The following is a 49,443-nucleotide window of genomic DNA, read 5'->3' as shown; positions in this document are numbered from 1 at the left end:
ACAGACGGGAGCAAGTGAGCGCCGGCAATACAGCGACAGGCAGGAGTAGGTCTATGCCAGTGATGCGACAACAGACGGGAGCAAGTGAGCACCAGCAATACAGCGACAGGCAGGAGCAGGTCAGCACCAGCAATACAACAGGCAGGAGCAGATTAGCGCCAGCAATAGAACAACAGGCAGGAGCAGATTAGCGCCAGCAATACAACAACTACCAGGAACAGGTCTGCTGCGCAGACCGCCTTCCGTCCGGCGGAACAAAAAAATCGGCTCAGCCTGACGCTACCAATACAGCAGCATGCAGGCATTTACCAATACACTACCCCATACCACAGCGCAGAACAGCGACGTGCCCGGAAAGGGGGAGCGCGAGGGGGAAAAGCGGGCTTCGTAACTCCGAGCGCCTTTCCACCTCGCAAACCTGCCCACGCCAAAGTGTCCCTCCGAAAGGGAAAGAGCTCCACTGCCCAAAGTGTCCCCCCCCTGGAAAGAAACTATCCGTCAGAAGACACAGGCTCTCCGCCCAGGAGCGTCCGTCAGACGCCCGACATTGTACAATATCTGGTACAATTTTCTCATTATTTTTATCAATAATACAATTATATGTATATTATAAAGAACATACTTCCAAGCTGTTGACTTTAAATTCGGAATCTGTTATCTTATGGTCGTCATGAGAAATGTTATATATTACTAACTGCGCGGGCAGTGAACGAAATATTGAGACAACAGGAAAGGATGTGTAACAAATTGGCAAAAGTTGATTTTGAACAGTGGAATGGTTTTAAGGGTGATCGTTGGAAAGAGAAGATCGATGTTCGTAATTTCATCAGTATGAACTATACACCATATGATGGAGATGCTTCCTTCCTGGAAGCACCAACAGAGGCAACAGATAAACTCTGGGGCAAGCTTCAGGAGCTTCAGAAAGAAGAGCGTGCTAAAGGCGGCGTTCTTGATATGGAGACAGAGGTAGTAACAGGAATTACAGCATACGGTCCTGGATATATCGATGAGGAACTCAAAGACCTGGAGCAGGTTGTAGGTCTTCAGACAGACAAACCTCTGAAACGTGCTTTCATGCCATACGGCGGAATCAAAATGGCAGAGCAGGCATGTGAGACTTACGGATACCATGTAAGCGACAAGATCAAAGATGTTTTCAACAACTATGAGTTCAAAACACACAACCAGGGTGTATTCGATATCTACACACCGGAGATGAAGAGAGCACGTCACAACAAGATCCTTACAGGACTTCCGGATACTTACGGACGTGGACGTATCGTAGGTGATTACAGACGAGTTGCTCTTTACGGAATTGATCATCTGATCGCAGGTAAAGAGAAAGATTTCGCAGCATGCGACCGTCAGGGTATGAGACGTTATGACTTCCAGCTTCGTGAGGAGATCGCAGATCAGATCCGTGCTCTGAAGAAGATGAAAGAAATGGCTCAGATCTATGGCTTTGATATTTCCCAGCCGGCTAAGAATGCAAAGGAAGCATTCCAGTGGCTGTACTTCGGATATCTTGCAGCAATCAAAACTCAGAACGGAGCTGCAATGAGTGTTGGACGTATCTCCACATTCCTTGATATCTATATTGAGAGAGACCTTGAGAACGGAACTCTTACAGAGAAAGAGGCACAGGAGCTTGTTGATCATATCGTAATGAAATTCCGTATGGTTAAATTCGCTCGTATCCCGTCTTACAACCAGCTCTTCTCCGGTGACCCGGTATGGGCAACTCTGGAAGTAGCAGGTATGGGACAGGACGGACGTTCCATGGTAACAAAGAACGACTATCGTTTCCTTCATACACTTGAGGATATGGGACCGGCTCCGGAGCCGAACCTTACAGTTCTCTACTCCTCAAGACTGCCTGAGAACTTCAAGAAATATGCAGCAGACATCTCTGTTACAACAAGTTCCATCCAGTATGAGAACGATGATGTTATGCGTCCGGTATGGGGCGATGACTACAGCATCTGCTGCTGTGTATCTGCTACAGAGACCGGTAAAGAGATGCAGTTCTTCGGTGCTCGTGCTAACCTTGCAAAATGCCTTCTTTACGCGATCAACGGTGGTGTTGATGAGAAGACAAAACAGCAGGTAGGACCGCAGTATCAGCCGATCACTTCCGAGTACCTTGATTATGACGAAGTAATCGCAAAATATGATCAGATGATGGACTGGCTTGCACATCTGTATGTTGGAACACTGAACATGATCCACTACATGCATGATAAATACTACTATGAGGCAGCTGAGATGGCACTTATCGATACAAAGGTTGACCGTTCCTTCGCAACAGGTATCGCCGGATTCTCACACGTAGTAGATTCCCTTTCCGCTATCAAATATGCAAAAGTAAAAGCAATCCGTGACGAGGACGGAATCACAACAGACTTCCAGGTTGAGGGTGACTTCCCACGTTATGGTAACGATGATGACAGAGCAGACGAGATCGCAACAACTCTGCTTTCCACATTCCTTGAGAAGCTGAAACACATCCATACCTATCGTGATTCCAAGCCAACCACATCCATCCTTACCATCACATCCAACGTTGTTTATGGTAAAGCTACAGGATCTCTTCCGGACGGAAGAAAAGCCGGCGAGCCTCTGGCACCGGGAGCAAACCCGTCTTACGGCGCAGAGCAGAACGGACTTCTTGCTTCCCTGAACTCTGTTGCAAAGCTTGACTATGAGGATGCCCTTGACGGAATCTCCAATACTCAGACGATCAACCCGGATGCACTTGGCCATTCTGAGGAAGAGCGTACAGAGAATCTTGTAAATGTACTTGACGGATACTTTGACCGTGGTGCACATCACCTCAATGTAAACGTATTCGGTAAAGAGAAACTTATCGATGCTATGGAGCATCCGGAAAAAGAGGAGTATGCAAACTTCACGATCCGTGTTTCCGGATACGCTGTTAAGTTCATCGACCTTACAAGAGAGCAGCAGCTTGACGTTATCGCAAGAACCTGCCACGAAAGGATGTAATAAAAAATATGGACGACCAGAAAAAAATCACTGGCTACGTCCACTCACTGGAGAGCTTCGGCTCTGTTGACGGACCAGGAGTCCGGTATGTGATCTTTTTGAGCGGCTGCGCCATGCGCTGTCAGTTCTGCCACAATCCGGACACCTGGCAAATGAAAACAGGGACGGAGTACACAGCAGATGAGCTGCTTGAAAAAGCCTGTCGATACCGCTCTTACTGGGGAAGTAAGGGCGGTATTACTGTGAGTGGAGGCGAGCCACTGTTACAGATCGATTTCCTCACTGAGCTGTTCAGAAAAGCAAAAAAACTTGGAATCCACACAACACTTGATACCAGCGGCAACCCTTACACAGAAGAGGGTCCGTGGTATGAAAAATGGGAAGAGCTGATGAAGTACACAGATCTTGTCATGCTGGATATCAAGCACATTGATGAGGAACAGCATAAGATCCTCACAGGATGTACCAACAAAAATATCCTTGCCATGGCCCGGAAGCTTTCCGATATGGGCGTATCCATGTGGATCCGTCACGTACTGGTTCCGGAACGCAATGACCGGGATGACTATCTCCACCGGCTGGCTGACTTTATTGCAACACTGAAGACAGTTGAGAGAGTGGAGGTTCTTCCATATCACACACTCGGAACCTTTAAATGGGAAAATCTGCATATTGATTATCCGCTGAAGGGAATCAATCCGCCAACGAAAGAACGTATCGAAAATGCGGAAAAAATCCTGGGAGCAGGTACACAGTAATAAAAAAACCATATCTTATGTCGAAAAACAGACATAGATATGGTTTTTTTGATGTTCACACCAGTTCTTTGTTTTTGATCAGCATTTCTTTGATGATATCCTGTGTATAGGAACCTAAGCGGCGCTGAGTATCCCGGTCAAGCTCTGAAGGAATGATAGGCTTGCCATATTCGATCACTACGTGTGTAGGTGTCATCTTCGGGAAATTGGCCTCCCAGATATTGGCAGAGTTGCTGATCGCAATAGGAATGATCGGGCTTTTGGCTCTGGCTGCGATCTTGAAGCTGCCGTCATGGAAAGGCAGCATTTCTGTTTCATCAGCATTCTTATTTCTGGTTCCTTCCGGGAAGATACATATGGAAATGCCGGATTTCACATAGTCTGCGGCCTGAAGGATCGTTTTCAGACCCTGCTTGATATCCTCTCTGTCGAGAAAGAGACAGTAGAGATTGCGCATCCAGTTGGAGAGCAGCGGATAATGCTCCATTTCCTTCTTGGCAACATAGCCGGTGCGGATCGGACAGCGGCTGTAGGTGAGCAGGATGTCGAAATAGCTCCGGTGGTTTGCTACATAGAGAACAGCCTGATCCTTTGGAACGTTTTCTTCGCCGATGACGGTGACTTTGGCGCCTGTGATCCACAGGATGAATTTGAATATGGCCTGTACCATGCGCAGAGAGCTGATATCCTTAGTCATGGGAGAAAATTTCCCGATGATCCATTCTACAAGGAGAACCGGAATGGTCAGCACCAGATAGGCGATCACCACGATACAGACAAGTATGAATCGAATCATGTCTTTTGTCCTTTCTGTTATAGATACTTGCGGAGAGTTCCGCAGTAAGATGGTATTTTTATATTATACGAAGAAAATCCGATAGTTGCAATAAATCTTTCCCTGCTCACATAGAATAAATACTGAATAATGGTTACTGTTTACTGGTGATCTTCCGCAAAGCGTGTTACTGAGAACGGAGTGAACAGTAACGAATCATGCAGGTGGCTTATATTATGAAAAAAGCAGTATTTCTGCGGATCGTGCTGACAGCTGCCGTGCTGGCACTGCTGCTTTCCGGGTGTCGATTTGTCCGGGTGGAGGAAGAAGAACGAAAACCGGTAGATTACACCGTTGTGGAACGCCGGGATATCCCGGAGGAGCTTTCCAGGCTTATGGAAGAAAAAAAGGAAAAGGAATTTCAGCTGAGTTATGAAACCGGAGAGGATCTTTACCTGGCCAAAGGGTACGGGCGGCAGATGAGTGGCGGATACAGCATCCAGGTAGAGGAGCTTGGAGAATCCTCGAATGGGATATTTTTTGTTACAAAACTTCTTGGACCGGAGGATCTTAAGGAGGCAGGAGTTCCGTCCTATCCCTGCATTGTGATAAAAACCCGGAAACAGGAAAAGCCGGTAACGTTCCGGGAAAGCAGCAGTCCGGTGAAAAAAGAGTCGGAGAAAGGGGAATAGACTGTGGAATTAAAAAAAGAAAGCATGCAGATATTAAAGGAAAAAAGCAGGGCAAAAAGTCAGATCACTTTTGATGAGGATTTTAATGTACCGGATGCAAAACCGGATGCAGGAAGACTGATCCAGAATAAGGGCAGGATCATTATGGATGATGTCCGTCTTACTGACGGGAAAGGTATTCTTACGGGAAATCTGCAGGTAGATATCCTTTATGTGGGGGAAGAAAGAGGGATCGTCAGCAGTCTTACTGCAAAACTTCCATTTGAGGAAACCTTGAACCTGAAGAATATCATAAACGGGGATAAAATGTGTCTGAAGTGGGAAATTGAAGATCTTACGATCCGCCTAATCCATTCCAGAAAGCTTAATATCAAAGCTTTGGTAACTTTTTGTGCGACTGTGGATGAAACAGAACAGATCCGCCTGCCGGTGGCGCTGGATGCAGAAGAGGTATCCGTCAGAAAAAAAACAGTCCGTTTTCTGGGACTTACCGTACATAAAAAAGATACACTCCGGATCAAGGATGAGTATACCATTGCCTCCAATCGTCCGGATATCGCCAGCCTGATCTGGTATACTATGGATGTACGGGGGCTGGATCTGAAGCCGGAGGAAAATGTGGTAAAGGCAAGGGGAGAGCTGTCCGTTTTTGTGCTGTACGGAGCTGAAGATACAGAAGCCCCGGTGCAGTGGCTGGAATATTCGCTGCCTTTTTCCGGAGAAGTGGAATGTCCGGACTGCACGGAGGAACTGATCCCGCTGATCGAAGCTTCGGTGATGCATCAGAGTCTGGAGGCCAAACCGGATGTCGATGGGGAAGAACGGATCCTTGTTTCGGATGTTGTGCTGGAGCTGGATATGAAATTTTTCAGGGAAGAGGAATATGATCTTATTACCGATGTGTATACACCGATCCGTGAATGTGTTCCGGAAGGAAAGAATGAGGTACTGGAACGGCTTCTGGTACGTAATTTTTCCAGATGCAGGATCAGTGACAGGATCCAGGTAAAGGAGACTCAGGGAAAAGTCCTCCAGCTGTGTCACAGTCAGGGAAAAGTGAAGATCGATAAGACCAGGATCGTAGAGAACGGTGTGCAGGCAGATGGCGTGGTCATGCTGAAGATCCTGTACATTATTGGAAATGATGATATGCCGTTTTATTCCATGGAGGCAATGATACCGTTTTCCCATATGGTGGAAGCAAGAGGAATCCGACAGGACAGCTGTTATCAGTTAAAAGCAAAGCTGGAGCAGCTTTCCGCAGCCATGGCAGATGGAAATGAGATCGAGATCCGGGCAACTGTAGGACTGGAGCTTCTGGCAGTTGCCAGAGAACCGGTATTTATCATTGAGAAAGTAGAGGAAAAACCACTGGATATGAAAAAACTCCAGGCTATGCCGGGAATCCTGGTTTATATGGTAAAACCGGGAGATGAATTGTGGGATATCGCAAGGAAATATCACACATCTATCCAGGAGATCCGGACGATCAATGCTCTCAAGGAAAATCAGGAACCCTCTCCGGGAACTCCGCTTCTTGTTGTGAAAAAAGTGGAAGGTCAGATCAAATAAAAAGTGGAATATTTTGCTGTTGAAAAGAATGTAAAAATCATATAAAATACATGTATAAATACTGTATACAAAGTACAAATGGAGGGGCTTATGCGTTTAAAAGCAATGGCAAAGATCAATCTCGGACTTGATGTTCTGGGAAAGAGAGAGGACGGTTATCATGAGGTACGCATGATCATGCAGACCATCCGTATGTATGATATCCTGGATATCAGAAAGACCAGACGGCCGGGGATCGTACTGACGACCAATCTTCCGTTTATTCCTACAGATCAGAGAAATCTTGTATATAAGGCAGCACAGATGCTGATGGAGGAGTTCGATGTTGAAGAGGGACTTTCCATCAAGCTTCGTAAATTTATCCCGGTGGCAGCAGGCATGGCAGGAGGCAGCTCCGATGCAGCGGCCACATTTGTGGGTGTGAACCGGATGTTCCATTTAGGGCTTACCGAAGAACAGCTGATGGAACGTGCAGTAAAGGTCGGAGCAGATGTTCCGTATTGTATCATGCGGGGAACAGCTCTTGCGGAGGGAATCGGAGAGAAGCTGACCAGACTTCCGGAAGTTCCGAAATGTTATGTTCTGATAGGAAAACCGGGAATCAATGTTTCCACAAAAACAGCCTATGAGAATCTGAATCTGGAAGGGATCGGAAAACATCCGGATATCGATGGACTCATCGGAGCTATCAGAAATAATGATCTGTATGCCATGGCATCCAGAATGGAGAATGTATTTGAACCGGGGATCATCCGACAGTATCCTGTGATCGGCAATATCAAGAACCTTATGGAAGAAAAAGGTGCGCTGAAAGCCGTGATGAGCGGAAGCGGTCCTACTGTGTTTGGAATCTTTGATAATAGGGATAAGATGGCCGCGGCAGCCAGAAGCCTCAGAAAGAGCGGGCTTGCAAAGACTGTATTTGCCACGGATATTTACAATAGAGATGGAGGAGTTACAAATGACAAGTGATTTTTCTGTGGATATGAATGAATATCTGCCGCTTCGGGATGTTGTTTTTAACACCTTGCGGCAGGCAATCCTGAAGGGAGAGCTGAAGCCGGGCGAAAGACTTCTGGAGATCGCCCTTGCAGAGCGTCTTGGCGTGAGCAGAACACCGGTGCGTGAGGCTATGCGCAAGCTGGAGCAGGAAGGTCTTGTAGTGATGATCCCACGCAGAGGTGCACAGGTAGCCAGCATCACAGAGAAGGATCTGAACGATGTTCTGGAGGTGCGTATCGCCCTCGAAAATGTTGCCATAGAAAAAGCGTGCAAGCTGATCACAGAGGATGAGCTGGGAAGGCTCTGGGTGGCAGCCAAGGAATTTGAAAAAACAAAAGCAGAGGGAAATCTGGTCCGTCTGGCGGAAACCGATGTGGCTTTCCACGAGATCATATATCAGGCTTCTGATAATAAGCGTCTGAATCAGGTCCTGAATAATCTCCGTGAGCAGATGTATCGCTATCGTGTAGAGTATCTGAAGGAGGAGCAGACAAGAAATCTTCTGGTCAGTGAGCATGAAGAGCTGGTAAAAGCCATCCGTGAAGGAGATGTGCAAAAGGCGCAGGATATTTCTTTCCATCATCTGGAGAATCAACGAAAAGCGATCATCCGTACTATCCGCGCGGAGAATGAGGCCAAAGAGGCCGAGAAAAAAGAATAAGAACCGGATATGCGGGAATATTAAGAGAGATGTCATTGGGGCATCTCTTTTTTTAACCGAATCAAGTAAGTCCCCTGTTTCAATTGCGAAAAGCAATAAGCAGTGTGGGAACTTGCTGTAAAGGATGGTGGATTTATGGAAACAAGGAAGATATCGATATCTCTTCATGAAAATGAATCATATATCCGGAAACGGTGTGAAAACTGCGATGATATCCTGATCAGGCCCATGCGCCTTGGTGAGGGACATAAGGCGGACTGTCTGATGGTCTATATTGAGGTTGCGGTTTCAAACATGATGCTGGATGATTCTGCTATCGGAAAAATGATCAATCATTTCTGGGAGATCCCGGAGGAAAAGATCCGGGAATTTATCCGTCGAAACAGTCTTGGAATTGCAGATGTGAAGGAGCTGTCTTCCATGGAGGAGGTATTTGGTGCCATTCTTTCGGGAAATGCAGTTTTCTTTCTGGATGGATACGACAAAGCAATGAAAATTTCCAGTAAAGGATATCCGGGGCTGGCTGTATCAGAGGTGAAAACGGAAAAGGTCCTCAGAGGCTCCAAGGAGGGGTTCTGTGACAGTGTAAAAACCAATGCGGCCCTTGTGAGAAAGCGGATCCGGGATACCAGGCTGAAGGTGGAGCAGAGCAGCATCGGTGTACGCTCCAATACGGTGGTACAGCTTCTTTATGTGGAGGATCTGGTCCATGAGGAGCTTCTGACTGCTGTGAAAGAGCGCCTGGAATCTTTTGCAGTGGACGGGATCCTGGACAGCGGGATGCTGGAACAGCTGACAGAAGAAGCATGGTATTCTCCCTTTCCTCAGTTTCAGACAACGGAGCGGCCAGACCGGGCTGCCCAGGAGCTGCTGAATGGAAAAGCAGTTCTGCTCTGCGACAATTCGCCGGTGGCACTGGTGGTTCCCGGAGCATTCAACAGTTTTATGGAAAGCAGTGAAGACTGGTACAATCGTTTTGAGATGGCATCCTTCCTGCGGGTGCTCCGGTATCTGGCCATGGCTGTGGCAACGCTGCTCCCCGGACTTTATCTGGCTGTGATCCGGTTTCATACACAGATCCTTCCGGCGAATCTGATCCTTTCCTTTGCACAGGCAAGAGAGGGCGTTCCATTTTCCAGTGTAGTGGAGCTGGTGTTCCTGGAACTGTCTTTTGAGTTGATACGGGAGGCTGGTGTGCGGATCCCGGGAGCTCTTGGAAATGCCATTGGGATCGTAGGAGGACTGATCATCGGACAGGCTGCGGTGGAGGCCAATCTTGTCAGCCCGGTGGTAGTGATCATCGTGGCACTGACAGCACTGGGATCACTGGCTATACCTAATGAGGAATTTGCTTCTGCATTCCGGCTTCTGAAGTACGCTTTTCTGTTTCTGGGAGGATTTCTAGGTATATTCGGAATCGTGTTGGGACTGTATCTCACCATGGCGCATCTGGCAGGACTTTTAAGCTTCGGTGTCCCATATCTGGTACCTTTTGTAGAGAAGAACAGTGAGGCGGAAACCGGTGGAAGGATTTTGCGACAGCCCTTCCGGAAGCGGAAATTCCGGCCGCTGTATGCCAGAAATGCCCAGAAACGCAGGCTTCGGACAAGGCCATGGAGCCGGAAAGGATAAAGGTTATGAGATTTGCGGAGAATAACAGGATTTCCCACAGACAGCTTTTTCGGCAGATCATACTGGTGTTTCCGGCGCCGTTTCTGTTGTGCCTGTTTAAGAATAGAGCGATGTTGGGCATCAGTGCCATGGCAGGGACAGCTGCTGCGGCCGTAGTGCTCTCTTTTTATGTAATCTGGCTGATACGTCTGACACCTGCATATGGGGAGCTTTCCAAAAGGCCAGGAAGTTTTACTGTACGATTTATTGGCCTGTTCTTTTTGGTATATGTGATCGCAAGTTCGGCATTTCTTTCGGGCCTTCTGGGGGAGGTGATCCCGGAAAGTCTGATCAGCGGGATTTCCGGAAAATGGCTGTCTCTTCTTGCAGTTGCAGCCTGTAGTCTGGGAACGCATCGCGGAATGCAGAGAAGAGGGCGGATCGCTGAGGTGTCCGGAAGGATTTTTCTGGCAGGGATCCTTCTTCTGATGCTTTTATGTGCAGGGCAGGGAAAAACAGAGTACTTTATGGAAGTGATGAAAGATCCGGAAACAGGATTTACAGGAGAGCGATGGCTCCGTGATCTGTATACACTTTTGTGTGCTTTTTCAGGAGCAGGACTTCTTCCCTTCGGACTGGAGTATGCAAAAAAACAGGGAAGTGCCAGAAAACCTGTGATCCTGGCTTTTCTTACAGTTTGCGGGATCATTTTTGGAATGCAGCTCCTTCTTCCGGCGGTCTTTGGAGGTGCACGCCTTAAAAACGAGATCTGTCCGGTACTGCCTCTTCTGGAGGGTGCAGATCTTCCGGGAAACGTACTGGCGAGATTTGATGTGATATGGATGGGGTTTCTGGTATTCGGACTTTTGTTTTCTCTGGGAAGTTTGTTTCATTACGGAAATCAGATCGCGGAAAAAACCGGATTCGGGACCGGTCGGTACTGGATCCCGGCAGCAGGCTGGCTGCTTTCCCTGTATGAGAGAAACGGGATGGGGATCCGGGAGTATTATGGCTGGTATCTGGGGTACATCTTTGTGCCGTTTCTGATTGTGATACAGCTTTTTCTCAGTACGGAAAACCGGGGAAGACGGAAGAAAAAAGTAACTGTGGCAGGACTTGTCCTGGTCATCACTTTGACGGGATCAGGCTGTGCGGCAGTAGAACCGGAAAAAAGAGCTTATCCGCTGGCACTGGGGGCCGGTGTTTCAGAGAATGGCTTTGTGCTGAAATATGCAATGCCAGATATGAGTACAGCTACCGGACAGGAAAAACCGGACGAAGATCCGATTTCTGTGCTGACTCTTTCCGGCCGGGACTTTCAGGAGATCGAGGCAGTTTACAACCGGTCTCAGGAAAAATTTCTGGATCTGGGTCATCTTGAAGTGCTGATCCTGGATGAACAGATTCTGGAAGAGGGATCCCGGGAAGCACTGATCGGATATCTGAAGCAGGAAGAGCATATCGGAGAGGATGTCTACGTGTTCCGGACGGATATGCTGGGAGATGTTTTTCACTGGAAGGGAGCCCGGGAAAGCTCCATAGGGGAATACCTTCAGGGAATCCAGGAGAACCGCACATCCGGGCAGCAGAAGAAGGGTGTGACTCTGCGGGAGGTATATCATCAGTTCTGTCAGGATGGAACGCTGCCCTGGCTTCCGGAGATATGGGTGGAAGGTGAGCTTCTGGAAGTGGATTACGGCAGTAATGAATAGATGGGAGCCGGACTGTTAATAATACAGATGATGATCAGTACGATAAATCGTACAGTATATCTCTGGATAAGATCATCAGAAGATTTTTGACAGGAGGGCTTGCTCATGGAGCATATAAAAATGAAGAAGCATGTATTAAAAAAAGCAGGAGGGTTCCTTTTGCTCACGGCAGTGATCCTTGCAGGGAGTACCTGGGAGAGAAGAACTGCCGGTGATCGGCAGCCACAGTTTTATGCCTGGTGGGGAACGATCTACCCGGAATTCTGCTTTGAAAAAGCAGAGGACAACGGGGAAAATAAGCCGGTGAAGATATCCTTCTGGCTTGCGCAAGCCCTGGATTGGTGATACAATATTTCAACGGACCAATCACGTTCGATTAATTATTTCAGGAGATAAGATCAATGAATATAGACAGAAACGCACCGGTGGGTGTGTTTGATTCCGGTATCGGAGGACTGACAGTAGCCCGGGAGATCATGCGCAATCTCCCATCGGAAAAAATCGTATATTTCGGAGACACAGCCAGAGTTCCCTATGGAAGCAAATCCAGAGAAACGGTGATCCGTTATTCCCGCCAGATCATTCATTTTCTGCAGGAACAGAAGGTGAAGGCCATTGTGGTGGCCTGTAATACAGCCAGTGCATTTGCTCTGGATGCGGTGAAGGATGAACTGGATATTCCGATCCTTGGAGTGATCGAGGCCGGTGCCAAAGTTGCTGCCCAGGAAACCAGAAATAAACGGGTGGGCATTATCGGAACGGTGGGCACGGTAGGAAGCGGTATCCATGCCTCTTATCTGAAGGAACTGGATCCGGAGATCACCGTGATCGGAAAAGCGTGCCCGCTGTTTGTTCCGCTGGTAGAAGAGGGCTGGTATCATGATCCGGTCACCGAGGAAGTTGCCAGAAGATATCTGAAGGAGCTGCAGGAGCAGGAGATCGATACACTGATCCTCGGATGTACGCACTATCCTCTTTTAAGATCTACCATACGCAAGATCATGGGTGAGGAGGTCTGCCTTGTGAATCCTGCATATGAGACGGCGCTAGAGCTTAAAAAGTTACTCTCCAGACTGGATCTTGCCAGCAATGAGGTAGCACAGGAGGAATTCCCGTATCGCTTTTATGTAAGTGATCTTGCAGAGAAGTTTAAGGATTTTGCCAATTCCATCCTGCCGTATAACGTAGAAAAAACACAGAAGATCGATATCGAAAAATATTAAACAGATCTGTACATAAATGATAGGAGAAAAGAATGCAGAAAGAAGTTTTGATCCATGTAAGAGGGCTTCAGATGATGGATGCACAGGGGGATCAGGAACCTATAGAGATCATTGTTCCGGGACAGTATTATTTCCGCAATGGTTCTCATTACCTCAGATATGAGGAACTGCTGGATGAAACAGCAGAGCCCACCATCAATTACATAAAAGTATCCGGAAAGGGTCTGGAAGTCAGCAAGAAGGGACTGGTCAATGTACACATGGTATTTGAACAGGGCAAAAAAAACATGACCTATTATACTACCCCTTACGGAACACTTCAGATGGGAATCTCAGCTACGAATCTGGAGCTGACGGAAAGCGAAGAGAACCTTCAGATCAAAGCAGATTATGCGCTGGATATGAATGAAGAACATGTGGCAGACTGCTATCTGGCGATCCAGGTACAGCCAAGAGACTGCAAGGATTTTGTTTTATAGATCCTGCAGAAAATAAAAGATATATAATTACACTACATAAGAACAGCCGCCATGCATCAGGGGAATTCCTGAAAGCATGGCGGCTGTTTTGGATTCTGATCATTTACGGAATCTTGCGAGGAAGCCTTTTTTCTTCTTCTGTGGTGCTTCGAGAGAACCACGGATTCCTTTTACGCCAACGATGTAAAGGCCGCTGACTTCAGCTTTGATCTCTTTTTTGACCGGGATCAGATCAAAAACTTTTTCATCTGCAATAAGGATGTTGATCTTCGGACCGACTTTGGCTTTTACGATCGGAAGCTTGGACCGGCGCATAAGCTTAGGTGTCTGGTCGATGACCATCTGTGGAAGTCCGGAATCTTTCAGCGGCATCCGTTTTTTATCGATGACCAGCATGGAAACTGTCTGTTTGTTAGCCTGGATCTGAGCCTGCTGTTCGTCCTGTTTTTTCTGAGCTTTTTTTCCGAAGAAATAGAGTGCGATCACTGCTGCGATCAGAATAACGAGGATGACCAGAAGAACGATGGTAACTGTACTCATTTGAGAATCCCCCTGTATATATATTTGTTTCGCAATCGGTTACATTACGCAAACAACATTTTAGCATTGTTTCGTCAAAAAGGCAATTAAAAAAGTGAAAAAGACAGGTGGAACGGTGGAAATTTCAGCAGTTACCAGTTATAATGATTACGATGCAGTTCATCTGTGTATGCTGCAGAGAATACAGGACATAACTATCTTTGAGCTAACATATGTAATGGATAAACCAGAGATGGAGGAAATATTATATGAAAGAGAAAAAGCCCGGGGGAACCCGACCGGAAATGGGAACTCCTGAGTACGAAGAATGGCGGAAAGAGGTATTGAAACGCCGCAGAAAGCGCCAGCTGAAGGAACGCAGAAAACGTCTGGCCATCATAACAGCGGCAATGATCGTCGCAGTCGGGGCATCCGTAGGGGTCGGTGCGCTGAAGGGCAGAAGTGAGAAGGCTTCAAAAGAGAAGATGGTTTCTTCTGACAAACAGAAAGAACAGACTGTTTCCGGAGAAAAAGCTTTAGAAGCAGGTACTAAAAATACAGAGACCGCTTCCAAAGATATTCTCGCAGAGGCAGAGCTTCTGGCCAGTCAGTATAACTATGACAAAGCTATCGATCTTCTGAAAAAGGCTCCGTCCTATGATTCTGATAAGAAGATGCAGGCAGCTGCAAAAAAATACGAAGACATAAAAGCAACCTGTACGGCATGGCCCCTTGAAAAGGTGACACATGTCTTTTATCATATTCTGATCAAGGATCCATCCAAAGCGTTTGACGGAGACTATAAAGAAGCAGATTATAATCAGGTCATGACAACCATTGATGAGTTTAACAAGATCACGCAGACCATGTATGACAAGGGCTATGTGATGGTAAGCATCAAGGACATGGCAAAGGCAGACGACAACGGGAATATCACAGAGGGAGAGATCCTTCTTCCGCCTGGGAAAACGCCGTTTGTCCTCTCACAGGATGATGTATGCTATTATCATTACATGGACGGTGACGGCTATGCCACGAAGCTGATCGTGGATGATAAAGGAAAGATCCGCAATGAATATGTGGAAGATGACGGAAGTGTCTCCGTGGGAGATTATGACATGGTTCCGTTGATCGACCGTTTTGTGGAAAAGCATCCGGATTTCTCATACCGCGGTGCAAAAGGAATCCTGGCACTTACCGGATACAACGGGATCCTGGGATACCGGACCGACGAAAGCTATGAGACCCGTCCGGCAGATCTGGATGAAAATAAAGTACAGTGGCTGGATGCACATCCGGATTTCAGCCTGGAAAAAGAACGGGCAGCCGCAAAAAAGGTTGCCGATGCCATGAAGGCAGAAGGCTGGGAATTTGCGAGCCATACCTGGGGACATCAGAATGTGGGACAGGTCACACTGGAGAAGCTTCAGGCAGATACCGAACGTTTCAAGAAAAATGTAGATCCGCTGATCGGGGGAACGGATGTTATCATTTTTGCTTTTGGAACCGACATTACCAATGACCAGGAGTATACCGGGGATAAATTCGAATATCTGAAGGGGCAGGGATATAATTATTACTGCAACGTGGATTCCAGCCAGTATTATGTACAGATCCGGGATCGGTACTTCCGTCAGGGAAGACGGAATCTGGATGGATACCGTATGTATTATAATCCGGAACTGTTATCCGATCTTTTTGACGTAAAAGATGTTTTTGATCCGGCAAGACCGACACCGGTACCGCCGATGTAACGGTCATATCCGGAGATACGAGGGGACTTTTAGAAAGGGGCATATATATTATTATGAAGAAAAAAATTGCAGGTGTACTGACAACAGTGCTTGCGGCGTCACTTCTTGTGGGCGGAAACCATCCGGTCACTGTTCAGGTGGACAATATGATCTCTGGGACACAGGATGACGAGGATACACAGTCTGATGAAGCGGAAGCAGAAGCTGCAGAAGCCGAAGAAGAACAGTCCGAAGAAGCCAAAGTAGCAGCGGACCCGGAGGACCAGCCGGCAGCTACCGAGACACCGAAGGAAGAAAAAAAGGCAGAAAAAGAAACACAGAAAAGGGAAGCTGCCGAGAACAGCTCCGACAGTACTTCCTCAGACGAAAAAACACTTCTCAAAAAAGCCAAAAAACTGGCACAGCAGTATGATTACACCGGCGCGATCTCCGTGTTGAAAAACAACTGGAAATTTGCCACCAGTGACAAGATGCAGGAAGCAGCAGCAGCCTACATGAAAAAAAGAGATGCCTGTGTGGAATATCCACTTGAGAATATCACCCATGTATTTTTTCATTCCCTGATCGTGAATACCTCACTGGCCTTTGACGGAGATTCCGATGAGGCCGGATATAATCAGATGATGACCACAGTCAGCGAGTTCAAAAAAATGCTCCAGATCATGTATGATAAGGGTTACGTACTGGTGAGTCCTCATGATATGGCTGTGATCAATGATGACGGAACCATGAGCAGGGGAAAGATCATGCTGCCGGAAGGCAAGATTCCTTTTGTTCTTTCAGAGGATGACGTCAGCTACTATCATTATATGGACGGAGACGGATTTGCCACAAAGCTGGTGATCGACGACAACGGAGATATCAAATGCGAGTATAAGAAGGCAGACGGTACAGTTGTGACCGGAGATTACGATGTGGTGCCGATCCTGGATTCCTTTATCAAAGAACATCCGGATTTTTCCTATCATGGAAGAAAGGGTATCCTGGCAATGACCGGTTATAATGGTGTTCTGGGCTACCGTACAGATGGGGCATATAAGACCAAGAAGAATCTTCAGGATGACCAGAAGGCTTTTCTCAAGGCCAATCCGGATTTTGACTATGATAAAGAAGTAAAAGCAGCCAAAAAAGTGGCGAAGGCCATGAAAAAGGACGGGTGGGAATTTGCAAGCCATACCTGGGGTCACAGAAACGCTACAAGCTCCACAGCAGCGGAGTTGAAGACCGATAATAAAAAATGGGAAAAATATGTGGCACCCATCCTCGGAAAAACCGATATGATCATTTTTGCCTTTGGTGCGGATATCGGCGATTGGGAAGGATACACCTCGGATAATGAGAAGTATGAGTATTACAAAAGCCGTGGCTACCGCTATTTCTGCAATGTAGATTCCAGTCAGTATTTTGTGCAGATCACAAGTGAATATTTCCGTCAGGGAAGACGGAATCTGGATGGATACAGAATGTATTACAATCCGGATATGCTCAGTGACCTGTTTGATGTATCGGAGGTGTGGGATTCTTCCAGACCGACACCGGTACCGGAAATGTAAGACAGCAAACACACTTTACAAATCTGTATAAAAAAAGATTATAATCGAACCGACAGTACTTGATGAAGGGAGTAGGTTATGAAGAAAAAAGCATATCTCATGGTTCTTGCACTGTGTGCGGCACTGGCGATCACTGCATGTGGCACATCAACAGACCAGAAAGATGACAAAAAACCTGCAGCAGAAGCGCAGGATACAACAGATAAAGAAGATTCCGGATCTGCAGATTCCAAAGAGTCAGAAGAAACGGATTCCAATAAAGACAGCGAAGAGGCAGCCTCCGGAGATACAAGGCTTGTTTCCGTGGATGATGTGAGCAAATATGTGACCATCGGAGAATATAAGGGACTGACTCTTGATAACACAGTAGAAGCCGTAACCGATGATATGGTTGACGGAAGGATCAAGGAAGAGCTTCAGAACAAGGCTGAGGAAGTAACGGAAGGCAGTGTTCAGAACGGAGATGTGGTTACCATTAATTATGTGGGAACCAAAGACGGAGTGGCTTTTGACGGCGGTACTGCAAATAATTATGAGCTGACCATAGGCTCCGGAACGTTTATCGACGGATTTGAGGACGGGATCATCGGAATGAAAAAAGGTGAGACCAAGAATCTCGATCTGACTTTCCCGAAGGAATACTCTTCGGAAGAGCTGGCCGGACAGGAAGTGGTATTTAAGGTCACTCTGCAGAGCTTTAAGCGTGCACCTGAGCTTACCGATATCTGGGTAGCCAAGAATACAGACTGCAAGAGTGTGGATGATTACAAGAAGGAAATCCGTACCACACTGGAGGATGAAGCGAAGACAAGTGCACAGAACACATTGCGTGAAACTGCATGGAACACAGTGCTCTCAGCATCTGAAGTGAAGGAATATCCACAGGAGGATCTGGATACAGCCAAGACAGAGTTTCGCAGTCTGTATGAGAATTATGCAAAACAGGGTGATATGACGCTGGAGGATTTTGTAAAAGCTCAGGGAATCTCCATGGATGATTTTGAGGAGCAGAGCGGTCAGTATGCGGAGTTTAAAGTAAAGCAGAACCTGATCGTACAGGGAATCATGGATGCGGAGAATATGACACTTGAAGATAAAAAATCTCTCAGTATCCAGGATGAACTGATCAAAGCATACAGTGTGAAGGATCTGGCTGCGCTGGTAGATAAATACGGACAGGCAGCCGTGGATGAATCCATCGGACTTCTCAGAGTGGAAGATTTTATCCTGGACAATGCAACAGTTGAGGAGAAGGTTTCTGCCGGTGATACCCAGGGAGTAAACGGAGATGATCCTTCCTCGGACGGAAGCAGTGCGGAAGGTACCGTGGATGAAGAGCTGGAAGCGGCAGAGGCTACAGATATGGTGCCGGAAGACGGCGAGGCGGATCAGGATGCAGCGGGTCAGGAGTGATCTGACAGTATCAGCAGCTAAAAAAGTGTGGTGCCCGGAATGTGTTTCGGGTACCATTTTTTTTACATGTGCATCGCGAAGTGTATTACTGAGAACGGAGTGAACAGTAACAAATTAAGAGATTCTTTCGGGAATTTCCATTGTATTTAAGCGTTAAATGCGGTATGATTAAAGACAGACATTAAATATCAAAGAAAGATATGAGTATATAAACGGGGATGTAAAAAATGGACAAAAGAGTTTTGCGTGAGAGGATGCGCAGAAAACAGCAGCAGTTAAGACGGCGGCGGATGATGAAGCGGATAACCTGTGTAGTTGCGGCGATTCTTCTGCTGGTTTTTGTTGTTCGAGGGGTAATTCTTCCCATCGTCAACCATGCAGGCGGCGGAAGCAATAAGGATGCGGAGACAGTAAATGTCCAGGCAAATACCGCCGGAGTTTCCACAGACAGCAGTACGAAGGACGGTACGGCATCGACGGATACGGCTGCTTCGGATACAGACAGCGCGGATTCCGGTACGGATGCAACGGTGATGCCGGTAAAGGGCAGTGCAGCAGGCGAAAGGCTTTCTGTTATGACTCCGGGATGGCATGAGGATTCTACAGGAAAGTGGTATCAGAATCCAGATGGTACATATTATGTAAATGGTTTTGCGGATATTGACGGAACAACATACAGCTTTGATAAAAAGGGATACATGCAGACCGGATGGGTGGAGAAAGGTGTGAAGGACTATTATTTTAATGAGGATGGCTCTTATGATCCTTCCAAGAAGCGCCCGATGATCGCTCTGACCTTTGATGATGGTCCTGGAGAGTATACAGAGACACTTCTTGATACTGTTGAGAAATACAATATCCATGTTACGTTCTTTATGCTGGGACAGAATGTGGAGGGCCGTGAATCTACCATACAGCGAATGGTAAAGCTTGGCTGCGAGATCGGTAACCATACTTGGGATCATCCGGAACAGACGCTGCCGAATATGGATCTGGATTCTGTTATGCAGGAGTTCCAGAAGACGGATGATGCACTGGTAAAAGCCTGTGGGCAGGCATCAACGGTATGTCGTGCACCGTATGGCGCGATCACAGATGAGCAGATGAGTGCAGTTGGCAAGCCTTTCTTCATGTGGTCTACGGATTCTCTGGACTGGAAGCTGATGGATGCGGATGCAGATTATAATCAGATCATGAATGATTCTTCCTTGGGAGATGGTTCTATCATCCTGATGCATGATATTCATGAACCATCTGTGAAGTGTGCCACAGAGAAGCTGATCCCGGCACTGATCGACCAGGGATATAAGCTTGTAACAGTCAGCGAGCTTGCAGAAGCGAAGGATGTTACGTTACAGAGTGCTTCCTATTCTGACTTCTGGGACAGCTCTCTTCAGGCTGGTCGTGTTGCTGGATATGCAGGAAATTCCAGCGATTCAGAGGATTCCTCTGAGGATGGCTCCGATGGAAGTGATTCTTCTGACGGATCTGATGTCAGTGACGGATCTTCCGATGAAGGGGACTATTCCGATGGTTCTGACGAAAGTGATTATTCGGATGGATCTTCCGATGATGGAAGCTATGATGATGGTTCCTACGACGAATCTTATGACGATGGAAGCGAAGAATATTAAAAAATGACAGGAGAGACCTGAATGACAAAATGTGCGTCATTCAGGTCTCTTTTTTGACTTTATCTGACACTGTCGGATAATAGACACATATTAGCCGGAGAGGGTTTTTCCTTGACTGAAAATATGGGGATTGGTATAATTATAGAATAAAAACTCCACTTAAAATTGGGGAATGGACGGTGGCAGAACTATAAAGGGAGGTACCTGAAAATGGGAAAGAAATTACAATTTACGGAGCTTGACCAGTATCTGTTTGGTCAGGGCACGAATTATGATATTTACAGGAAGCTGGGAGCACATCCGGACACGCAGAACCGGAAAAAAGGGGTTTATTTTGCAGTGTGGGCACCTAATGCACAGGCGGTTTCTGTTATAGGTGAATTCAACGAATGGGATACGGAGAAGAATCCCATGAAAAAAGTTGGACCCATTGGCGTTTATGAGACATTTGTACCGGGAGCGAAGATCGGACAGCTGTATAAATTTTACATTACAGGTGCACATGGTGAGGAGCTTTACAAGGCAGATCCATATGCCAATGCCGCTGAAATGCGTCCCGGAACAGCCTCTCGTATTACAGATATCACCAACTATAAATGGAAAGATGATACCTGGATGAAAAATCGCGAGAACTTTGATCCGGACACAAGTGCCATGTCTATCTATGAGGTGCATCCGGGTTCCTGGATGAAGCATCCGCAGACAGCAGAGGATGAGGATGGTTTCTATTCCTACAGAGAACTGGCGCCGAAGCTTGCACAGTATGTCAAAAAAATGGGATACACCCATGTGGAGCTTATGGGTATCGCAGAGCATCCTTTTGACGGTTCCTGGGGCTATCAGGTAACCGGCTATTACGCACCGACTTCCCGCTACGGAACACCGCAGGATTTCAAATATCTGGTGGATTATCTTCACCGTCAGAAAATCGGTATCATTCTTGACTGGGTACCGGCACATTTTCCGAAGGATGCACACGGACTGGTTAACTTTGACGGAACTGCTGTATATGAGCATGCAGATCCGAGACAGGGTGAGCATCCGGATTGGGGAACCAAGATCTACAATTACGGACGTCCGGAGGTGAAGAATTTCCTGATCGCAAACGCTCTTTACTGGGTAGAGGAATGCCACGTTGATGGTCTTCGTGTAGATGCGGTTGCATCCATGCTCTACCTGGATTACGGTAAGAAAGACGGTGAGTGGATCGCCAATAAATACGGCGGAAACAAGAATCTGGAGGCTATTGAATTTTTTAAGCATCTGAATACCGTTGTTCTCGGAAGAAATCATGGAACTGTCATGATCGCAGAGGAATCTACCGCATGGCCGATGGTAACAGGTAAGGCAGAAGACGACGGGCTTGGATTCTCTCTGAAGTGGAATATGGGCTGGATGAACGACTTCCTGGAATACATGAAGCTAGATCCATATTTCCGTAAATTTAATCATAATAAGATGACATTTTCTATGACTTATGCATACAGTGAGAAATATGTTCTGGTTCTGTCTCATGATGAGGTAGTACATCTGAAGTGTTCTATGCTGGAGAAGATGCCAGGAGAGCTGGATGATAAATTCAAGAACCTGAAGGCCGGATATACTTTTATGTTCGGGCATCCGGGTAAGAAGCTTCTGTTTATGGGACAGGATTTCGGACAGCTGCGTGAGTGGAGTGAGGCCAGAGAGCTTGACTGGTATCTTCTTGGCGAGGAAAATCATCAGAAGCTGCAGCAGTATGTCAGTGATCTTCTGCATATCTACCGCAAATATCCGGCACTTTACGGTGCAGATAATGATCCATCTGCATTTGAGTGGATCAATGCCAACGATGGCGACAGAAGTATCTTCAGCTTTGTGAGAAAATCTCCTACAAGACGTAATAATATCCTGATAGTATGCAACTTTACACCGGTAGCACGTCCGGATTACCGTGTAGGCGTTCCGAAGAAAAAACAGTACAAGCTGATCATGGATGAGCAGGGGCTTCTTCCGAAGGGCAAGGTATTTAAAGCCGAAAAGAAAAATTGTGACAACCGGGAATTTTCTTTTGCATATCCGTTGGAAGCTTATGGAGTTGGTATATTTACATACTGATATTCTGTATAGCGAAATCTTTGAAAGAAAATATAAAAGATAAAATAAAAATACCGGAGATCTGTGTACCTTTGAAGTGTTGGCTTCAGAGGTGCCGGATCTCCGGTATTTTATGGATCGGGGTATAAACTGGTTACGAGTTATCGCTATTCTTCGCTATCATCGTAGGAACCATCATCGTAGGAACCGTCGTCGTAGGAACCGTCGTCGTAGGAACCATCGTCGTAGGAACTATCGTCGTAGGAACCATCATCGTAGGAATCGTCGTCAGAATAACTGTCGTCGTAGGAACCGTCATCCGAGGAGTCGTCTGTGCTGCCTGAGTTATTATCAGCAGAGTTAAAGTCTTCGGAAGTGATGTCAATGCCTTTATCTGCGTAATATTTTTCTGCTGTGATGGAGTCGGTATCTTCTACGACATTTCCGGATGCATCGATCATGTTCAGGTCTGTGTCAATAGTCACATCCAGGAGGTTGGTCCCTGTGGATGGAGTGACATTCATGGACATGATCTCGTTGAACTTCTTTTTCAGGTTGTCAAGAGTGAATACACCGGAACCAATGTATGACTGTACACCGTTCTGAGATGCAAGTTCTTCTGTGTAATCGGAAAGCATATATGGTCCGAATTCACCGGCATCGCTGTTGTAATGCATGACCAGAGGTTCCACTGTAGGGGTCAGGATCTCAATTGAGGTCTTGCCGTCCTGTACGGTTTTCTGAATGGTGAATTTTGCCATTCCGCCGAGAAGTTCTTCCAGCTTCTGCTGGGTGGATACGAAATTTCCCAGAGAGTAGAAGACTACAGTTTCATTGCCTTTGTCATCAGTAAGGCGGCCATATGGCTGGAGTACATGTGGATGTCCGCCGATGATGACATTTACGCCCTGCTCCATAAGGTAGGCTGCCCACTGTTTTTCGTATTCGTTTGGCATGGTTTCGTCTTCGGTACCCCAGTGTGCTACAAAGATGATGCAGTCGGCCTGCTGTTTTGCTTTCTGGATCATGGCTGTGATCTTGTCTTTGCGGATCATGTCGATCATGTAGTCTTTTCCTTCAATGCCGCCTACGTTTGTGCCGTAGGTGTAATCCAGAAATGCGATCTTGATACCGTTTACTTCACGGATCTTGACGGTGTCGGCATCTTCCTGGGAGTCGTGGATCCCCAGAAGTGTGACATCCGGATATTTGGTTTTCCAGAAGTTCAGTGTGTCTGTGAGGAAGCCTTCTCCGAAGTCATCGATGTGGTTGTTGGCAGATTCTACTACGTTGAATCCTGCTTTTATAATGGCGTCTCCTACTTCTGTGGGTGTTGCAAAGGATGGGTAGGAGCTTACGCTGTCATGGTCGGTTGTGAAGACGGTTTCCTGATCGATCATTTTGATGTCTGCGTCCTTGATGGCGTCCTGGATGTGGGTGTAGATCTTGTCGTAGTTCCAGTTGCCGTCAGAGGATGCTCCTGCGTCGATGAGACTCTGGTGATAGAGGTTGTCGCCTACTGCGATGACGGAGGCAGTGGTAGTTTCGGCAGTGGTGTCGGCTGCTTCCTGATCGGCCTTGGCTTTGACTGCCGCGGCTTTTTTCTGGGCGTCTATGGCTGGTTTGCGGATGAGGCGGTAGTCCAGTTGATTGAAGAAGAGGACCAGGATCGCAAGGACGATGACGGATGCCATAAGACTTACGCGGGCATTGCTGCGTTCGCGGAAGTTCAGGGGGATGTTGTCCTTGGGGTTGCGCCGGGGTTCTCTGAGGGGATCCGGGGTGGAGCTTTTTTTGAAGACTCCTTTGAGGGAGTCGGGGATTTTGATGTTGGGTGGAAATTTCATTTATGTTTTACCTTGTCTTTCTTTGGATTTTGAATGCGATTGATTGGTGATTGTTCGCTTTGTTATTTTTGATTTTTGTTGTGTGGTTGTATTATAGCAGATTTTTATTTTGGTGGGAAGAGGGTGGTGGGGGTGAACGTACGCCCGAGCCGGGGATGCTGTCTGGTCTGCGGCTTCGTCGGGGGCTGGCTTCTAGGCTGCCGGGAATCTGCTAAAACCGTTTTCCAAAAGTCCGAACTCGCGTCTTGCAGCCGCTCAGACAGCGGACTTTTGAAAAACAACGCAGATTTCCGCCAGCCAAGAATCAGCTCCCCTCCTGCAGAGGCAGACCAGACAGCATCCCCGGCTCGGGCTGTGAGGTTCAAGGCGGTAGGGCTAGGGTGGCTGGGCGGGAGTTGGATGAGCCGTCAGCGCTGCGCTGGACGGCGTGGAGGAAAGGCTGAGTTTCTTTGTGGTTTGATGGGAAGGGGGTGGGCCGAGGCGCTTCGCTGTCGGCTGGGAGTGTGTCGAATTGTGGTGGAATTTTTGGATGGGTTTTGCGTGATTTTTTTTCTGGTGTATGGTATGGTTGGTATATCTTATAAGATCTTTTGTCTGTATGGACATTCTTGGAGCTTCGGGTTCTGAAGCGTTTTCCATTTTTTGTTACTGTGAAGGTTCTGAAAATCCGTTTTATGGGGTTTTTATGTTTTCTTTGTGTGGTATAATTTATATATCAGTAGGAGTGTTAATGAATAACAATACTATATTTGACGATGTTTTCCGGACAATGGTGGAGAAGATGACTTACCTGCTCGTTCCGCTTATCAACGAGGTGTTTCATACCTCATATCCGAAGGATGTGAAGATCGTGCATCTTCGGAATGAGCATCAGCTGGAGGACGGGGAACTGATCACGGATGCCCAGCTTTTGATCGGGGATAAGGTGTATCATATTGAGTGTCAGAGTACGGATGATACTACGATGGCGATCCGAATGTTTGAGTATGATTTTGCGATTGCTTTGGAGAGTAGGACGGAAGTTTTATGTGGAGTTTCCGAGATCATGTGTAATTTATTTAAGATCTACGAAGAATACGCCGGATGTTGAGGAAGTGGAGCTGCTGCTTCCGGATGGGCAGGTGTGTGTATATCGTGTTCCGACGGTGAAGGTGGAGCGTTATACAAAGGATAGCATTTTTGAGAAGAATTTACTGATGTTACTTCCGTTTTATGTAATGAGATACGAGGAGTCGGCGCATATAATAGGTGAGGATTCTGAGAAACTACGAAGATTATTGAATAACTGTGCGTCGCATTCTCGTTACTTCAGTAGTGATGAGTTAGACGCACTATTTTTGAAAATGAACAGAACAAATGTTTGTAAACTCTTCTTGCGTATGGTATAATAAAAACATGGAGAAAAATATATTTAATATCAATAATAATGGACTTTCATATGGTAGAGGATATGTGTATTCACTGCAGTACCATCTGGTATGGTGTACAAAATATCGGAAAAAAGTTTTAAAAGATGGTATTGATGCAGAATGCAAAGAAATGCTCTGTGACCTTGCAGAAGAATATAAATTTCAGATCCTGGCAATGGAGGTTATGCCGGATCATATCCATCTTCTTGTAGACTGCAGACCACAGTTTTATATCTCGGATATGATCAAGATCATGAAGGGGAACATTGCCAGGCAGATGTTTCTTGCGCATCCGGAACTGAAGAAGGAACTTTGGGGAGGGCATCTGTGGAATCCATCTTATTGTGCAGTAACTGTGAGTGACAGGAGCAGGGAACAGGTATGTTCTTATATCGAAGGGCAAAAAGAAAAACAGTAATCTGAAAGAACTCGTTTTTTATATTTGTAAGAAAGAGGAAAAAAGATGAGGACAGTATCCAGTTATGGCGTAGAACTGCGAAAACAGAATATCCCGATCCGCCAGACACTGGATATTTATCGTTCTGCGGTCAGCTGCCTGATTGAGATCTATGCCCAGGCATGGGATGAACTGGCAGTGATCACGGAACCTAAAAAACGTTTCAATACTGCAGAACATCTGGTGCATACCACAAAAAAGAATCAGGCAAGGTTTGATTTTGACCTGCGATTTCCAAAGATGCCTTCTTATCTCAGAAGGGCAGCTATCCAGCATGCCTTGGGAAGCGTATCCTCATATAAGACGAGGCTGGAACTGTGGAAAAAAATGGATAAGAAAGGCGGCACGCCGAAGCTGGTGTGTGGTAATCATGCTATGCCGGTATTTTACCGTGATGTGACGTACCGTGAAGATACGGAGGAAAAAGATGGAGCGTACCTGAAACTTTATGACGGCCATGACTGGAAATGGTTCCGGGTCAGTCTCAGCCATACAGATATGGAATATCTGAGGAAATACTGGGCGGGAAAAAGAACAGCAGCTCCCGTGCTGGAAAAAAGGCATCGTAAATACTTCCTGCGTTTTTCTTATACAGAAGAGGTGCCGATTACAAAGGCACCTGTAAAAGAACAGATCATCTGCAGTGTGGATTTAGGGATCAATACGGATGCAGTCTGCACTATTATGTGGTCAGATGGAACTGTCCTGGGAAGAAAATTTATTGATTTTCCCAGTGAAAAAGACCGGATGTACCGTGTGCTGGGACGGATACGCAGGTTCCAGCGGGAACATGGTCCTGTACAGGTGAAAAGCAGATGGGCTTATGCGAAGCGTCTTAACACAGAACTTGGAAGAAAGATCGCAGGAGCAGTTGCAGGATATGCGGAAGAAAACCACGCGGATGTGATCGTGTTTGAGTATCTGGAAACAAAAGGAAAGATATCCGGAAGAAAGAAACAGAAGCTGCATTTGTGGAGAAAAAGGGATATCCAGAAAAGATGTGAACATCAGGCGCATCGTAGAGGGATGCGGATATCCAGAATCTGTGCGTGGAATACCAGCAGGCTTGCCTATGATGGGTCAGGAACAGTTGTCCGTGATCCGGGCAATCACAGTTTATGTACATTCCAGAATGGAAAAAGATATAACTGTGATCTTTCGGCGTCTTATAATATTGGAGCAAGATATTTTATACGTGAACTCTTAAAACCCTTTCCGGCAACGGAAAGGTCTTTGCTGGAGGCAAAAGTCCCTTCAGTAAAGCGTAGGATCTCATGTGTATATGCGGACTTAAGAGAATTATTTTCAGAAATAGAACTTTTAAGAGCAGCATAAACACAGGCAGATATACAGCGGACTACCTGTGGTGTGGGAACCTGCCATATCTGGCATGGAAAAAGCGCATGACTGCGCATATCCTAAGTTACAGGCGTATCCGTCGATATTTAGCCTTGTCGCTTAAAGCGACTGAGGAGCATGTGACTTTAGTCGTGTGAGATCCACTAGATTAATTGTAAGGATATCAGATTACATTTTCCGAAAAGAAGAAAAAATCAAGTAGAAAGGAGTAGATGAAATTATAGGTGGAAAGGTTTTACAGTTGGAATCGGAACGCTTGTTTGAGCTGGGAGAAGCACGTGGGAAAATTATTGGAAAAGCAGAAGGAAAAGCAGAGGGAAAAGCAGAGGGCGAGGCTATTGGAGAAACGAGGATGAGGATGTTGATCAATCGTTTGATCGCGGATGGTCGAATGGATGAGATTGGGAAAATCATAGACAGTGCGGAGGCTTGCAGGGAGTTGTATAAAGAGTATGGTTTGTGAGAAATAAAGAGGATATTTTGTTACTGGTGACAAATGTCAGATTTTTACAGAAGAGAGGATATAAACATGGGTGTTTACAGGCGTAAGGCACAGTATCATGAGACGGATCAGATGGGGATCATCCATCATTCCAATTATGTGAAATGGATGGAAGAGGCCCGGATCGATTTCATGAAGGAGTTGGGCTTTGGTTATGGTGAGGTGGAGAAGCGGGGGATTGTTTCTCCGGTTGCAGAGGTTTCAGTTTCTTATAAGAAGCCGGTGCTTTTTGATGATGTAGTTGGGATTTCGGTTTCGGTGAAGAAGTACAGTGGTGTGGTTCTGGAGCTGGCTTATGAGTTTTTTAATGTGACCAGAAGTGAGGTTTGTACAGAGGCTTCCTCGAAGCATTGTTTTACCAGGAATGGGGAGCTGGTTTCTCTGAAAAAAGAGATTCCGGAACTGGATGTGCTGTTCAGAAGCTGTGTGAAGGGGGATTGAGTCTGATGGAAGTTGTGGAGATGCTTGATAATCTGAAGGAAAAGGCCCGCAGGGACCCGGCGCTTCGGGAGATGTTGCTTGCTACCCGCAGGGAGAAAGCGCCGCTGGCTGCTTTCTGTAAGAAGTGCCGGGAGCTTGGGGTTCCGGTTTATGAGATGGATCTGATCGCAGCTGGTGAGGAATTTTATGCAGCGATGAAGAGGAGTACCAATGGCGGCGGAGAGAATTCTCCGATGCTTGAGGGTGAGGATGATTTTTATGAACTGTTTTTTGCTGGGTTGGAGTGAAAAAACAGTTTCAAAATTCCGCATCAATATACTTCTCCAGCACCGGGAACTGTACACCACCGATCTTCAGTACCTGGCTGTGGAAAGCTTTCAGATCAAAGTCCTGACCAAGGCGGTTTTGTTCGGAAGTGCATAAGTCCAGAAGACTTAAGTAGCCCCAGTAGTATTTCAGATAATTTCCCGGGGTTTCCAGGATATACTGGTAGATCTCGGAGACAACGGCGCTGTCTTCGATACCAAAGGCTTTCAGAAAGCTGGCGGCTTCGGCCTGAGTCCAGCCGTTGTAATGGATCTCAATGTCCAGAAGGGAGTACATGCATAAATTGATGCTTCGGTTCAGCCAGGAGATCCTGGCAAGCTCTGTGGCAGAAGGATCCTGAATATAATCGGCGGCGTACTGGTAGGCATAGGGTTCGATGTAGGTGGCCCATCCTTCTGCAAAGCCGGAGGTACAGAGGAGATTTCGGATGTTGGAGGATTTTTGGCGTTGGAAGGTGACAGTCTGGTAAAGATGCCCCGGGAATCCTTCATGTGCCAGTGTGGTAAAAAGCTCCAGACCCTGGTAGCCGGCAGCCGGATTTATGTAGATCACATTGGGGGTTCCGGTATCCATAGGTGGGGTGAGATAAAAGGCGGGGCTTAGATATTCTTTCATGGAATCGTGGACTGTGCGGAGCTCAAAGGTGATATCTGTGAGAGGTGGGAAGTCTGTTTGGATCTTCTGCTGCAAGGCATTCAGCATCTGGGCAGGCTTTATTTCTCTGAAAGTGATTCCCCGGCTGAGAGTAGTCAGAAGCTCCGGGTTTTGTCGAAGTATGGTTCCTGCGATGCCGATCTCGTCGGAAAGCTGTCCGGAGAGTCGTTTTTCCATTTGCTTTACAGGAACGTAAGAGCCGGTCTGACTCTGAAGAAGATAGAGATAGTAGGCTTTTCCTCCCTTGAAATAAGTCAGGCCACGAGTGTTTTTTCCTGTGCCACGCAAAGCTTCCAGACCGGTCATAAGTTCCTGATAGGCTGGGATGACTTCTGTTTTCATAAGATTTTGGTGGGTCAGGGCCAGAGCGTTCTGCTCTGAGGAAGGAAGTTTTCCATATTCGGATAGCTTTTTCTGGAAAATTTCCAGCATATAATTGTTGTCGGGATTCTGGATAAAAGCACTGCATTGTGCAAGGACCCGGTCCAGGGTAGTATCGCTCATAAAGAAGCCAGCTTCGGATTTCTTTTTTTCAAATTCCAGGATGCTCCGGAAGTATGGGCGGATGGTGGTGAGAAGAGTGAGATAGTCGGTGATATCACGATCTTCATAAAAGGCATATTCCGCCAGAAGAACCGGAAGCTGAGCCTGAATACCAAGACTTGGGCCAAGAGGCTCCTGAAGCAGATAATTGTCGCCCAGTGATTTTTCCGTGTGGTAATAGAGGAGCATGGAGTCCAGCGTCAGCTGATTTTCCGTGGAAAGGCGGCTGTAGCGGAAGGATTTCAGCTTTTTTTCGTACTGGCTGCAGATCTGGTATGTATTTTTCATATCTGTGGGGACAGTGCCAAGAGAAGCTTTTTTTCGCCGGATACCCTGTTTTTCCGGATGTGCCAGGGTATAATGGAGGGTAAGGGTGCTGCCGGAAACTTCATTTTGAAAAACTTTTCCGGAAAAGGCTTCGAATTTTCCGTTTTCTGTGATCCCGTGAGTGGAAAAATAACCGGCAGTAAGGCCGGTGAGAAGTGCCAGGATAAGAAGCAGAGTGATGAAAATAGAAAATTTATTTTTCCTGATTTTAAGAGACATAAGACAGTCTTTCATTACTGTTTACAGACATATACCATGTGGAGAGTGCTGATGGTCTCGAAGCAAACAGTAACGTCCTTTCAGAGTGGCGCTTTGTTCTATCATATTGGAAAATTACGGAATCTATGATATTATGTGAGCGGAAATATACAAAAATGGAGAAATAACATGAGTGATATTTATGATCTTGCAATTTTAGGCGGAGGTCCGGCAGGGATCACGGCAGCGATCTATGCGTCCAGGGCCAGGTTAAATACCATATGGATCGATAAAAACTTTGCACCGGGCGGCCAGGTCACAGCTACCTATGCGGTGGATAATTATCCGGGAATGCCGGGGATATCGGGCATGGATCTCGGAGAAGCCTTTGGGGCACATGCCCGGAAGCTGGGCTTGGAACCGCAGCGAGAGAAGATTCTTTCCCTGGAAAATATTTCCGGAGAGATCAAGACGATTCGTACAAAAAAGCATGAATATCAGGCGAAAGCCCTGATCCTTGCATTTGGGGCAGAGCACCGGAAGCTGGATATCCCGGGAGAGGATGATCTGAGCGGCCTTGGTGTTTCCTACTGCGCTACCTGTGACGGAGCTTTTTATAAGGATCGGACCGCAGTGGTAGTGGGGGGAGGAAACGTGGCAGCAGAGGATGCAGTTTTTCTTTCCGGTCTCTGTGAAAGGGTATATCTTGTTCATCGCCGTGATGCGCTTCGAGCAGATCAGGCACTTCAGGAGAAAGTCTTTGCCTGTGAGAATATAGAAATGGTGTGGGACAGTGTTCCCCTTGAGATCCTGGGACAGGATGAAGTGACCGGTCTTAAGATCCGTAATATAAAAACAAATGAAGAGAGGGAATTGACCGCAGAAGGTGTTTTCATTGCTGTGGGGATCGTTCCTAATACGACACTTGTAAAGGACCAGCTCAAGTTGGATGAAAATGGATATATTTGTGCAGGAGAAGAGGGTGTTACCAGCGCACCTGGGGTTTTTGTAGCGGGGGATATTCGTACCAAGGCACTTCGCCAGATAGTAACTGCTGTTTCAGACGGAGCCAATGCAGTGGCTTCCGCACAGAAATATCTCTGGAGGAAAGATAATGGCAACGATTAAGGAAATCGCGCAAAGAGCAGGCGTGAGTACAACAACTGTTTCCAACGTCATACATGGAAAAACAAAAAAAGTATCTCCTGCCAATATTCAGAAGATCGAGAATCTTATCCGGGAGATGGGGTATGTCCAGAAAATGGGACTGAGAGTTCTGAATAAAGAAAAATCCCAGCTGATCGCAGTTGTGATCAATTATCATAAAGACTTCAAGGATTCTATCATCGGAGATCCTTTTTATGGAAAGATCATCGGTTTTATCGAGAAATACGTGCAGGAACTGGGATATTATCTGATGCTGTATTCTGCAAAGGATACAGATAAGATATTCCATATGGTCATGGGCTGGGATGTAGATGGTGTTATTGCCATTTCCTTCAGCAAAAGCAACTGCGAAAAAATCTATCAGCTGATCAACAAACCGATCGTTTCTATTGATGCATATGGTGAGCTTGATGCAGGCCAGGAAAACCATGTCCTGAATATTGGACTGGACGACGAAAGTGGCGGCTATCTTATGACAAAATATCTTCTGGAATGCGGCTATGAGCATATCCAGGTTTGCGCAGGCCGTGATAATGGTGTGGATCATCTTCGTTACATGGGCGCTCAGCGGGCGGCGAAGGATTTTGCAAAGAAAAAGCAGAAGGTGCAGTTTACCGCTCTTGGAATGAATTACGCCAAACGAAAAGAAAGCTATGCGTGGCTGCTCCAGCGGAAAAAACCAAAGGCCGCACTGTTTTTCCTGTCGGACCTCTATGCATTGGAGGCTATCAGCTTTTTCAGCAGTCGTGGAGTAAAGATTCCGGAGGAGATCGGAATTGCAGGATACGATAACATCAGCTATGCGGAATTTTCCGTGCCTCGTCTGACTACTATCAGTCAGAATGTGGAGCAGAAGGCGTCTCTTGCAGTGGAAATTCTGATGGAACGGATCAATGGAGTGGAAAAAGAGCGTGAAAATGAGATCATGCTTCCGGTCACGCTGATCCCCAGGAGATCTGTACAGCCGCAGCATGAGGAAAAGTAAGTCTGCAGAGAATGTACCTGATCTGATCAGGGGGGTAGATACGAGAAGTCACTGCAGAACTGTGAAAAATAGAAAATCGGGACTTTCAATATAGTAAGAGTACAGAGAAAGAGTACAGAAAATCTGAGATATAAAGATATCAAAAGCCGAAATATACGGGAACTGTCAGTGTCTGACAGTCAGAGTATTTTCGGCTTTTTGTAAATTTACCTGAAATCGTAAAAGAGTTATCCTGTGTAGGTTCGTGCTGAAGATGTGGATAATAAGCATTTGCTGTTCTATGTGAAACCTGCACAAAACTATGATTTTGAACTTGTTACAATGATAGGTTATGTACATAACCTATTTACACAGCCTAACTTTGATGATATAGTGTGAGCACAAAGGTTAGGTACATAACCAAAGGGAAAGAGTACAGAAGGAGTGAATACCAGATGAAACAGATTCTGATCGCCACACATGGAAAAATGGCCTCCGGCATTCGTTATACAGCAGAGCTGATCGTTGGAAAAATGGATGAGATCACAACCATCGACGCTTATGTGACACCGGAAGACAATGTGGAGAAAAAGTTTGAAGAATATTTCGCACAGCATGAAAACGACAGGATTTTCGTTTTCACAGATCTGATGGGAGGAAGCGTAAATCAGAAGCTTCTGGGATACAGCCAGAAAGAAAATGTTACGCTGATCACAGGAACCAACCTTCCGGTCCTGATGCAGGTCATGATGGCGGATGACGATGTGACAGAGGAGGAGATCCAGGAGTTTATCGATGATGCCAGAGAAGAGCTTCAGATGGTAGACCTTGGCGGTGGAAAGAAATCCACATCTGAAAAAAATGCTGAAGAAGATAATGCACAGGGTATCGAAAATACTGCGCAGATTTCAGAAGGTGCTGCATCGTATGCAAAAAAATCCGCACCGAAAAAAGCTCTGGCTCCCCAGTCCTATGACAATTCCACAGCAAAGATCACCGCACTTCGTGTAGATGACCGTCTGATCCACGGACAGGTTGCCATGACCTGGACCAAACAGCTGGCTGTACAGGGAATCGTGGTAGCTAACGACGAGGCAGCTAACGATAACACCCAGAAGATGGCATTGAAAATGGCCGTACCGGGCGGAATCAAATCGCTGATCAAACCGGTGGATGAAGCCATTCGTATCTTAAACAATCCGAAGGCATCCAGGATGCGTATTCTGGTTCTGACAAGAACGGTAAAGGATGCTCTGAAGATAAGACAAAGTGTTGGTGAGATCGGATTCCTCAATGTAGGAAATACGGGACGTTTTGATGGAATCGATGTTTCCGAGAAGCTTGTCCTGACCCCGACTATCATGCTGACAAAAGCAGAACAGCAGGCACTGAAAGAGCTGGTGGCTCTTGATCCGAAGGCCTGTATGCAGCAGGTACCCAATGATGAGCAGAAGCTTGTGAAGGATGTACTGGACAAGCTTGACTGACATCCACTGAATAAATAAAACGTAGCACAAAAAGGGAGGAAAGAAAAAAATGTTAAACGCATTTCTTGTAGCACTTGCCGTATTTATTTGTGTCGGCGGTGCAGAGCTGATCGGATTTACCATGCTGAACCGTCCGATCGTCATCGGACCGCTGGTAGGTCTGTTTCTTGGAGATCTTCATACAGGAGTGATCATCGGAGCTTCACTGGAAGCCGTATTTATGGGAGTTGTAAACATCGGAGGTGCTTCCGCGGCAGAACCCGGAATCGCCACAGCCGTAGGAACTGCTTTTGCCATCATGCTGGGCAAAGGTTCTGAGGTAGCCCTGACACTTGCACTTCCAATCGGTATCCTTGGTCTTCAGATTAAGACCGTTCTCTATATTTTTATTGTAGGTATGTTTGCAAAAACCTTCGACCGTCTGGCGGCAGAAGGAAAAGAAAAACAGATCGTTGCTCTTCACTATGTGCTCTGGGCTGTAAACTGGTTTTTATATTCCCTGTTCGCATTTTTCGGGATCCTGTTCGGATCTGATGCAGTCAGTGCACTTCTGGATGCCATCCCGGATGTTGTTATGAATGGTCTGACAGTTTGCGGCGGACTTCTTCCGGCAGTAGGTATGGCAATGTTGATGAAGATGCTCTGGGATAACAAGATCTGTATGTTTTATTTCCTGGGCTTTGTCCTTGCAGCATACTTAAAGCTTCCGCTGATCGCTCTTGCCGTGATCGGTGTGATCATTGCCATTTCCATTGGTATGAATGATTACAAGCTGAACCAGCTTGCGGCGCAGAGAGTGGCAGCTTCACCGGTCGGTGGTTCTGACGAATATCTTGATGAAGAAGAGGAGGAATTTTTCTCATGAGTAATTTAACGAAATCCATTCCTGCAGATGAAAGAAAAATGCTGAGAAAAGCGTTCTGGCGTTCCTTCACTCTGTATGCGGCAGTAAGCCCGGCAAAACAGGGAGCTTCCGGTTTCTGCTATTCCCTGATGCCTTTTATCAATAAATTTTACAAAAACGATGAGAAAGGCAAAAAAGCTGCCCTCACAAGAAGTATGTCTTACTTCAATACAACCATCACCTTATCTACATTCATCATGGGTCTTGTGGCATCCATGGAGAAGAAAAACAGCGAGCAGAAGGATTTTGATGCAAGCTCCATCAATGCGGTGAAATCTTCCCTGATGGGACCTCTGGCCGGTATCGGTGATTCCATTTTCTGGGGCGTTCTCCGTGTAATCGCAGCCGGAATCGCAGTAGGACTTGGTGCATCCGGAAACGTTCTGGCACCGATCGTGTTCCTGCTTCTTTTCAACATTCCGTCTATTCTTGTGAAATATTACGGAACATTCCTGGGCTACAAGCTTGGTTCTGAATATATTCAGAAGGTTTATGCAAGCGGTCTTATGAACATCCTGACAAAGGCTGCCAGCATTGTAGGTCTGATCATGGTCGGCGGTATGACTGCCAGCATGGTAACCTTTAACTCCACTTATGAACTCACCATGAAGGGTGAATCTGTTCTGAATCTACAGAACATGTTGGACCAGATTTTTATCGGCATTGTTCCCCTTGGACTGACTCTTCTGTGTTACTATCTGCTGAAAAAGAAAAATGTCAGCATCACAGTTCTGATCATCGGTGTTATCATCCTGAGCATCCTTCTCTCTCTTCTTGGAATTGCATAAGCCTTAAGGATAAGGAATAAAGATCAGAATTATGAAAAGGCGGGCCGTATAGGGTCCGCCTATAAAAAAGCCTAAAAAAAGTTATATCGAAATAACTGACCGCAAAAAGGGCAGTTGAAGAACACCTGACCGGATATAAATAAGCAGCAAATACGGATTATAAATATCTGCTCAATGCAAAATAAAGGAGACATAAGAAATGAAAGATTGGTGGAAGAATTCCGTTGTATATCAGATTTATCCAAGAAGCTTTAAGGACTCCAACGGAGACGGCTTCGGCGATCTCAAGGGTATTATTGAAAAGCTCCCCTACCTTCAGAACCTTGGGATCGATGTGATCTGGCTCAGCCCTGTTTTTGACTCCCCACAGGACGACAACGGTTACGATATCAGTGATTACCGGAAGATCTACGCGGGCTTCGGAAGTAACGAGGACATGGATGAGCTGATCGGAAAAGCTCATGAGCATGGTATCAAGATCATTCTGGATCTTGTTGTCAACCATACTTCCGATGAGCATGCATGGTTTGTGGAAAGCCGGAAATCAAAAGACAGCAAATACAGTGATTATTATATCTGGAAGGATCCGAAAGCAGACGGCAGTGAGCCAAACAACTGGGGCTCCAGCTTCTGTGGAAGTGCCTGGGAATATGATGAAGAGCGCGGCCAGTATTACCTTCATTTTTACAGCAGAAAACAGCCGGATCTCAATTGGGAAAATGAAACCGTCCGTAAGGAAATCTATGATCTGATGAAATTCTGGATGGACAAAGGTGCTGACGGATGGCGCATGGATGTGATCGCATCTATCTCCAAGGATCAGTCCTTCCCGGATTACCCGAAAACGGATGGTCGCAAGTATTATACAGGAAAATATCACAGCAACGGACCAAGACTTCATGAGTTTATCCATGAGATGAACCGGGAGGTGCTTTCAAAATATGACTGTATGACGGTAGGTGAGGCGCCGGGCTCCACACCGGAGGTTGCAAGACTGTTTACAGATCCGGAGCGTGAGGAACTGAATATGATCTTCACATTTGAGCATATGAACATCGACCGTATTCCGGGCTCTGTAAACCGAAAGTGGGAATTGAAGCCTTTTGATCTCCGTGATCTGAAACGTGTTATGAGTGAGTGGCAGAACAAGCTTTATAACAAGGGCTGGAATGCTCTGTATTTTGAAAATCATGACCAGCCACGTGTGATCTCCAGATGGGGAAATGACACTACTTACCGCGAGGAATGTGCAAAGGCTTATGCTACCGTTCTCCATGGTATGCAGGGAACTCCTTATGTATATCAGGGAGAGGAGATCGGTATGACAAACGTGCAGTTCCCGCTGGAGGAGTACGAGGATATCGAGGTTCGTAATGCATATCAGGATCTTGTCGTTAAGAACAAAACCATTTCTGAGGATGATTTCCGCAAGGCAGTATGGAACAAGAGTCGTGACAATGCCAGGGTTCCGATGCAGTGGGATGACAGCGAAAATGCAGGATTTACAACCGGTAAGCCATGGTTCCGCCTTTCTGATCGTTACCAGGAGATCAATGTAAAAAAAGCTCTGGAAAAAAATGATTCCGTGTTTTATTATTATAAGGATTTGATCTGTCTTCGTCATGAGGAAGAGCTTCTCACAGAAGGTGACTATCAGCTCCTTCTTCCGGAAGACGAGAAGATCTTTGCATATTTAAGAACTTCTGACAAAGAGCAGTGGATCGTGGTGGCAAACCTTTCCGAGGATACGGTAAGTACAGAAGGTCTTGTGAAATATGTGTCCGATAAAGAGGACATTAAGATCACAAACTATAAGGACAGAACAGGAATCAAAGCGGACTTAAGACCGTACGAGGCGTTTATGATGAGGATCCGGTAATTCCTGAGCTGTTGTATATGTAGTAGTAAAGTGGAAGAAAAGTCTCCGCTTTACAGAGAGCAGGTATGAGTATTTGTGCGTATCTGTACTGCCAAAGGATATCCGGGTGCAGTGCAGATACGCTTTTTGCCTGTGAGGAAAAGACAAACAGGAGGAAATTATGGAAAAATATATCATTGCAGTGGATATGGACGGAACTCTTCTGAACAGTGAGAATAAGATTTCTGAAAGGAACAGAAATGTTCTGCAGCGTCTGATCGATGACGGACATTATGTGGTGCCGGCAACCGGAAGGACCAGAGAGCTGATCCCTCGGGAGTTTTCTGTGCTCCGGGGTGTGAAATGGGGAATCGTGGAAAACGGCTGTGTTGTCTGGGATTACGATAAAAATGAGATGATCTGGCGAAAAACCATGCCCAAAGGAATGGTAAGCAAAATCCTGAAGGATGTGGAAAACAGCGATGCAAAAGGCTGGATCGCAGAGGCTTATGCAAACGGAATTGCCTATTCTGATGCGGATGCCAGAGATTATGTGGCATCTGTAGTGGATAAAGATCTGCTGGAAAAAACTTTTGTAGATTATTTCCTCAGCAGACATGAATATGTTAAGGATTTTTATCATCAGGAAGATATTCTGGATCAGGCAGAGAAGATCAATATTTATTTTGATGATATGGAGACCAGCAGGGCGCTTCGTGAGAAATGGAAGGATCTGGATGATGTGGCAGTGACTACTTCCATCAGCGGTAATGCGGAGTTTAATGCAGCAGGCGTGGACAAGGGTGTGGGTCTTGCCATGCTTCGCACAAAGCTTGGTATTGACCGGATGCATGTGATCGCTTTCGGAGATAATGAGAATGATCTGGAAATGCTGGAGGGTGCAGGTATCGGTGTTGCTATGGGCAATTCCAAACAGTATGTAAAGGATGCAGCGAATGAGGTGACCGGAGATAATGACCATGATGGTGTGGCGGAATTTCTGGAGAGGTTTTTCGGGCTGTAAGCTGTGGTTGATCGTGATCGTTGATATAAGGGACAGGGAAATGTATTTTTCTCTGTCTTTTTTATTTGCATTTTTGGTGATATAAGGTATGATAAACGAAGAGGATGCGGGGATTGCTGGTTTTGACTGGTAGTTACCGGTGAAAATTATTTGAGGAGATCAGGAGGATATTTTTTAATGAAAAATCTGATACCAAAGCGTGTGATGGAGTATATCATTATCACATTTGCTGTTGTTCTGATGGATGTGGGGATTTATGTATTTAAGTTTCCGAATAATTTTTCCTTTGGTGGTGTTTCGGGTATGGCGGTTGTGTTTTCGCATTTTATTCCGATGACGTCTGCGCAGATCAACCTGGTGATCAATCTGATTTTGCTGGTGATCGGGTTTATTGTTCTTGGCCGGGATTTTGGAGTGAAGACGGCTTATGTTACGGTTGTTTCTTCTTTGCTTCTGAATGTGTTTGAGAAGGTTTTTCCTATGGACAGGGCGCTGACGGGGAATATTATGCTGGAGCTTTGCTTTGCGATCATTTTGCCGGCGCTGGCTGCGGCGCTGCTGTTTTTTGAGAATGCTTCGGGTGGTGGCACGGATATTGTGGCGATGATCATTAAGAAGTATTCTACGATGAATATTTCGGGTGCATTGTTTGCAGTGGATTGTGTGATCGTTGTTGTTTCGTTTATGGTGTTTGATCTTACTACGGGGCTTTGTTCTGTGCTGGGGCTTATGGCTAAGACGTTGCTGATCGATAAGTCTATTGAGAGGATGAAGCTGAATAAGTATTTTACGATCATTTCCAGTAAGCCGGATGAGATCTGTGAGTTTATTATGAATGGGCTGGATCGGAGTGCTACGGTTTATCATGGGGAGGGTGTTTATTCGCATAAGGATAAGAAGATTATTTTGACGGTTGTTGATGTTAGGCAGGCGGTGTTGCTGCAGAGGTTTATTGATGAGGTGGATCCGCAGGCGTTTTTGATGGTTACTAAGAGTAGTGAGGTTGTTGGGAAGGGGTTTATGAGTTATATTTGATGCGATCGTATGGGATTGTATGCTGATCGTAGGTGATTGTGTATGATTGTAAGCTGATGGAAATTAGGAGAGCGTTCTTTGCGGGCTGGATGGGCTGCGGGGCGCTCTTTTTTGTGGTGGATGGTGGAGGGCGGATGGCGGATGACGGACGCCGGGGAGACGGGTGCCGGTTGGCTCCGGGCTTCGTCGGGGGCTGGCTTCTAGGCTGCCGGAATTCTGCTAAAACCGTTTTTAAAAAGTCCGAACTCGCGGCTTGCTGCCGCTCAGACAGCGGACTTTTTAAAAACAACGCAGATTTCCGCCAGCCAAGAATCAGCTCCCCTCCTGCAGAGTCGTAGCCAACCGGCACCCGTCTCCCCGGCTGTTCGGTTCCGGGCGGGAGGTAGTGGTGGGGGTGTGGGGCGACTGGCGGAAGTGGGGATTGATGAGGGCTGGAGGATTGAGTGGATTCCCGGGAGTTGGATGAGCCATCAGCGCTGCGCTGGATGGCTGGGAGGAAAGGCTGAGTTTCCTGTGGAAGCCATCGTCGCTGTGCTGGATGGCTGGGAGAAAGGTTGAGTTTCCTGTGGTGAAGGTGAGGGCTGGGGCATCGTCGCTGTGTTGGATGGCTGATTGGTGTGTGAAGGTTTTGTGAAAGGGGTTTGACAGGTGGGGATTTTTATGGTAGGATACACACTTGCGTAACAAATTTAATAAAAATGTAACAAAATGGCGAATAAGGAGCGTGGCGAAGTGGATTGTGAATGTCTGCCTGAATGGGTGGGGGCTGCTGCGTGGTTTTCTGAGAGGAGTTTTATTGTTTATGTTTTATAAGAAATTTGCTGCTGTTGTTCTGAGTGCTGTTCTTGTGGGTGTGGTTCCTTCTGTTGTTTTTGCGGATGTGGATGGTGTCAGTGCTGTGTCTGATGGAGATGTGGAGGAGCTTTCTATTGAGGATGATTTTTCGGATGGTGCGGATTCTATTTCTGCTTTTGCCAGTGCTCTGGCGGATAAGACGGTTTCTGAGGTTCAGGGGTATCAGGAGGCGAAGGCTGAGGCTGAGGTGATCGCACAGGAGAGGCTTGAGGCTGAAGCGGCTGCTGAGGCTGCGCGTAAGGCGAAAGAGGAGCGGAAGGCTGCTGAGGAGGCGCGTCTGGAGATGCGGCAGGGGATTGTGGATTTTGCGCTGCAGTTTGTGGGGAATCCTTATGTTTATGGTGGTACGAGTCTGACTAACGGGGCGGATTGTTCGGGGTTTGTGATGTCTGTGTTTGCGGAGTTTGGGTATGAGCTTCCTCGTGTTGCTGCAGCTCAGTGTTCGGCTTCTGAGAAGAAGAGTGTTGCGGATATTGAGGCTGGTGATCTGGTTTTTTATGGTGAGGGTGGTATTGATCATGTGGCTCTTTATATTGGTGATGGCAAGATCGTTCACGCCAGTACAGCGGCTACAGGGATCAAGGTTTCCGACTATGATTACCGTGCTCCGGCTGCGGTTGGTTCGTTTGTGGCTTAGGATATGGATATAAATGATTTATTGATATGAAATATAAACTGTCTGCGGAGATTTTTTGGCCGGGTAGGCTGAAAAATAGCTGCAGGCAGTTTTTTTGCAGAAAAATAGTGTATAATTTAACCGAATCAAGTAAGTCTCCTGCGGGTTGCGAAAAGCGATAAGCAGTGGATGCGGACTTGGAAAAAATTTAGAAAGGTTGTGGGGGTATGAATACGAAGGAAATCAGTGGCAGGCGGCAGATGGAGTTTCTGGCGGGGTTTGATTTTGTCAGAGAAGCGGGTACTGCGGGGGAAGTGAAGGCGGCGAAGATGATCCGGGATACTTTGGACAGCTTCGGAGTGAAGAATCGGATGGAGGAGTTTGAATTTTGGGGTTTTCGGATCAACAGAGCGGTGCTTAAGGTTGTAGAGCCTTATCAGAAGGAGTATGTGGTGACCGGGTATGGAAGATGTGGAAATACTTGGGCAGAAGGTCTGAAAGCGGATTTTTTGTATGTGGAGAATGGAGATGCTGTCAGTCTTTCACGGGCGAAGGGTAAGATCGTTATGGTGAATGGCCGGGTGAGTGGTGATGTGTATCAGAGACTGGTGAGCGCCGGAGCTGTTGGTTTTATCAGTGTGGAGGGTTCTCCGCTGGATGAAGGAGTGGACAGGGTTCCCTGTCAGCGCAGCCTGCCGATGATCTTTCCGGGGGATGCAGCAGAAGAGACAGAAGGATTGTCGGAGTCTGCAGAGGATATTCACAAGATGCAGGAAAAATATAGTGGCAGGATTCCGGGGGCGAATCTTCATTATAAGGATGCAGTGGAGCTGGTGACGGAGGGTGCGTCTGAGGTGTGCCTGGTTGTGGAACAGGATGTGACGGCGTGCAGATCCCGTAATGTAGTGGCGAGGATCGAAGGTACGGATAAGAAAGATGAGATCTTGACGATTACGGCGCATTATGATTCGGTGCCGGAGGGACCGGGGGCCTATGATAATATGGCTGGGGCAGCGATCATCATGGAGCTTTGCAGATATTTTCAGCAGTATAGACCGCGCAGGACTATGGAATTTGTGTGGTTTGGTGCTGAGGAGAAGGGTTTGCTGGGCAGCCGGGATTATATCAGAGTTCATGAGAGTGAGCTTGGAGCGCATCGTTTTAATATGAATGTAGATCTGGCCGGGCAGCTGATCGGAGGAAATGTTCTGGGAGTGACGGGAGAGGCTTCTGTTTGTGATAAGCTTCTTGAGATCGCTGACGGAGCAGGGATCGGAGCGTCTGTGAAGAATCAGATCTGGGGAAGTGATTCCAATTCTTTTGCATGGAAGGGAATTCCGGCCATGACTCTGAACCGGGATGGTTTTGGCATGCATACCCGTTATGATACGATTGATCTGCTGTCTGCCTGGTCGCTGGAGAGAAGTGCGATCCTTCTGGGATGTATTGCAGATGAACTGGGGAATGCGGAGGTTTTCCCATTTGAGAGAAAGATGCCGGAGAAATTTATCGGAGAGCTGGATGAATATATGTGCAGATAGTAAAAATCTGATTTTATCTGCTCATAACTGGATATTTGTTATGGAACTGTGGGGACTTGTCTGTTTCGGGAAGAGTACAGACAAGTCCTCATAAGTTATTCAATATTTTCAATGTTTATTGATCTTTATAATTCCGCAAGGGAACATGTGGCTTTGAGTCAGGGGGATATTTGCAGCTTTGTAAGGGATTCCCGGAACAGGGGGCAAGCGGAGGTTCGCAATTGAACCAGTGGAATTACTTGATTTGATCAAAATACGATAAAACAATAAAAAATAATACAAAATAATTGACAGTAAGATATCGAACTGTTATACTGAAATCACAGGCTTTCCAGGGATCAATGCGCCGGATATTGTTTTGCGGAGTATTGATTTCTGGAACTTTTATCACAGAAAAATCAGGAATGAGGAGATAGGACCATGTTTACAGAAGAACGACAGAATGCAATAGAGAAATGTCTCCGCGAAAAAGGAAAAGTCAGGGTCAAAGAATTAAGCGAGATGTTTCAGGTTACGGAGGACTGTATCCGCAAGGATCTCAAGATCCTTGAAAATGCAGGCAGATTAAAGAGGACTTACGGCGGAGCGATCCTGTCACAGGAGTATCCTCTGGAGAGAAACGTAGTAGACAGGCGCATGTACAATCTTGATAAGAAGAAAGTGATCGCTGCGAAAGCCTTCAAGCTGATTAAAAATAACGAAACGATCTTTCTGGATGTTTCCACTACAAATATAGAGCTGGCAAGGCTTATCGCTTCGTCGGGTATGCATGTTGTGGTTGTCAGCAATATGATCGATATCCTGCAGATCCTCGCTGCGAATCCGTCCATCACGGCCATAGGCACAGGGGGAACTATGTACCGTTCGGTGAACGGATTTATGGGAGCTGCGGCCATTGAGGTGATCAAGCAGTACAGCTTTGACCGGGCATTTTTGGGAAGCTGTGGCGTGGATATGACAGATTTTGCAGTTACTACATCCGGAGTGGAGGATGGATTGACCAAGAAGGCGGCAGTGCAGAGCAGCAGACATAAATATGTGGTTATGGAGAGAGAGAAGTTTTATTTTAACGAATCTTATAAATATACACATTTTGATGATATCAGCGGGATCATTACCGATGAATTTCCGGATGATACCATTGTGAACATACTGAGGAATAACGGAGTGAAATTACTCTGAGCAGACAGTAACAAAGGGGGATTTTTACATGAAAGACTATATTCTGGAAATCTGTGTGGATTCTGTGGAATCCGCCATAGCAGCAGCCGAGGGTGGTGCGGACAGATTGGAGCTTTGCAGTAATCTGATCATCGGGGGAACAACTCCCGGCCCATGGCTTTTTGAGGAAATAAGGAAGCGTTCAGATATCCGGATCCATGCGCTGATCCGTCCGCGGTTTGGAGATTTCTGTTATACAGATGCGGAATTTTCTATGATAAGGAATGCAGTAAAGGATTTCCGCAAAATGGGAGCGGAGGGTGTCGTGGTAGGTATCCTGAAACCGGATGGCACCTTGAATATGGAACAGATGAAAGAGCTGATGGATGCGGCGGGAGATATGTCTGTTACGCTGCACAGGGCTTTTGATGTGTGCGCAGATCCGATCGAGGCTATGGAACAGGCAATCTCTCTGGGAATCGATACGATCCTTACCTCCGGACAGAAGAATACCTGCCTTCAGGGTGCGGAGCTTTTGAAGGAACTGGAAACCAGGAGTCAGGGACGTATCACCATCCAGGCGGGGAGTGGCGTCGGTGCGGAAGTGATCCGCCAGCTTTATCCTCTTACCGGGATCAAGGCTTATCATATGAGTGGCAAGGTTGTAACGGACAGTGCGATGCAGTTTCGCAAGGAAGGTGTCAATATGGGACTTCCGACATTCAGTGAATATGAGATATGGCGTACAGATATTGAAAATGTTCGTGCTGCAAAGAAAGTTCTGGAGGAATTATAATGGCTGAGGGGAAGATTTTTCTGAAAGAAAACCGTGATCGGATCGAAAAAAAATATCGGGAGCAGATGATGGGGTTACCGCAGGTTTTTGCGGAGATTGATAAAAAGCTTGCGGAATGCACAGACGAAGTGGCTCTGGCGTGCAAATATTTATATGCGTTCATGCCGTACAGTGATATCGGAAATTACGCGTTTGAAGTATTCCTGGATTATGCGGAGAATGGCGTATATTTATGGAAGGAAAACTCCGGGGTGGCAGAGCTGCCGGAGGAAATCTTTTTGAATTATGTGCTGTTTCATAGAGTAAATGAGGAGGAGATCGCACCCTGCCGTACATTTTTCCGCAGGGAGATCGGAGAGAGAACTGGGGGAATGAGCTTCCGGGAAGCTGCCCTGGAGGTGAACTACTGGTGTGCACAGGAGGCTACCTATCATTGTACAGATGATCGTACCCTGTCTGCACTTGCCGTATACCGCAGAGGAAACGGAAGATGCGGAGAGGAATCTGTATTTACCGTTAATGCACTGAGAAGTGTTGGTGTACCTGCCCGTCAGGTATATGCACCAAAGTGGTCTCATTGTGATGACAATCATGCCTGGGTGGAAATCTGGTGTGATGGAAGCTGGTATTTTCTGGGAGCCTGTGAGCCGGAGGAGATCCTGAATAAGGGATGGTTTACCAACGCTTCCTCAAGGGCCATGATGGTCCATTCAAGAGTTTTTGATACCATGATCCCGGAGGGAGAAGTGATCGGCAAAGATGGTATGGTGACTATGCTCAACGAGCTGAAACGATATGCACTGACAAAAGAGATCACTGTGTCCGTAAAGGATTCGCATGGAAAACCGGCAGAAGGTGCAGAAGTTTCTTTTGAGGTGCTGAATTATTCGGAATATGCCCCGATCGCAGAACTGAAAACCGACAGTTTGGGAAAAGTCTGCCTGACAACAGGGCTTGGAAGTATCCATATTTCTGCAAGGATGTATGCAGATGGAGAATGGCTGCATGCAGAAAACAGCATGGATACAAAAACAGAGGATTGTTGTGAGATCTGTCTGATGCCCGTAGGAAAGGAAAAGGGTATTTTTTATGAGGAGTGGACGGAGATCGATATGATCGCACCTCATGATGCACCTGTAAATAAAGATATGCCAACACCGGAGCAGAAGGAAAGAGGCAGCAGACGTCTGGCAGAGGCAAACGCTTACAGGGAACAGAAGGTAAGAAACCTGAGCAATCCGGAGTGTCGGAAATTCCTGGAAAAAGAAACTGGAGATTCTTCAATGAGAAAAAAACTCCTTGAAGTCCTCACAGAGAAAGACAGAACAGACTGTATCAGCCAGGTTCTGGAGGAGCACCTGAAATTTGCATTACCGTATGAAAAAAACATGGATGCAGATATTTTTGTACCATATGTACTGAACCCGAGAGTTGACGATGAAGTTTTGCAGAAATACAGAAAAGCGATTCTTGAGCAGCTGTCGGAAGAAGAAAAAAATATGCTGCAAAAGGAACCGGCGAAGATCTGGAAGTGGATTGAGGATAAGATCGTTTCCAGCCCGGAGAAAGAACGCAGCAGTGTGATCACCACGCCGTCCGGATGTCTGAAAACGGGAACAGGAAGCCTTCTGTCAAAGAAGATCCTTTTTGTGGCAATGGCGAGAACACTGGGGATTCCGGCACGCCTGAACCCTCATGACCGTTCCATGGAGTATATGAAAAACGGAAAATTCATCCCGGTATCTGAGGAAACGGAGAAAAAGGCATCGATCCTTCTGAAGGCAAGTGCGGATACACAGTGGAAATATTTCCAGAACTGGAGCATCGCAAAACTGGAAGCCGGAAAATACAGCACACTGAAGCTGGAAACCGAAAATTTCAGAGATCAGATGATGAAGCTGCCACTGGAAGCGGGAAATTACAGGATCCTTACCTCAAACAGACTGCCAAATGGAAATATATTTGCCGCGGAGTATTATTTTGAGGTTGAGATCGGAGAAATGAAGAGGGTGGAGCTGGCATTTCGGAATGCAAACCTGGAAGACATGCTGGAGAATATCTCCATACCGGAATTTACTCTCAGAAAAGAGGATGGAAGCACTGTGAAGGCATCGGAGCTGACGGCAGATGGGAAGCATATCCTGGCGTTTCTGGAAGAGGAGAAAGAACCGACGGAGCATATCTTAAATGAGATGATGGAGCAGGAAGAAGCTTTTTCCAGATATGCGAAGAGGATCATTTTTGTAGTAAAAAGCAAAAAAGCGCTGGAGACACCTACCCTTTCAAGAGCACTGGGCAAGCTTGGAAATGTTCAGATCTTATATGATGATTTTTCAGAGATCATCAATACGCTGGGAAGAAGAATGTATGTAGATCCGGATAAGCTTCCGCTGATCATTGTGACAAACGGAAGCCTGAATGGGATCTATGCAACCAGTGGATACAATGTGGGAACCGGAGATATGCTGCTGAGACTGATGTGACAGATATATATATCGGATATATACAGAAGGAACACAGGCCGTATCATCGACTGTGTCGGTGGCGGCCTGTGCCCCTGTAAATGCTGTGAAATTATTGCAGTGGTTCAGATGCTCAGAATATGAAGGCAGATCGGAATGAGAATGCCTGTTGTGCTTCCCGAAATTGCCGTAATAAAAATTGCTTTGCATTACTTACCATCAGAAAAGAGATCACGCACAGAATCCCGGTAAATACATTCCGGCTTCAGGCGGATCGTCCTTGGAAAATCGCTGTAGTCTCCGTTTATCCTTCGAAGCAGCAGATCACAGGCCTGCTCTGCCAGATCAGCCAACGGCTGACGGACAGCGGTCAGCTGAGGAGAAAGCAGCATGGACAGCTCAAAATCATCAAATGAGACAACAGACAGGTCTTCCGGGATCCGGATGCCAAGGCTGTAGATCGCTTCATAAATACCGAGGCATAGTGTATAGTTTGCAGAAAATACGGCAGTCGGACGTTCCGGAAGATTCCATAATTTCTGCATTGCCCGATATCCAAAGTCGTTTGCGTAATTTTCAGCGATGATATAATCGGGGTTAACAGGAATATCGTAGTCTTCCAGTGCCCGGAGATAGCCTTTTTTTCGTTCGCATGCGGTATAGGATGCAGGAGAACCGGTGACAAGGGCGATCTTCTGATGCCCCATTTTTATCAGATGCTCCACGATCTCGTAGGCTCCGGAGGTACAGCTGGTCTGTACACAGTCTGTACGGTGGAAATGGCTGTGTTCTTCCAGCTCCACAACAGGGATTTTGGCGTGTTCCACAGCAGAACAGATGTCCTGATTCAGACTGAAAGAGGTAATGATAAGGCCGTCGATCCCAGAGCGGAGCATGTGAGGGACGAATTTATTGACATGATCCTTATATTTGTCGCCGCTCATAAATGTGAGAGAATAACCGTGAGCGCGCATGGTGTTTTCTATTTTGCTCAGAAGAAAAGCATTATGCGGAGTATTGGGAGGACCGGATACCAGACCGATACGGTAAGTCTTGGAGGAACGAAGTCCCCGGGCCGTATTTCGTGGAACGTAATTCAGTTTCCGGATCGCTTCGTCGATCTGCTTTTTGTTTTGCGGCCGTACAGTTCCGCCGTTGATATATTTTGAAATGGTGGCCAGTGCCAGACCGGTTTCTCTGGCAATGTCCTTGATGGTTGCACTCATAAATCAATCCTTTCCGGATGCTGTACTGTTGTGTTCGGACAGGTCTTTTACGGAGCGCCGCGGGTGGAATACAACATCCAGCATGTCTATTTTTGGAAAATCCGTATAGTCTCCATGGATCCTTTTTAAAAGTAATTCCACAGCATGTTTCCCCATGCTTGTCAGATCCTGTGAGACGCAGGTCATAGTCGCGCTCATGGTCTTGAAAAGCGGATCATCATCAAAGCACACAAAGGAAATATCCTGAGGAACGGAAATCCGTGCCTGGCTGGCAGCGCTTAAACCACCCATTGCGGAGAGATAGCAGTTAAAAAAAACAGCAGTAGGGGGATCGGAAGAATCAATAAGCTTCTGGAAATGCAGGCTGCTCTGGATGATCGTTTCTGCAGTGGAAGCAAAAGAAACAGGGGGAAAAGAATCCTGCTGTTTCAGAAGGTCAATGCCATTTTTTTGATATACATCCACAAAGCCCTGGATCCGCTGCTCGATGGTGTAGGCGTCCAGATACTGTTCCATGATCCAGACCTTTGTGTGGCCTTTTTCCAAAAGGTGCTCTGCCAGCAGTGCACCGCCTTTGTAATTATCAGAAATAACACAGTCTACAGGAAAATGTCTCATGGAAGCAGGAATCTGATCGAGCAATACAACCGGTATGCCAGCATTCTGTAAAAGCTGGTACAGGTCATCATGCCAGCAGGATGGGAGCATGATAACTCCGTCAAAGTGCTGGGAGATAATATCCTGTATCGTATCGATCTCCTTCTGATGTTCAAAAAAGAAAGAACAGACAATAACTGTATAGCCATGATCTGTGAAATGCTTGATAATGGAATTGACAAGCTCGCCCCAGAAATAATTACCAAGATCTGAGATCAGGATACCGATGGTATGTGTGTTTTTGGCACGAAGAAGCTGGGCATTCCGGTTTGGGGTATATCCAAGCTCCTGAATTGCCTTTTCTATAAGGATACGATTTTCTTCCCGTATTTTTTTGTGGTTTATATATTTGGAGATCGTTGCGGTGGACAGGCCTGTCGCACGGGCGATATCAT

General features: G+C 46.5%; 43 protein-coding genes (1 of these 43 only partly in view). 37 read left to right on the top strand and 6 right to left on the bottom strand.

Features of this window, described 5'->3' with window-relative positions:
* The 3 genes from DWW77_RS17905 to pflA all read left to right on the top strand — a co-directional run.
* The coding region (locus DWW77_RS17905) for a hypothetical protein (RefSeq protein WP_207664948.1) at nucleotides 1-191 on the top strand (191 nt) is incomplete at its 5' end.
* 556 nt (nucleotides 192-747) lie between these two features.
* The gene (pflB, locus tag DWW77_RS02070) at nucleotides 748-3,009 is read left to right on the top strand and encodes a formate C-acetyltransferase (RefSeq protein ID WP_242872649.1); all 2,262 of its coding nucleotides are present in this window, start codon (nucleotides 748-750) and stop codon (nucleotides 3,007-3,009) included.
* Nucleotides 3,010-3,017: 8 nt separating this feature from the next.
* Nucleotides 3,018-3,767, top strand: coding sequence for a pyruvate formate-lyase-activating protein (gene pflA / locus DWW77_RS02065; RefSeq protein ID WP_015525340.1), 750 nt, complete (start codon nucleotides 3,018-3,020; stop codon nucleotides 3,765-3,767).
* Between the two features lie 55 nt (nucleotides 3,768-3,822).
* Here the strand turns inward: pflA and DWW77_RS02060 are convergent, their stop codons facing one another.
* The gene (locus DWW77_RS02060) at nucleotides 3,823-4,563 is read right to left on the bottom strand and encodes a lysophospholipid acyltransferase family protein (protein ID WP_118607954.1); all 741 of its coding nucleotides are present in this window, start codon (nucleotides 4,561-4,563) and stop codon (nucleotides 3,823-3,825) included.
* A 215-nt stretch (nucleotides 4,564-4,778) separates the two neighbouring features.
* On the opposite strand from DWW77_RS02060, the gene DWW77_RS02055 reads away from it, so the two are divergent.
* The 9 genes from DWW77_RS02055 to DWW77_RS02015 all read left to right on the top strand — a co-directional run bounded on the left by DWW77_RS02055 (nucleotide 4,779) and on the right by DWW77_RS02015 (nucleotide 13,494).
* Nucleotides 4,779-5,234, top strand: coding sequence for a protease complex subunit PrcB family protein (locus DWW77_RS02055; RefSeq protein WP_114001930.1), 456 nt, complete (start codon nucleotides 4,779-4,781; stop codon nucleotides 5,232-5,234).
* Nucleotides 5,235-5,237: 3 nt separating this feature from the next.
* Nucleotides 5,238-6,806 (top strand): DUF3794 and LysM peptidoglycan-binding domain-containing protein, encoded by a 1,569-nt coding sequence (locus DWW77_RS02050; protein ID WP_021653079.1) that lies wholly within the window; start codon nucleotides 5,238-5,240, stop codon nucleotides 6,804-6,806.
* 90 nt (nucleotides 6,807-6,896) lie between these two features.
* Nucleotides 6,897-7,778 carry a 4-(cytidine 5'-diphospho)-2-C-methyl-D-erythritol kinase gene (gene ispE, locus DWW77_RS02045; RefSeq protein WP_118607953.1) on the top strand — a complete coding sequence of 294 codons (882 nt, stop codon included), beginning with the start codon at nucleotides 6,897-6,899 and terminating at the stop codon, nucleotides 7,776-7,778.
* Nucleotides 7,768-8,469 (top strand): GntR family transcriptional regulator, encoded by a 702-nt coding sequence (locus tag DWW77_RS02040; RefSeq protein WP_022427303.1) that lies wholly within the window; start codon nucleotides 7,768-7,770, stop codon nucleotides 8,467-8,469. Before ispE ends, DWW77_RS02040 begins: the two co-directional genes overlap by 11 nt.
* Before the next feature lie 135 nt (nucleotides 8,470-8,604).
* Entirely contained in the window at nucleotides 8,605-10,101 is a 1,497-nt protein-coding gene (locus DWW77_RS02035) for a spore germination protein (RefSeq protein WP_022427304.1), read from the top strand.
* 5 nt (nucleotides 10,102-10,106) lie between these two features.
* The gene (locus tag DWW77_RS02030) at nucleotides 10,107-11,792 is read left to right on the top strand and encodes a GerAB/ArcD/ProY family transporter (protein WP_118607970.1); all 1,686 of its coding nucleotides are present in this window, start codon (nucleotides 10,107-10,109) and stop codon (nucleotides 11,790-11,792) included.
* A gap of 105 nt (nucleotides 11,793-11,897) precedes the next feature.
* Nucleotides 11,898-12,137, top strand: coding sequence for a hypothetical protein (locus DWW77_RS02025; RefSeq protein ID WP_021653073.1), 240 nt, complete (start codon nucleotides 11,898-11,900; stop codon nucleotides 12,135-12,137).
* Nucleotides 12,138-12,193: 56 nt separating this feature from the next.
* The gene (gene murI, locus DWW77_RS02020) at nucleotides 12,194-13,015 is read left to right on the top strand and encodes a glutamate racemase (protein WP_021653072.1); all 822 of its coding nucleotides are present in this window, start codon (nucleotides 12,194-12,196) and stop codon (nucleotides 13,013-13,015) included.
* A gap of 32 nt (nucleotides 13,016-13,047) precedes the next feature.
* Nucleotides 13,048-13,494 (top strand): YwiB family protein, encoded by a 447-nt coding sequence (locus DWW77_RS02015; protein ID WP_021653071.1) that lies wholly within the window; start codon nucleotides 13,048-13,050, stop codon nucleotides 13,492-13,494.
* Nucleotides 13,495-13,593: 99 nt separating this feature from the next.
* Here DWW77_RS02015 and DWW77_RS02010 read toward each other — a convergent pair whose 3' ends face one another.
* Entirely contained in the window at nucleotides 13,594-14,034 is a 441-nt protein-coding gene (locus tag DWW77_RS02010; protein WP_021653070.1) for a type IV pilin, read from the bottom strand.
* A gap of 94 nt (nucleotides 14,035-14,128) precedes the next feature.
* On the opposite strand from DWW77_RS02010, the gene DWW77_RS17900 reads away from it, so the two are divergent.
* The 6 genes from DWW77_RS17900 (at nucleotide 14,129) to glgB (ending at nucleotide 22,464) form a co-directional block, all read left to right on the top strand.
* Entirely contained in the window at nucleotides 14,129-14,332 is a 204-nt protein-coding gene (locus DWW77_RS17900) for a hypothetical protein (protein ID WP_173741147.1), read from the top strand.
* Nucleotides 14,283-15,767: a polysaccharide deacetylase family protein gene (locus tag DWW77_RS02005; RefSeq protein ID WP_353616905.1), complete on the top strand. Its 1,485-nt coding sequence runs from the start codon at nucleotides 14,283-14,285 to the stop codon at nucleotides 15,765-15,767. Before DWW77_RS17900 ends, DWW77_RS02005 begins: the two co-directional genes overlap by 50 nt.
* A 53-nt stretch (nucleotides 15,768-15,820) precedes the next feature.
* Nucleotides 15,821-17,320: a polysaccharide deacetylase family protein gene (locus tag DWW77_RS02000; RefSeq protein ID WP_021653067.1), complete on the top strand. Its 1,500-nt coding sequence runs from the start codon at nucleotides 15,821-15,823 to the stop codon at nucleotides 17,318-17,320.
* 78 nt (nucleotides 17,321-17,398) lie between these two features.
* On the top strand, nucleotides 17,399-18,733 hold the full coding sequence (gene tig, locus DWW77_RS01995) for a trigger factor (RefSeq protein WP_118607952.1): 1,335 nt from the start codon (nucleotides 17,399-17,401) through the stop codon (nucleotides 18,731-18,733).
* Between the two features lie 227 nt (nucleotides 18,734-18,960).
* Nucleotides 18,961-20,367 (top strand): polysaccharide deacetylase family protein, encoded by a 1,407-nt coding sequence (locus DWW77_RS01990; protein WP_118607951.1) that lies wholly within the window; start codon nucleotides 18,961-18,963, stop codon nucleotides 20,365-20,367.
* 210 nt (nucleotides 20,368-20,577) lie between these two features.
* Entirely contained in the window at nucleotides 20,578-22,464 is a 1,887-nt protein-coding gene (gene glgB / locus DWW77_RS01985) for a 1,4-alpha-glucan branching protein GlgB (RefSeq protein ID WP_021653063.1), read from the top strand.
* A 146-nt stretch (nucleotides 22,465-22,610) separates the two neighbouring features.
* On the opposite strand, the gene DWW77_RS01980 is transcribed toward glgB, so the two are convergent.
* Entirely contained in the window at nucleotides 22,611-24,290 is a 1,680-nt protein-coding gene (locus tag DWW77_RS01980) for a CapA family protein (protein WP_286187979.1), read from the bottom strand.
* A gap of 730 nt (nucleotides 24,291-25,020) precedes the next feature.
* On the opposite strand from DWW77_RS01980, the gene DWW77_RS01970 reads away from it, so the two are divergent.
* The 6 genes from DWW77_RS01970 to DWW77_RS01945 all read left to right on the top strand — a co-directional run bounded on the left by DWW77_RS01970 (nucleotide 25,021) and on the right by DWW77_RS01945 (nucleotide 28,745).
* Nucleotides 25,021-25,380, top strand: coding sequence for a hypothetical protein (locus DWW77_RS01970; protein WP_118607949.1), 360 nt, complete (start codon nucleotides 25,021-25,023; stop codon nucleotides 25,378-25,380).
* A 305-nt stretch (nucleotides 25,381-25,685) separates the two neighbouring features.
* Nucleotides 25,686-26,117, top strand: a complete 432-nt coding sequence (gene tnpA / locus DWW77_RS01965) for an IS200/IS605 family transposase (protein ID WP_118607967.1) — start codon at nucleotides 25,686-25,688, stop codon at nucleotides 26,115-26,117.
* A 45-nt stretch (nucleotides 26,118-26,162) separates the two neighbouring features.
* A complete protein-coding gene (locus tag DWW77_RS01960; RefSeq protein WP_118607948.1) occupies nucleotides 26,163-27,491 on the top strand; it encodes an IS200/IS605 family element transposase accessory protein TnpB in 1,329 nt (442 codons plus the stop codon).
* 265 nt (nucleotides 27,492-27,756) lie between these two features.
* Entirely contained in the window at nucleotides 27,757-27,978 is a 222-nt protein-coding gene (locus tag DWW77_RS01955) for a hypothetical protein (RefSeq protein ID WP_118607947.1), read from the top strand.
* A gap of 66 nt (nucleotides 27,979-28,044) precedes the next feature.
* On the top strand, nucleotides 28,045-28,458 hold the full coding sequence (locus DWW77_RS01950) for an acyl-CoA thioesterase (RefSeq protein WP_242981939.1): 414 nt from the start codon (nucleotides 28,045-28,047) through the stop codon (nucleotides 28,456-28,458).
* Nucleotides 28,459-28,463: 5 nt separating this feature from the next.
* Nucleotides 28,464-28,745 carry a hypothetical protein gene (locus DWW77_RS01945; RefSeq protein ID WP_021651190.1) on the top strand — a complete coding sequence of 94 codons (282 nt, stop codon included), beginning with the start codon at nucleotides 28,464-28,466 and terminating at the stop codon, nucleotides 28,743-28,745.
* 10 nt (nucleotides 28,746-28,755) lie between these two features.
* On the opposite strand, the gene DWW77_RS01940 is transcribed toward DWW77_RS01945, so the two are convergent.
* A complete protein-coding gene (locus DWW77_RS01940) occupies nucleotides 28,756-30,528 on the bottom strand; it encodes a DUF885 domain-containing protein (protein WP_286187978.1) in 1,773 nt (590 codons plus the stop codon).
* Between the two features lie 168 nt (nucleotides 30,529-30,696).
* Here DWW77_RS01940 and trxB point away from each other — a divergent pair, with 168 nt between their 5' ends.
* The 13 genes from trxB to DWW77_RS01870 all read left to right on the top strand — a co-directional run bounded on the left by trxB (nucleotide 30,697) and on the right by DWW77_RS01870 (nucleotide 47,186).
* Nucleotides 30,697-31,635 carry a thioredoxin-disulfide reductase gene (gene trxB, locus DWW77_RS01935; RefSeq protein ID WP_118607946.1) on the top strand — a complete coding sequence of 313 codons (939 nt, stop codon included), beginning with the start codon at nucleotides 30,697-30,699 and terminating at the stop codon, nucleotides 31,633-31,635.
* Nucleotides 31,622-32,659, top strand: a complete 1,038-nt coding sequence (locus DWW77_RS01930; protein WP_243164913.1) for a LacI family DNA-binding transcriptional regulator — start codon at nucleotides 31,622-31,624, stop codon at nucleotides 32,657-32,659. The genes trxB and DWW77_RS01930 overlap by 14 nt, the downstream gene beginning before the upstream one ends.
* 434 nt (nucleotides 32,660-33,093) lie before the next feature.
* Nucleotides 33,094-34,125: a PTS sugar transporter subunit IIAB gene (locus DWW77_RS01925; protein ID WP_114001922.1), complete on the top strand. Its 1,032-nt coding sequence runs from the start codon at nucleotides 33,094-33,096 to the stop codon at nucleotides 34,123-34,125.
* 49 nt (nucleotides 34,126-34,174) lie between these two features.
* Entirely contained in the window at nucleotides 34,175-34,990 is an 816-nt protein-coding gene (locus DWW77_RS01920) for a PTS mannose/fructose/sorbose/N-acetylgalactosamine transporter subunit IIC (protein WP_118607944.1), read from the top strand.
* Nucleotides 34,987-35,817 (top strand): PTS system mannose/fructose/sorbose family transporter subunit IID, encoded by an 831-nt coding sequence (locus DWW77_RS01915; RefSeq protein ID WP_118607943.1) that lies wholly within the window; start codon nucleotides 34,987-34,989, stop codon nucleotides 35,815-35,817. The genes DWW77_RS01920 and DWW77_RS01915 overlap by 4 nt, the downstream gene beginning before the upstream one ends.
* 199 nt (nucleotides 35,818-36,016) lie before the next feature.
* Complete coding sequence (locus DWW77_RS01910) at nucleotides 36,017-37,696, top strand: glycoside hydrolase family 13 protein (protein WP_118607942.1); 1,680 nt, start codon at nucleotides 36,017-36,019, stop codon at nucleotides 37,694-37,696.
* Between the two features lie 160 nt (nucleotides 37,697-37,856).
* On the top strand, nucleotides 37,857-38,699 hold the full coding sequence (locus DWW77_RS01905) for a Cof-type HAD-IIB family hydrolase (protein WP_118607941.1): 843 nt from the start codon (nucleotides 37,857-37,859) through the stop codon (nucleotides 38,697-38,699).
* A gap of 177 nt (nucleotides 38,700-38,876) precedes the next feature.
* Nucleotides 38,877-39,734, top strand: coding sequence for a YitT family protein (locus DWW77_RS01900; protein ID WP_022426920.1), 858 nt, complete (start codon nucleotides 38,877-38,879; stop codon nucleotides 39,732-39,734).
* Between the two features lie 802 nt (nucleotides 39,735-40,536).
* Nucleotides 40,537-41,226 (top strand): C40 family peptidase, encoded by a 690-nt coding sequence (locus DWW77_RS01890; RefSeq protein ID WP_118607939.1) that lies wholly within the window; start codon nucleotides 40,537-40,539, stop codon nucleotides 41,224-41,226.
* Between the two features lie 206 nt (nucleotides 41,227-41,432).
* Complete coding sequence (locus tag DWW77_RS01885; protein ID WP_118607938.1) at nucleotides 41,433-42,746, top strand: M28 family metallopeptidase; 1,314 nt, start codon at nucleotides 41,433-41,435, stop codon at nucleotides 42,744-42,746.
* Nucleotides 42,747-43,166: 420 nt separating this feature from the next.
* Complete coding sequence (locus DWW77_RS01880) at nucleotides 43,167-43,928, top strand: DeoR/GlpR family DNA-binding transcription regulator (RefSeq protein WP_118607937.1); 762 nt, start codon at nucleotides 43,167-43,169, stop codon at nucleotides 43,926-43,928.
* Between the two features lie 28 nt (nucleotides 43,929-43,956).
* Nucleotides 43,957-44,703, top strand: a complete 747-nt coding sequence (locus DWW77_RS01875) for a copper homeostasis protein CutC (RefSeq protein WP_118607936.1) — start codon at nucleotides 43,957-43,959, stop codon at nucleotides 44,701-44,703.
* Complete coding sequence (locus tag DWW77_RS01870) at nucleotides 44,703-47,186, top strand: transglutaminase domain-containing protein (protein WP_118607935.1); 2,484 nt, start codon at nucleotides 44,703-44,705, stop codon at nucleotides 47,184-47,186. The genes DWW77_RS01875 and DWW77_RS01870 overlap by 1 nt, the downstream gene beginning before the upstream one ends.
* 188 nt (nucleotides 47,187-47,374) lie before the next feature.
* Here DWW77_RS01870 and DWW77_RS01865 read toward each other — a convergent pair whose 3' ends face one another.
* Both DWW77_RS01865 and DWW77_RS01860 read right to left on the bottom strand, forming a co-directional pair.
* Entirely contained in the window at nucleotides 47,375-48,391 is a 1,017-nt protein-coding gene (locus tag DWW77_RS01865; protein ID WP_118607934.1) for a LacI family DNA-binding transcriptional regulator, read from the bottom strand.
* Between the two features lie 3 nt (nucleotides 48,392-48,394).
* On the bottom strand, nucleotides 48,395-49,443 hold the 3' portion of the coding sequence (locus DWW77_RS01860; protein WP_118607933.1) for a LacI family DNA-binding transcriptional regulator. The gene runs 16 nt beyond the window's last position; 1,049 of the gene's 1,065 nt are visible here — the last part of the coding sequence; its start codon lies off the right edge, out of view — the gene reads right to left on this strand; it ends in the stop codon at nucleotides 48,395-48,397.

This window comes from Ruminococcus sp. AF17-12 (assembly GCF_003479245.1).
GTDB lineage: Bacteria > Bacillota > Clostridia > Lachnospirales > Lachnospiraceae > Blautia_A > Blautia_A fusiformis.
This window is presented reverse-complemented; position numbering and strand designations above follow the sequence as displayed.

Coding starts and splice junctions, on each gene's coding strand:
- DWW77_RS02055 (WP_114001930.1), top strand. CDS start 4,779: ATGAAAAAAGCAGTATTTCTGCGGATCGTGCTGACAGCTGCCGTGCTG.
- murI (WP_021653072.1), top strand. CDS start 12,194: ATGAATATAGACAGAAACGCACCGGTGGGTGTGTTTGATTCCGGTATC.
- DWW77_RS02010 (WP_021653070.1), bottom strand. CDS start 14,034: ATGAGTACAGTTACCATCGTTCTTCTGGTCATCCTCGTTATTCTGATC.
- DWW77_RS01970 (WP_118607949.1), top strand. CDS start 25,021: ATGAATAACAATACTATATTTGACGATGTTTTCCGGACAATGGTGGAG.
- DWW77_RS01925 (WP_114001922.1), top strand. CDS start 33,094: ATGAAACAGATTCTGATCGCCACACATGGAAAAATGGCCTCCGGCATT.
- DWW77_RS01930 (WP_243164913.1), top strand. CDS start 31,622: ATGGCAACGATTAAGGAAATCGCGCAAAGAGCAGGCGTGAGTACAACA.
- DWW77_RS01870 (WP_118607935.1), top strand. CDS start 44,703: ATGGCTGAGGGGAAGATTTTTCTGAAAGAAAACCGTGATCGGATCGAA.
- DWW77_RS02040 (WP_022427303.1), top strand. CDS start 7,768: ATGACAAGTGATTTTTCTGTGGATATGAATGAATATCTGCCGCTTCGG.
- DWW77_RS02025 (WP_021653073.1), top strand. CDS start 11,898: ATGGAGCATATAAAAATGAAGAAGCATGTATTAAAAAAAGCAGGAGGG.
- DWW77_RS01875 (WP_118607936.1), top strand. CDS start 43,957: ATGAAAGACTATATTCTGGAAATCTGTGTGGATTCTGTGGAATCCGCC.
- DWW77_RS01990 (WP_118607951.1), top strand. CDS start 18,961: ATGGACAAAAGAGTTTTGCGTGAGAGGATGCGCAGAAAACAGCAGCAG.
- pflA (WP_015525340.1), top strand. CDS start 3,018: ATGGACGACCAGAAAAAAATCACTGGCTACGTCCACTCACTGGAGAGC.
- DWW77_RS01880 (WP_118607937.1), top strand. CDS start 43,167: ATGTTTACAGAAGAACGACAGAATGCAATAGAGAAATGTCTCCGCGAA.
- tig (WP_118607952.1), top strand. CDS start 17,399: ATGAAGAAAAAAGCATATCTCATGGTTCTTGCACTGTGTGCGGCACTG.
- DWW77_RS01920 (WP_118607944.1), top strand. CDS start 34,175: ATGTTAAACGCATTTCTTGTAGCACTTGCCGTATTTATTTGTGTCGGC.
- tnpA (WP_118607967.1), top strand. CDS start 25,686: ATGGAGAAAAATATATTTAATATCAATAATAATGGACTTTCATATGGT.
- DWW77_RS01915 (WP_118607943.1), top strand. CDS start 34,987: ATGAGTAATTTAACGAAATCCATTCCTGCAGATGAAAGAAAAATGCTG.
- DWW77_RS01980 (WP_286187979.1), bottom strand. CDS start 24,290: ATGAAATTTCCACCCAACATCAAAATCCCCGACTCCCTCAAAGGAGTC.
- trxB (WP_118607946.1), top strand. CDS start 30,697: ATGAGTGATATTTATGATCTTGCAATTTTAGGCGGAGGTCCGGCAGGG.
- DWW77_RS01950 (WP_242981939.1), top strand. CDS start 28,045: ATGGGTGTTTACAGGCGTAAGGCACAGTATCATGAGACGGATCAGATG.
- DWW77_RS02035 (WP_022427304.1), top strand. CDS start 8,605: ATGGAAACAAGGAAGATATCGATATCTCTTCATGAAAATGAATCATAT.
- DWW77_RS01885 (WP_118607938.1), top strand. CDS start 41,433: ATGAATACGAAGGAAATCAGTGGCAGGCGGCAGATGGAGTTTCTGGCG.
- DWW77_RS02030 (WP_118607970.1), top strand. CDS start 10,107: ATGAGATTTGCGGAGAATAACAGGATTTCCCACAGACAGCTTTTTCGG.
- DWW77_RS01900 (WP_022426920.1), top strand. CDS start 38,877: ATGAAAAATCTGATACCAAAGCGTGTGATGGAGTATATCATTATCACA.
- ispE (WP_118607953.1), top strand. CDS start 6,897: ATGCGTTTAAAAGCAATGGCAAAGATCAATCTCGGACTTGATGTTCTG.
- DWW77_RS02015 (WP_021653071.1), top strand. CDS start 13,048: ATGCAGAAAGAAGTTTTGATCCATGTAAGAGGGCTTCAGATGATGGAT.
- DWW77_RS02060 (WP_118607954.1), bottom strand. CDS start 4,563: ATGATTCGATTCATACTTGTCTGTATCGTGGTGATCGCCTATCTGGTG.
- DWW77_RS01910 (WP_118607942.1), top strand. CDS start 36,017: ATGAAAGATTGGTGGAAGAATTCCGTTGTATATCAGATTTATCCAAGA.
- DWW77_RS01905 (WP_118607941.1), top strand. CDS start 37,857: ATGGAAAAATATATCATTGCAGTGGATATGGACGGAACTCTTCTGAAC.
- DWW77_RS01865 (WP_118607934.1), bottom strand. CDS start 48,391: ATGAGTGCAACCATCAAGGACATTGCCAGAGAAACCGGTCTGGCACTG.
- DWW77_RS01960 (WP_118607948.1), top strand. CDS start 26,163: ATGAGGACAGTATCCAGTTATGGCGTAGAACTGCGAAAACAGAATATC.
- DWW77_RS01945 (WP_021651190.1), top strand. CDS start 28,464: ATGGAAGTTGTGGAGATGCTTGATAATCTGAAGGAAAAGGCCCGCAGG.
- glgB (WP_021653063.1), top strand. CDS start 20,578: ATGGGAAAGAAATTACAATTTACGGAGCTTGACCAGTATCTGTTTGGT.
- DWW77_RS01940 (WP_286187978.1), bottom strand. CDS start 30,528: ATGTCTCTTAAAATCAGGAAAAATAAATTTTCTATTTTCATCACTCTG.
- DWW77_RS02005 (WP_353616905.1), top strand. CDS start 14,283: ATGAAAGAGAAAAAGCCCGGGGGAACCCGACCGGAAATGGGAACTCCT.
- DWW77_RS01890 (WP_118607939.1), top strand. CDS start 40,537: ATGTTTTATAAGAAATTTGCTGCTGTTGTTCTGAGTGCTGTTCTTGTG.
- DWW77_RS02000 (WP_021653067.1), top strand. CDS start 15,821: ATGAAGAAAAAAATTGCAGGTGTACTGACAACAGTGCTTGCGGCGTCA.